At 58.5% G+C, this 56,446-nt stretch carries 53 protein-coding genes, 2 tRNA genes, 3 rRNA genes and 1 pseudogene (2 of these 59 running past the window's edge); 31 read left to right on the forward strand and 28 right to left on the reverse strand.

Annotated features, from left to right (window positions below; translation table 11 throughout):
* The 4 genes from rpsK to infA all read right to left on the reverse strand — a co-directional run.
* A protein-coding gene (rpsK, locus tag OHL14_RS08995; RefSeq protein WP_263379006.1) for a 30S ribosomal protein S11 crosses the window boundary here: on the reverse strand, positions 1-122 show its 5' portion. 301 nt of this gene lie to the left of the window's left edge; 122 of the gene's 423 nt are visible here — the first part of the coding sequence; it begins with the start codon at positions 120-122; its stop codon lies off the left edge, out of view.
* Positions 122-502, reverse strand: coding sequence for a 30S ribosomal protein S13 (rpsM, locus tag OHL14_RS09000; protein WP_263379007.1), 381 nt, complete (start codon positions 500-502; stop codon positions 122-124). The genes rpsK and rpsM overlap by 1 nt, the downstream gene beginning before the upstream one ends.
* A gap of 231 nt (positions 503-733) precedes the next feature.
* The gene (gene rpmJ / locus OHL14_RS09005; RefSeq protein ID WP_182276027.1) at positions 734-847 is read right to left on the reverse strand and encodes a 50S ribosomal protein L36; all 114 of its coding nucleotides are present in this window, start codon (positions 845-847) and stop codon (positions 734-736) included.
* A 91-nt stretch (positions 848-938) separates the two neighbouring features.
* Entirely contained in the window at positions 939-1,157 is a 219-nt protein-coding gene (gene infA / locus OHL14_RS09010) for a translation initiation factor IF-1 (protein ID WP_014264250.1), read from the reverse strand.
* A 275-nt stretch (positions 1,158-1,432) separates the two neighbouring features.
* On the opposite strand from infA, the gene OHL14_RS09015 reads away from it, so the two are divergent.
* Together OHL14_RS09015 and OHL14_RS09020 are read left to right on the forward strand one after the other, a co-directional pair.
* The gene (locus OHL14_RS09015) at positions 1,433-2,128 is read left to right on the forward strand and encodes a hypothetical protein (protein ID WP_263379008.1); all 696 of its coding nucleotides are present in this window, start codon (positions 1,433-1,435) and stop codon (positions 2,126-2,128) included.
* A 224-nt stretch (positions 2,129-2,352) separates the two neighbouring features.
* The gene (locus OHL14_RS09020; RefSeq protein WP_263379009.1) at positions 2,353-2,856 is read left to right on the forward strand and encodes a bactofilin family protein; all 504 of its coding nucleotides are present in this window, start codon (positions 2,353-2,355) and stop codon (positions 2,854-2,856) included.
* Positions 2,857-2,931: 75 nt separating this feature from the next.
* Here OHL14_RS09020 and OHL14_RS09025 read toward each other — a convergent pair whose 3' ends face one another.
* Together OHL14_RS09025 and OHL14_RS09030 are read right to left on the reverse strand one after the other, a co-directional pair.
* Positions 2,932-3,114 carry a hypothetical protein gene (locus tag OHL14_RS09025; RefSeq protein WP_263379010.1) on the reverse strand — a complete coding sequence of 61 codons (183 nt, stop codon included), beginning with the start codon at positions 3,112-3,114 and terminating at the stop codon, positions 2,932-2,934.
* A gap of 474 nt (positions 3,115-3,588) precedes the next feature.
* On the reverse strand, positions 3,589-5,235 hold the full coding sequence (locus tag OHL14_RS09030; protein ID WP_263379011.1) for a rhamnogalacturonidase: 1,647 nt from the start codon (positions 5,233-5,235) through the stop codon (positions 3,589-3,591).
* Positions 5,236-5,316: 81 nt separating this feature from the next.
* Here OHL14_RS09030 and OHL14_RS09035 point away from each other — a divergent pair, with 81 nt between their 5' ends.
* On the forward strand, positions 5,317-5,946 hold the full coding sequence (locus OHL14_RS09035) for an FmdE family protein (RefSeq protein WP_263379012.1): 630 nt from the start codon (positions 5,317-5,319) through the stop codon (positions 5,944-5,946).
* 69 nt (positions 5,947-6,015) lie between these two features.
* Here the strand turns inward: OHL14_RS09035 and OHL14_RS09040 are convergent, their stop codons facing one another.
* From OHL14_RS09040 to OHL14_RS09065, 6 genes are all read right to left on the reverse strand, one after another.
* Positions 6,016-6,315 (reverse strand): hypothetical protein, encoded by a 300-nt coding sequence (locus tag OHL14_RS09040; RefSeq protein ID WP_263379013.1) that lies wholly within the window; start codon positions 6,313-6,315, stop codon positions 6,016-6,018.
* Between the two features lie 116 nt (positions 6,316-6,431).
* On the reverse strand, positions 6,432-8,492 hold the full coding sequence (locus OHL14_RS09045; protein ID WP_263379014.1) for a TonB-dependent receptor: 2,061 nt from the start codon (positions 8,490-8,492) through the stop codon (positions 6,432-6,434).
* Positions 8,493-8,511: 19 nt separating this feature from the next.
* Positions 8,512-9,990: an Asp-tRNA(Asn)/Glu-tRNA(Gln) amidotransferase subunit GatA gene (gatA, locus tag OHL14_RS09050; RefSeq protein WP_263379015.1), complete on the reverse strand. Its 1,479-nt coding sequence runs from the start codon at positions 9,988-9,990 to the stop codon at positions 8,512-8,514.
* Positions 9,991-10,106: 116 nt separating this feature from the next.
* Complete coding sequence (gatC, locus tag OHL14_RS09055) at positions 10,107-10,436, reverse strand: Asp-tRNA(Asn)/Glu-tRNA(Gln) amidotransferase subunit GatC (RefSeq protein WP_263379016.1); 330 nt, start codon at positions 10,434-10,436, stop codon at positions 10,107-10,109.
* Between the two features lie 65 nt (positions 10,437-10,501).
* On the reverse strand, positions 10,502-10,813 hold the full coding sequence (locus OHL14_RS09060) for a DUF721 domain-containing protein (protein WP_263379017.1): 312 nt from the start codon (positions 10,811-10,813) through the stop codon (positions 10,502-10,504).
* A 9-nt stretch (positions 10,814-10,822) separates the two neighbouring features.
* Entirely contained in the window at positions 10,823-11,371 is a 549-nt protein-coding gene (locus OHL14_RS09065; protein ID WP_263379018.1) for a D-glycero-alpha-D-manno-heptose-1,7-bisphosphate 7-phosphatase, read from the reverse strand.
* Between the two features lie 91 nt (positions 11,372-11,462).
* On the opposite strand from OHL14_RS09065, the gene OHL14_RS09070 reads away from it, so the two are divergent.
* Both OHL14_RS09070 and OHL14_RS09075 read left to right on the forward strand, forming a co-directional pair.
* Positions 11,463-12,035: a thioredoxin family protein gene (locus OHL14_RS09070; RefSeq protein WP_263379019.1), complete on the forward strand. Its 573-nt coding sequence runs from the start codon at positions 11,463-11,465 to the stop codon at positions 12,033-12,035.
* Positions 12,036-12,068: 33 nt separating this feature from the next.
* Positions 12,069-12,701 carry a carbonic anhydrase gene (locus OHL14_RS09075; protein ID WP_263379020.1) on the forward strand — a complete coding sequence of 211 codons (633 nt, stop codon included), beginning with the start codon at positions 12,069-12,071 and terminating at the stop codon, positions 12,699-12,701.
* A 4-nt stretch (positions 12,702-12,705) separates the two neighbouring features.
* On the opposite strand, the gene OHL14_RS09080 is transcribed toward OHL14_RS09075, so the two are convergent.
* Positions 12,706-12,969 carry a hypothetical protein gene (locus tag OHL14_RS09080; protein ID WP_263379021.1) on the reverse strand — a complete coding sequence of 88 codons (264 nt, stop codon included), beginning with the start codon at positions 12,967-12,969 and terminating at the stop codon, positions 12,706-12,708.
* Between the two features lie 378 nt (positions 12,970-13,347).
* On the opposite strand from OHL14_RS09080, the gene hisI reads away from it, so the two are divergent.
* From hisI to OHL14_RS09160, 16 genes are all read left to right on the forward strand, one after another.
* The gene (gene hisI / locus OHL14_RS09085) at positions 13,348-13,677 is read left to right on the forward strand and encodes a phosphoribosyl-AMP cyclohydrolase (RefSeq protein ID WP_263379022.1); all 330 of its coding nucleotides are present in this window, start codon (positions 13,348-13,350) and stop codon (positions 13,675-13,677) included.
* Positions 13,678-13,758: 81 nt separating this feature from the next.
* Complete coding sequence (gene hisG, locus OHL14_RS09090; protein ID WP_263379023.1) at positions 13,759-14,634, forward strand: ATP phosphoribosyltransferase; 876 nt, start codon at positions 13,759-13,761, stop codon at positions 14,632-14,634.
* 24 nt (positions 14,635-14,658) lie between these two features.
* Positions 14,659-15,054: a hypothetical protein gene (locus OHL14_RS09095; protein WP_263379024.1), complete on the forward strand. Its 396-nt coding sequence runs from the start codon at positions 14,659-14,661 to the stop codon at positions 15,052-15,054.
* Entirely contained in the window at positions 15,054-16,328 is a 1,275-nt protein-coding gene (hisD, locus tag OHL14_RS09100; protein ID WP_263379025.1) for a histidinol dehydrogenase, read from the forward strand. Before OHL14_RS09095 ends, hisD begins: the two co-directional genes overlap by 1 nt.
* Complete coding sequence (gene hisC, locus OHL14_RS09105) at positions 16,325-17,530, forward strand: histidinol-phosphate transaminase (RefSeq protein WP_317890404.1); 1,206 nt, start codon at positions 16,325-16,327, stop codon at positions 17,528-17,530. The genes hisD and hisC overlap by 4 nt, the downstream gene beginning before the upstream one ends.
* Positions 17,527-17,721 carry a hypothetical protein gene (locus OHL14_RS09110; RefSeq protein ID WP_263379026.1) on the forward strand — a complete coding sequence of 65 codons (195 nt, stop codon included), beginning with the start codon at positions 17,527-17,529 and terminating at the stop codon, positions 17,719-17,721. The genes hisC and OHL14_RS09110 overlap by 4 nt, the downstream gene beginning before the upstream one ends.
* Positions 17,718-17,924 carry a hypothetical protein gene (locus OHL14_RS09115; protein ID WP_263379027.1) on the forward strand — a complete coding sequence of 69 codons (207 nt, stop codon included), beginning with the start codon at positions 17,718-17,720 and terminating at the stop codon, positions 17,922-17,924. The genes OHL14_RS09110 and OHL14_RS09115 overlap by 4 nt, the downstream gene beginning before the upstream one ends.
* The gene (gene hisB, locus OHL14_RS09120; RefSeq protein ID WP_263379028.1) at positions 17,921-18,547 is read left to right on the forward strand and encodes an imidazoleglycerol-phosphate dehydratase HisB; all 627 of its coding nucleotides are present in this window, start codon (positions 17,921-17,923) and stop codon (positions 18,545-18,547) included. The genes OHL14_RS09115 and hisB overlap by 4 nt, the downstream gene beginning before the upstream one ends.
* A gap of 35 nt (positions 18,548-18,582) precedes the next feature.
* Positions 18,583-18,855: a hypothetical protein gene (locus OHL14_RS09125; RefSeq protein WP_263379029.1), complete on the forward strand. Its 273-nt coding sequence runs from the start codon at positions 18,583-18,585 to the stop codon at positions 18,853-18,855.
* A complete protein-coding gene (hisH, locus tag OHL14_RS09130) occupies positions 18,852-19,463 on the forward strand; it encodes an imidazole glycerol phosphate synthase subunit HisH (RefSeq protein WP_263379080.1) in 612 nt (203 codons plus the stop codon). Before OHL14_RS09125 ends, hisH begins: the two co-directional genes overlap by 4 nt.
* A gap of 15 nt (positions 19,464-19,478) precedes the next feature.
* Positions 19,479-19,886, forward strand: a complete 408-nt coding sequence (locus tag OHL14_RS09135; protein WP_263379030.1) for a DUF7674 family protein — start codon at positions 19,479-19,481, stop codon at positions 19,884-19,886.
* The gene (gene hisF, locus OHL14_RS09140) at positions 19,880-20,650 is read left to right on the forward strand and encodes an imidazole glycerol phosphate synthase subunit HisF (protein ID WP_263379031.1); all 771 of its coding nucleotides are present in this window, start codon (positions 19,880-19,882) and stop codon (positions 20,648-20,650) included. Before OHL14_RS09135 ends, hisF begins: the two co-directional genes overlap by 7 nt.
* 91 nt (positions 20,651-20,741) lie before the next feature.
* The gene (locus OHL14_RS09145; protein WP_263379032.1) at positions 20,742-22,055 is read left to right on the forward strand and encodes an MFS transporter; all 1,314 of its coding nucleotides are present in this window, start codon (positions 20,742-20,744) and stop codon (positions 22,053-22,055) included.
* Positions 22,056-22,106: 51 nt separating this feature from the next.
* Entirely contained in the window at positions 22,107-22,682 is a 576-nt protein-coding gene (locus OHL14_RS09150; protein ID WP_263379033.1) for a biliverdin-producing heme oxygenase, read from the forward strand.
* Between the two features lie 119 nt (positions 22,683-22,801).
* Positions 22,802-25,357: an ATP-binding protein gene (locus tag OHL14_RS09155; protein ID WP_263379034.1), complete on the forward strand. Its 2,556-nt coding sequence runs from the start codon at positions 22,802-22,804 to the stop codon at positions 25,355-25,357.
* A gap of 49 nt (positions 25,358-25,406) precedes the next feature.
* Entirely contained in the window at positions 25,407-26,636 is a 1,230-nt protein-coding gene (locus tag OHL14_RS09160; protein ID WP_263379035.1) for an FAD-dependent oxidoreductase, read from the forward strand.
* Positions 26,637-26,684: 48 nt separating this feature from the next.
* Here the strand turns inward: OHL14_RS09160 and OHL14_RS09165 are convergent, their stop codons facing one another.
* The 3 genes from OHL14_RS09165 to OHL14_RS09175 form a co-directional block, all read right to left on the reverse strand.
* Positions 26,685-28,244, reverse strand: a complete 1,560-nt coding sequence (locus OHL14_RS09165) for a carboxylesterase/lipase family protein (RefSeq protein WP_263379036.1) — start codon at positions 28,242-28,244, stop codon at positions 26,685-26,687.
* Between the two features lie 153 nt (positions 28,245-28,397).
* Positions 28,398-30,293, reverse strand: a complete 1,896-nt coding sequence (locus OHL14_RS09170) for a DUF1570 domain-containing protein (protein ID WP_263379037.1) — start codon at positions 30,291-30,293, stop codon at positions 28,398-28,400.
* 161 nt (positions 30,294-30,454) lie between these two features.
* Positions 30,455-31,081 (reverse strand): thymidine kinase, encoded by a 627-nt coding sequence (locus OHL14_RS09175; protein ID WP_263379038.1) that lies wholly within the window; start codon positions 31,079-31,081, stop codon positions 30,455-30,457.
* A 128-nt stretch (positions 31,082-31,209) separates the two neighbouring features.
* On the opposite strand from OHL14_RS09175, the gene OHL14_RS09180 reads away from it, so the two are divergent.
* The 5 genes and pseudogenes from OHL14_RS09180 (at position 31,210) to OHL14_RS09200 (ending at position 36,631) form a co-directional block, all read left to right on the forward strand.
* Positions 31,210-31,755 carry a superoxide dismutase family protein gene (locus OHL14_RS09180; protein WP_263379039.1) on the forward strand — a complete coding sequence of 182 codons (546 nt, stop codon included), beginning with the start codon at positions 31,210-31,212 and terminating at the stop codon, positions 31,753-31,755.
* A 282-nt stretch (positions 31,756-32,037) separates the two neighbouring features.
* Positions 32,038-32,796 (forward strand): annotated as a pseudogene (locus tag OHL14_RS09185) (RNA polymerase sigma factor).
* Positions 32,797-32,805: 9 nt separating this feature from the next.
* Complete coding sequence (locus tag OHL14_RS09190; RefSeq protein WP_263379081.1) at positions 32,806-33,468, forward strand: anti-sigma factor family protein; 663 nt, start codon at positions 32,806-32,808, stop codon at positions 33,466-33,468.
* A 155-nt stretch (positions 33,469-33,623) separates the two neighbouring features.
* Entirely contained in the window at positions 33,624-34,988 is a 1,365-nt protein-coding gene (locus tag OHL14_RS09195; protein WP_263379040.1) for a hypothetical protein, read from the forward strand.
* Positions 34,989-34,990: 2 nt separating this feature from the next.
* Positions 34,991-36,631 carry a DUF4097 family beta strand repeat-containing protein gene (locus OHL14_RS09200; protein WP_263379041.1) on the forward strand — a complete coding sequence of 547 codons (1,641 nt, stop codon included), beginning with the start codon at positions 34,991-34,993 and terminating at the stop codon, positions 36,629-36,631.
* Positions 36,632-37,443: 812 nt separating this feature from the next.
* Here OHL14_RS09200 and rrf read toward each other — a convergent pair.
* The 5 genes from rrf to OHL14_RS09225 form a co-directional block, all read right to left on the reverse strand.
* Positions 37,444-37,560: ribosomal RNA gene (rrf, locus tag OHL14_RS09205) — 5S ribosomal RNA — on the reverse strand.
* A gap of 161 nt (positions 37,561-37,721) precedes the next feature.
* Positions 37,722-40,661, reverse strand: a 23S ribosomal RNA gene (locus OHL14_RS09210).
* A gap of 373 nt (positions 40,662-41,034) precedes the next feature.
* Positions 41,035-41,110, reverse strand: a tRNA-Ala gene (locus OHL14_RS09215).
* Between the two features lie 34 nt (positions 41,111-41,144).
* Positions 41,145-41,221, reverse strand: a tRNA-Ile gene (locus OHL14_RS09220).
* Between the two features lie 301 nt (positions 41,222-41,522).
* Positions 41,523-43,022: ribosomal RNA gene (locus OHL14_RS09225) — 16S ribosomal RNA — on the reverse strand.
* The 16S, 23S and 5S rRNA genes sit together here with 2 tRNA genes alongside, the layout of an rRNA operon.
* Before the next feature lie 1,129 nt (positions 43,023-44,151).
* Here OHL14_RS09225 and OHL14_RS09230 point away from each other — a divergent pair.
* Positions 44,152-44,694, forward strand: coding sequence for a DUF4337 domain-containing protein (locus OHL14_RS09230; protein WP_263379042.1), 543 nt, complete (start codon positions 44,152-44,154; stop codon positions 44,692-44,694).
* Between the two features lie 21 nt (positions 44,695-44,715).
* On the opposite strand, the gene OHL14_RS09235 is transcribed toward OHL14_RS09230, so the two are convergent.
* Positions 44,716-45,393, reverse strand: a complete 678-nt coding sequence (locus OHL14_RS09235; protein ID WP_263379043.1) for a MarC family protein — start codon at positions 45,391-45,393, stop codon at positions 44,716-44,718.
* A 178-nt stretch (positions 45,394-45,571) separates the two neighbouring features.
* On the opposite strand from OHL14_RS09235, the gene OHL14_RS09240 reads away from it, so the two are divergent.
* Together OHL14_RS09240 and OHL14_RS09245 are read left to right on the forward strand one after the other, a co-directional pair.
* Entirely contained in the window at positions 45,572-46,507 is a 936-nt protein-coding gene (locus OHL14_RS09240) for a branched-chain amino acid transaminase (RefSeq protein WP_263379044.1), read from the forward strand.
* Between the two features lie 189 nt (positions 46,508-46,696).
* Positions 46,697-47,284 (forward strand): hypothetical protein, encoded by a 588-nt coding sequence (locus OHL14_RS09245; RefSeq protein WP_263379045.1) that lies wholly within the window; start codon positions 46,697-46,699, stop codon positions 47,282-47,284.
* Between the two features lie 86 nt (positions 47,285-47,370).
* Here the strand turns inward: OHL14_RS09245 and OHL14_RS09250 are convergent, their stop codons facing one another.
* The gene (locus OHL14_RS09250) at positions 47,371-48,771 is read right to left on the reverse strand and encodes an NAD(P)/FAD-dependent oxidoreductase (RefSeq protein ID WP_263379046.1); all 1,401 of its coding nucleotides are present in this window, start codon (positions 48,769-48,771) and stop codon (positions 47,371-47,373) included.
* A 139-nt stretch (positions 48,772-48,910) separates the two neighbouring features.
* On the opposite strand from OHL14_RS09250, the gene OHL14_RS09255 reads away from it, so the two are divergent.
* On the forward strand, positions 48,911-49,879 hold the full coding sequence (locus OHL14_RS09255; protein ID WP_263379047.1) for an aldo/keto reductase: 969 nt from the start codon (positions 48,911-48,913) through the stop codon (positions 49,877-49,879).
* Between the two features lie 87 nt (positions 49,880-49,966).
* Here the strand turns inward: OHL14_RS09255 and chrA are convergent, their stop codons facing one another.
* Positions 49,967-51,259 (reverse strand): chromate efflux transporter, encoded by a 1,293-nt coding sequence (gene chrA, locus OHL14_RS09260; protein ID WP_317890405.1) that lies wholly within the window; start codon positions 51,257-51,259, stop codon positions 49,967-49,969.
* A gap of 24 nt (positions 51,260-51,283) precedes the next feature.
* Between chrA and OHL14_RS09265 the strand changes: the two genes are divergently transcribed.
* The gene (locus OHL14_RS09265) at positions 51,284-53,014 is read left to right on the forward strand and encodes a GMC oxidoreductase (RefSeq protein ID WP_263379049.1); all 1,731 of its coding nucleotides are present in this window, start codon (positions 51,284-51,286) and stop codon (positions 53,012-53,014) included.
* 132 nt (positions 53,015-53,146) lie between these two features.
* Here OHL14_RS09265 and map read toward each other — a convergent pair whose 3' ends face one another.
* From map to rplO, 4 genes are all read right to left on the reverse strand, one after another.
* Entirely contained in the window at positions 53,147-53,896 is a 750-nt protein-coding gene (gene map, locus OHL14_RS09270) for a type I methionyl aminopeptidase (protein WP_263379050.1), read from the reverse strand.
* 55 nt (positions 53,897-53,951) lie between these two features.
* The gene (locus tag OHL14_RS09275; RefSeq protein ID WP_263379051.1) at positions 53,952-54,653 is read right to left on the reverse strand and encodes an adenylate kinase; all 702 of its coding nucleotides are present in this window, start codon (positions 54,651-54,653) and stop codon (positions 53,952-53,954) included.
* Between the two features lie 92 nt (positions 54,654-54,745).
* Positions 54,746-56,143 carry a preprotein translocase subunit SecY gene (gene secY / locus OHL14_RS09280; RefSeq protein ID WP_263379052.1) on the reverse strand — a complete coding sequence of 466 codons (1,398 nt, stop codon included), beginning with the start codon at positions 56,141-56,143 and terminating at the stop codon, positions 54,746-54,748.
* A gap of 137 nt (positions 56,144-56,280) precedes the next feature.
* A protein-coding gene (gene rplO, locus OHL14_RS09285) for a 50S ribosomal protein L15 (protein WP_263379053.1) crosses the window boundary here: on the reverse strand, positions 56,281-56,446 show its end. It continues 314 nt past the right edge of the window; 166 of the gene's 480 nt are visible here — the last part of the coding sequence; its start codon lies off the right edge, out of view; it ends in the stop codon at positions 56,281-56,283.

Raw genomic sequence — 56,446 nt, forward strand, 5'->3', positions numbered from 1 at the left:
GTGTTGTTGAACGAAGCCTGAATGAACACCAGACCAAATGGGACATTCTTGCGTTCGCGCTTCTTGAACTTCTTGTTCTTGCCGGCCTTTGCGGCTCCAGCCTTCTGTTGAGTCTTAGCCATTACTTGGTCACCTTCTTCTTCCCGGCAACCGTGCCCTTACGGGGACCCTTGCGAGTGCGCGCGTTGGTGTGCGTACGCTGACCGCGGACGGGCAGCGAGCGGCGGTGGCGAAGACCACGGTAGGACTGGATCTCGATCAGGCGCTTGATGTTGAGCGAGATCTCCTTGCGGAGGTCACCCTCGATGCCGCCTTCCTGTTCGATGACGCCACGGATCTTGTTGAGCTGGTCCTCGTCAAGAGTAGCCATTTTGACGAGCGGATCGATGCCGGCCTTCTCAAGAATCTTGAGAGCGCGCGGGTCACCGATGCCATAGATGTAAGTGAGGGCGATACGAACCTGCTTGTTTCCGGGCAGGTCGACGCCAGCGATACGGGCCATGGGTATGCCTTTCGGTTGGGCCTCCAGATCAAAGCTGGACGGCGGGGTTACGGGTGGAGCGGCTGACGGCTATCTCAATCGAGCTGAGCTACCGCCTCCTCCGGGTTCATCGCAAGCCTTGACTTCGGCTAACTCGCCCGGTGGGGCCACTAGATACAGGGAGTAGGAAACAGTGAGTAGGGAGTAGCTGGGTTCAGGGCTTACTGCTCCCTATTCCCTACTGCCTGTTTCTTAGCCCTGGCGCTGCTTGTGCTTGGCGTTCTCGCAGATGACGCGGACGACACCCTTGCGATGGATGACTTTGCACTTATCGCAGATCGGCTTTACAGATGCACGGACCTTCATTGGAACTCCAGTTCTGAGTTGTCGGTTCTCAGTTGCCAGTTATTCGTTGCCGTTCCTGAGAACTGACAACAGCAAACTGAAAACCCGCTTGTTACTTGTAGCGGTAGACGATGCGACCGCGGTTCAGATCGTAGGGGCTCAGCTCGATGGCAACCCGATCGCCGGGGAGAATGCGGATGAAGTTCTTCCTCATGCGACCCGAGACGTGCGCGAGAACCTGATGCTTGTTCTCAAGCTCGACCTTAAAGAGCGCATTGGGCAGTGTTTCTACCACCACCGCCATTACTTCAATTGCATCTTCCTTCGACAAACAGTCTCCTTCGATAGACGCTAAGCACTTTGAAACGTGCAGATACGTCCATCTGCTTTCAATCCCTACCAGCTGTTTCGTGGGCTTCTGATAGTCCAATTCCAACCCTGAGGGCTGCATTAGACGGCGGAAGAGTCACGCACCATCTCCAAGTGTAGCGAAAAAGGGGAGTTTTGCATAGCCCATGCCCAAAATTTCACAACATTCAGACAGACTTCCTCCTCGCGGCACAAAAGGCGCGTTTGATCAGGCCAAACTCTGCTACGCTGGCGGCCATGCAGACCCACCGCCTGGCTGTTGTGCCACTGCTGACCGCCCTCGTTTTTGCTGCGTACTGCGTCAATTCTAGGGCCGCCGTGCCGAAGGTCCACACTGTCGTGCTGGGACCCGCGCGCCGCGTGCCGTACACGCCCCCAGAGGCCACCCCCGATACCAAGAGCGAAGAGGCTACGACCCTTCGCATTCGTCCTTTGCTGGTCGACGACCGCCAGAAAGAGTGGACCGTCGGTGAGTTGCACGATGTAACCGACCGCTCCTTCGTTATCCGGCGTGCGCTGCATATCAACGATGCCCTGCCCGGCGAGGCTCAGCGATGGACCTGGCAGCCCGGTCCGTGGCTGATGGTAGACCGCACCACAGGCCATATCTCGGCGCTGCATCTGCCTGATTACGATCCCGATGTATCCAGCGCAGCCTGGTTTCGTGACTACGCGGCCTATTGCGGAATTGCGACTACAACCAAGGGAGGGCTCGTCGCCGTTGTTGCCGAGTTAGGTTCACGCAAAGCCGTTGTGCAGAAGGTTATCGGACCATGGCCGATGGCCAATCCTCCGCATCCGGTATGTGCTGCGGCACGCTGGCAGCGCACGCCGATTCGCGTCACTTTCGATCTGACCGTAGGAGAATCAATGACCTTCGATGTTCTGGGCACGAGTTCATTGGTGGAGGAGGGTGAGAGCTCCGAGCCATAATCACTGGCCGTGACAAAAGTGTGACTCGCGGAGCAACCTTTCGGCACAGCAAATTTCCTTCGCATGGCCATGATTTTCATAGGCCTGCACAGCCCTGTGCGCCTGCGAAGGTAGTATGGTGAGAACAGTTCGGGACAGCAGCGCTGTGTGACGCGCGGCTAGCGTAAGCGGCTGGTACCGGCAACGTTCTCCCCCTCAAATGACGAAAGGAATTTAGAGAGACTATGTGGAAACCGAATCAGCCTGCGACACCGCCGACTCCTCCCTCCGACGCAGGACGCTCTACGACCCCGGGTACGACCACTCCAGGATTTGACGCACGCAACCCCGCCGGTGCTCCCGGCGAACAGGCGACGATTGGCAAGAGCCTCGTCGTGAAGGGCGAGATCTCCGGTGCCGAGTCGTTGTATATCGACGGTAAGGTCGAAGGCTCCATCAACCTGCCCGGCAACCGCGTGACTGTGGGCCGCAACGGACAGGTCGCAGCAACCATCCTCGCTCGCGAGATCGTGGTGCTCGGCAAAATCCGTGGCAACTGCCAGGCGACCGACCGCGTGGACATTCGCGCTGAAGGCTCGCTCACCGGCGATGTGATCGCAGCACGGATCTCCATCGAAGACGGCGCGTTCTTCAAGGGTGGCATCGACATCCGCAAGCCCGGCGCAGAAGCCAAGAATGGTCAGCCTGCAACACCGGCTCCGACCGAGACGCCTGCAACGGAAGCATAAGCATTCAACGGTAGCAACAGCAAAGCCCCGGCAACTGCCGGGGCTTTGTAGTTTTTAGTGCAATCTGCCAGGAGCCTAGTGGCTGACCCACACCAGTCCAACACCTACCAACGCCACCAGGAAAACGAAGGCGAAATAAAACACGCCACCGCGTCTCCGATCTTCCTGATCTCTTCGCCGCAGCAAGGCTGCATATTGACCAGAGTCTTCCAGAATCGTTTCGACCAGTTGATCTTTGGAGAACTTGCCGTCTGCCATGAACTCTCTCTTACCTGACACGGGATTTCCTTTGTTCTGGATAACAAGTGTGCCCAGATCGCACGGATATCAGAATGCGCCAGTGCGCAGATAGACCAGCACCGCAATGAAGATGAGTGCGATGCAAACAAGAATCGGCAACCAGAAATCCAGAGTGCGATGCTCTCTTATCGGTATGTCATCCGTTGTCGCGGAATGCTGCCGACGCCGAAGGAAGAACAGGTAACGATGCTGTTCCAGTCTCGTCACATCCTCAGTGGTTATCGAACCTGAGGTGTGTTCTGAACTGCCGTCCTGATGTAAGTCTGTACGCATGATTGCATCGACCGCCAAACGCTAAGGCCGCAACTTCAAAGTTACTCATCAGGTCGTAAAGAGGGCGTACGGAGACCGTTAAAATGCCATAAGGCGAGGAAGGGATTTCATTCCTCGCCTTGCTCCTACCTTTCACGGGAAGAGCGTTGTTATTTTGGTTTAGATCACTTCGCTGTCGGCATTTGGCAGCGTTGTATCCTTCGCAGCGCGGCTCCATAAAATGCGCAAGTCGGTCACGCTATGCAGTGAGAAGTTCGGCTGCACGGGCGCAGTGATCGCGAAGAAATCGGCACGATGAACATCCTCCAACCAGAATGCAGGCCGAGGATCAGGATGCGACGGCGCGAACTCCACATGCGACATCTCGAGATTCTTCAGATGGCGAATAAAGAAGCCGTTGCTTGGCGTCGGGCCCATGCGCAGCAATTCGGGATAAGCCTCTTCGTTCTCGGGCACCTTGATGCCGTGCCAGTCGGGCATTGGCGCGGAGTGATCGGCCCAGCCGATCTTCATCTCCTTCGGCAGACCGACGTGACCGAAATAGCAGTTCGCAATCTTCACGTCTTCGATCAGATTTTCTGGAATACCCGCCAGCATTGAAGCCGTCGACGAAGCTGAGTTGTAGCTGACCAGATCGGAGATGAGGATGCGGCGCAGCGTACCCAGTCGCAGCGTCTCCTTCGGGTTGCGATTGCGACGGTTCAACCGCAGGAACAGAGGTGCGTCCACACAGTCGCGGAAGGTGTTGCCGGTGATGGCGATGTCTTCGAGAAACGCTCCGTCCGAGCTCTCGAGCGACAACCCTTTACAGCCTTCCATCACATTGCCGGTGATGGTGATGTTGCGGAAGCCGCCGTTGGACTCCGTGCCGCACTTGATGCGGCCCTGCCGGGACACCTCTGCATCGTCAGCAAACTTCTTCCACGTACCGGCATAAACCGAGCCGAGCTCATACGTTCCGGTCACATAGTTGTTTGCAATGGTGACATTCTCAGTCGGTCGCGCATAGCCTAGCGCGTAGCTCGACTTCGGGCAGATGCCATCGTCCCACGGCGAGTTCACTGTGCAGTTTGACACTCGCACGTTACGGCAGCAATCGATATCAAAGCCATCGCGGTCTGTATCCACCAGCAGGTTGTCGAAGGTGAGGTTATCAACGCCCGTTGCCAGCACCGCAAAGTGACCACCCTTCAAAATCGAGAAGTCGCGCAGCAGAACGTTGCGGCAGTTCTTGAGCGCGATCGCTTTGTTGCCCACGCCAGGCTGCTCTGCAATAAAACCACCGGTGCCACCGCGCTGGCCTTTTGCACCGTTGCTCAGGCCCTTGCCATGAATCAATCCCGGCCCAGTGATCGAGAAGTCGTGCAAACCTTCTCCATAGAGCAGGGAGTTCTTCCAGTGGTTATGCCCGTAGTCCTGGTACGGAATCCACGGATCGTTGTTCTCCGCCGCGTCATACGTTCCGCCGCGATAGCCGGTGGTCTCTCCGGGCATGGGCGAGTCCGCCGCCAGAATGGTGCAGCCTTGCGAAAGATGCAGCGAAACGAAGCTCTTCAACCGGAGTGTAAAACAGACATACGTCCCTGACGGGAACACCAGCGTTCCTCCACCAGCAGCCGCTACCGCTTCGATTGCTCGGTTAATTGCAGGTGAGTCTACCGTCTTGCCGTCGCCGGTTGCGCCGTAGGTCCGCACGTTGAAGGAGGCTTCAGCCGCAGCAGAAGAAGGTGACTGCCCGAGTGCTACGTAGCCAACCGTGGAGGCGAGGGCGAGGGGAGAAAGTTTGATCAGGTCGCGTCGTTGCATGGTGCGGCGATGCTAACAGGTAGGACTGACAGGTGGGAATAGCTGTCAGACCAAGCTGCCGGCTCGGCGTACGATAGAGCCATGGCTGCTGGACTCGAAGAACTCTTGCACGACGCCGAAATCGCCCATGGACACCTCTGTGCGGGACAGATTCTCGGGGTGCGCATGGCGATGCTCGCACTGGCGAAACTGGGTATCGATGACCCGCGCAAACGCACACTCACGAACGGTGAACTGAATCCCGACCGCAAGCGGCTGGTGACGTTTGTTGAGATCGACCGGTGCGCGACCGATGCGATCGGGGTCGTGACAGCCTGCCGCGTCGGCAAGCGCGCGCTGAAGCTGCGTGACTGGGGCAAGATGGCCGCAACCTTCGTCGACCTGAACCAGCCGCTCGGAGATGACGCGTACAAAGGCGTGCGGGTGGTGGCGCTTGAAAGCTCCAAGGCGCGCGCCAAGGAACTGTATCCGGAGCTTGAGAAAAACGCGCAGCAGATGCACGCCTACCGCGAGATGCCGGACGAAGAGCTCTTTGCCGAACAGTGGGTACGCGTGCCGCTGCCACCAAGCGAGTTTCCCGGCTTCAAGGGGCAGCGTGTGGTGTGCTCCCGCTGCGGCGAGGGCGTGAACTTCGACCGCTTTGTGGAGCGCGAAGGAAAGCGACTTTGCTTTGGCTGCGCTTCCGAAAAACTGTATTACCAGCCGCTGTAAATGACGCAGAAACGGCGAGGCCGCTCCAGGAATCGGAGCGGCCTCTGCGAACGTCGTGTGGGTTAGCGATTAGCGCCAGCCGCGGTGATCGAAGCGGTGGTCATAGCTCCAGTCGCGGTGATAGCCGTAGTAGCCGGGGTAGCCGTATCCGTATACAACCGGAGGAGCTACGTAACGCGGGCCGTAAGAGCGAGGGCCGTAGTAGGCGTGGCCATAGTAAGCAGGCCCACCGATACGAACGCCGACGGCGAAGCGCTGCGCCTGAGCTGTGGGAGCCGCTGCGGTGAAGAGTGCGCCGGCGAGAGCGGTGGCTGCCAGCACCTTGACTGCGTTTGCCTTGAGCATCGTGGTTACGTTGGTGAGCTTCATGACTTGCCTCCTGCAGGCTGTTCTTGCTTTCGCCTTGCATTCAAGTAAACGCAAGCTCACAAAAAGGGTTGCGCGCAACTATTTCGCACGACCGTGGTTAAGGCGTCTGCTGCGACTCAATGCGTGAAGCTGTAGCGCAGACCCGCCTGCACAATGCGCGGCGGAGCCAGCGTGAGGATCGGCGTACGGCCCGCTTCGATGCTGCGATTCAACAGGTTCTGCGCCGTAGCGAAGATCGACAGGCCGTGCGTCAGAGAGCGATCCACAGATACATCGAACCGCGCATACGGATGCAGCAGGAATTGGTTTGCGGAGTCGTCAAACTCATGTCCCTGATAGCTGGTGAGCAGGTGAAGATTGACCACGCGCGGCGCCGCGTAGTTGACCGTGGCGGTGGCTGATTCGCGGGGAACCTCCGGCGTCCACTTCCCCGCCAGCAGTTGCGTCGCGAGCGGAATCGTCGGTTGAATCACCGGGTTGTAACGGGTAACCGTAGCAATGGCAAGCTGATAGCCAGCGGTCGCATCGAGGTTGTGCCAGCGGTTGGACTGCGCCTCCACCATCACGCCGTCGCTGCGAATCTGACCGAGGTTCTGACGTTGCAGCGTCTGCGAGGTTGCAGTCTGAGCGAGGAGCACCGCGGAGATGGGGCGGTTGACCTCCGTCCAGAAGTACGTGGCGCGAACGTGCCCAAACTTGCCGTCCAGATCGCCGCCGAACTCGAAGCCGGTTGCGCGTTCGGCGAGCAGAGCGTTGTTGGCGCGCGTCAACTGCTGGCCGACCTGGCTGGTGCGATACAGCTCGTTCAGACTCGGGCCGCGAAAGGCGCGGAAGCCGGTGCCGGTGAGCGAGAAGCCGTGACCGAGCTGACGCACGACGCCGAGATGAGGACTCGCGACGAGTTCGTCGATCTCGGGCTGCGGAGTGATCGCCTTCGTACTCGAGGCGGTTTGCAGACCATCGAAGGTGCGGAAAGAATCAACCCGAATCGAGCCAGACAACGACCATTTGCGCGGCAGCCAGACGGCATCGAGATAGCCACCGGTCTCGCGCTGACGAGCGTTGGTGCTGGTGGTAATACCGAGAACATTGCTGGAGACAGCGGTCTCGTCGTCGGTGCCACGAATGTCGCGGAGGTCGATGCCCGCTGCGGCGGTCAGGTTCGGCTGCAGAGACTTATTGGCCTGCAAGACAAAGCCAAACTCATCCGTGGGGACGCGCTGCAGCTTGGTGAGCGACTCTGAGTTGCGATCGGCAGCGACCGACGAGAACGCCTGGCGGTAGCCTTCGCGCGAGCCGTAAAGACGGAGGCTTGCGTTGCCGAACGCACCGGAGCGATCGGCTCCGGCGACGTAGCGCCAGAGTCGCGCGGCGTTGGTCTGAAGGAACGTTCCGTTGCCTCGCGACTCGTTCATCACATTGCCGCGCAGGAACGCTGCGTTGCCATTCGCTGTTCCCGTGCCAGCCACGATCGGCATGCGCAACTCCACACGCGCGCTTTCGCTGGTGACGTTCGATTCGGTATCAACCGAGCCGCGCAGCGACGGAGCCGTCGGAACGTAACCTCCGGTCGAGAGCACACTGACTGCGGACAGTGTGCTGAGGTAATGGGCTGTTGTGGTGAGGAGAGCATCGCCGTTGGCGGTGTTCTCGGTTGCTCCAAAGGCGTCGGCTGCGAAGTTGAACTTGTGCTTGGGCTCGACAGGGATCTCATCGATCACGCCGCCAATCGCGGAGGAACCGTAGAGGTCGGAGGCTCCACCGCGCAGCAGTTCTACCTGATCGAGGGCCAGCGCCGGAATCTCGTTCCAATGAATCCACGTTCCAAAGGGATCGTTGAGCGGGACTTCGTCGCTGACGACCAGGGTGCGACTCGCGGCTGTGCTGCCAAGACCGCGAAGGCTGATGCCCTGCGAGGTCGGGTTTGCAGACCACGAACTGGTGCGACGGAAGAGCTGGAAGCCTGCGACGGAATGCAGACGGTCATCCAGGGAAAAGCCCGGAGTCTGCTGCATCTGCGGCTGCGAGAGCGTGGCGACGCTGGTGGCCGAGTCGTTGATGCTCGCGAGGCCACGGTCGGCGCTAACGGTGATCGTGTCAGTGGCCTTCGGCGCAGGTTGTTGCGCGCGCAGATGTACGGCAAGGAGCGCGACGAGAATCGTGGTGACAGCTCTCATCGCAACTCCAGGGCCATACTTACTTGACCTGTGCGGCTTCGATCGCTGCGCCGACGCGGAGCATCGTGGACTCATCGAAGTGTTTGCCGAGGACCTGAACACCGATGGGCAGACCGTCCTTCGTGGTGCCGCACGGGACGCTCATACCGCAGATGCCAGCAAGCGAGGCGGCAACTGAGTAGATGTCTTCGAGGTACATCTGGATCGGGTCCTCGGTCTTTTCGCCGAGCTTCCAGGCGGGGGTTGGTGTAACCGGGCAGACGATCGCATCGACGTCGTTGAAGACCGTGAGGAAGTCGCGGGTGAGCAGCGTGCGGACCTGCTGCGCCTTGCGGTAGTAGGCGTCGTAGTACCCCGCCGAGAGCACGTAGGTGCCGAGCAGGATGCGGCGCTTGACCTCAGGACCGAAGGCCTCGTCGCGGGACTTGCGGTACATGTTCGCCAGGGTGTTGGCCTCGGCGCTGCGGTGACCGAAACGAACGCCGTCCATGCGCGAAAGGTTTGAGCTGGCTTCCGCTGTTGCCAGAACGTAGTACGTGGGCACAGCGTAGCTGGTGTGCGGCAGCGAGACCTTTTGGATGCTACAACCGGCGGCCCGCAGATCGTCGAGAGACTTCTCGATAGCAGCACGAATCTCGGGATCGAGACCTTCGCCGAAGTACTCCTCGGGAACGCCGATGCGGAGACCGGCAACCGGCTTAGCGAGGTCTGCGGAATAGCTGCCAACCGGCTGCGCGGAGCTTGTTGAGTCCATTGTGTCCGTGCCTGCGAGGACTTCGAGCAACGTTGCGGCGTCAGCGACTGAGTGTGCGAACGGTCCGATGCGGTCGAGCGACGACGCGAAGGCGATCAGCCCATAACGCGATACTCGACCATACGTCGGCAATACGCCAACGACGCCGCAGAAGGCTGCGGGCTGGCGGATGGAGCCGCCTGTGTCTGTACCGAGCGAGGCGGCGCAAAGGCCAGCGGCGACTGCGGCCGCCGAGCCGCCGGATGAGCCGCCGGGAACGCGGTCGAGCGAGCGCGGGTTGTGGACCGGGCCATAGGCTGAGTTCTCGTTCGAGCCGCCCATTGCGAACTCGTCGCAGTTCAGCTTGCCGAGCAGGACAGCGCCTGCGGCCTCGAGCTTAGCTACAGCGGTTGCGTCATAGGGCGGGTGATAGCCATTGAGGATCTTCGATGCGGCGGTTGCGGGTGCTCCTTTGAGCGTGAGGACATCCTTGATGCCGATGGGAACGCCTGCGAGCGGGCCGAGCGGAGCGCCGGACTTTACGGCGGCATCGACGCTGGCTGCCTGGGCGAGAGCGCGATCTTTGGTGAGCGCGAGGTAGCTGTTGATCTCAGGATCAACGGCGGCGATGCGCTCGTAGTAGCGCTCGGCGAGGGCGGTCGCGGAGGTCGTTCCGCTGACCACGGCAGCGCGGGCTTCGGCCAGCGTGAGGGTGGAGAGATCGTTGTTCACGGTCGACTTGAGAGCGTTCGGTGATTCGGGCATCGTTCAGTAGTTCCTTGAGAGTGGTGCCTGTCGGCTTGCAGCGTCGCGAGTTTGAGATGCAGATTCCTACGCTGCGCTACGGAATGACAAAAGTAGAGGACTGCGGTCTAGCAAGGTTAGCGCTCGATGACCTTGGGGACCTTGAAGAAGCGGCCGTCGCTTTCGGGGGCCTGCGACATCACGGCGGCACGATCGACCGAGGGTTTTACAACGTCGGGGCGAAGCGTTTCACCAGCTGTCGCGGGGGCGATGCCGAGGGCTTCGGCGACTTGTGCCATTGGCTCGACCTGCGAGGTGTCGAGCTCGCTGAGCTGCGCGATGTGGCCGAGGATCGCGTTGAGATCGTGCGCCATGCGCGGCAACTCTTCGGCGGTGAGCTCGAGGTTGGCGAGGTCGGCGACGTGGCGAACGTCTTCAAGCGATACGGCAGAGTTCTGGTTCGACATGCTGACTCCTAATAACTATGGGCAAGAGGGTTCTTGCGGCATTCCTATTGTAGCTGGCGGCAAACTCAGCGAGCAGGCTTAGGAAACGGGCGGCGGGTGCCGGCCTCATGGAACTGAATGGCCTGCAGGCGGACGTTGGCAATGCGGCCGAGATCGTTCGAGAGGGCCGAGCGCATGTGCAGAAACTGCTGCATCCAGGCGGAGCCATCGACGCGAACGTGCAGGATGCGATCCCCATCTAGCTGGAGGAGTTCCCCATGTTCAGCGAGGGCGTGGCCGCAGGCGACGGGCCAGGCGGCGGCGAGACGATCTTCGTCGGTGAGCTCGCGGAGGCTGCGGCCCAGGGAATCTCGAAGGATGTCGCGCATTCGTTGCATAGGCCTACTTTATGCGTTCCGGGCGATGAGGTGAGGAAGGACTTCGCTCAGGGAGTGGATGAGCTGGAAGTTGCCGGGGCAGGGGGTGGGCTCGGTGCCACTGAGCAGGAATGCCTGTCGCAGACCTGCGGCGTTGGCGGCAGCTATGTCGGTGCAGCGGTCGCCGATGAGAAGTGATTGGGACAAGTCCAGATCAAGATCGCGGGCGGCGCGCAGGATCATGCCGGGGGAAGGTTTGCGATCTTCGTGTTCGCGCTGGTATTCGCCGAGACCCTGGGGGTGGTAGGGGCAGTGGTAGGTGGCGGCCAGGGGAGTTTTGCGGGAGGCGAACTCGGCATGAATCCAGGCGGTGAGGGTGTCGAAGTCGGCCTGGGTGTAGATGCCGCGGCCAATGCCAGCCTGGTTGGTGACGACGACGAGCTTATAGCCGAGTTCAGTGGCGTGGCGGCAGAGTGAGAAGATGCCGGGCACCCATTGCACGTCTTCGATGCGGTAGAGGTAGTGGGTCTCCTCGTTGATGACGCCGTCACGGTCGAGGAAGAGGGCTGGGGTGGGCACGGTCTTATTTTAGGGGGTTAGAGGAGAGTGGAGGGAGGAGAGTGTTTGTTGATAGAGGATGGTTATGATGGAGGGTGAGTGGAGGTACGCGATGTCCAGGACAGAGTCGAAGATGGTGGAGCTGGGGACGGTGGCGCCTGCGTTTGAGCTGACCGATGTGGTGAGTGGCAGGGCCGTCGGTCGGGATGATGTGGCGGCCGACACCAAGGGTCTGCTGGTGATGTTTGTGTGTCCGCACTGCCCGTACGTGAAGCATGTGGAGGCGGAGCTGGGACGCATTGGGAGGGACTACGCGGGCAGGATTGGCGTGGTGGCAATCAATTCGAACGACCTGGTGGAGTATCCGCAGGATGGGCCGGAGCAAATGACGGAACAGGTCGAAAAGAACGGCTGGAACTTCCCTTACCTGCTGGACGAGACGCAGGAGGTGGCCCGTGAGTATGAGGCTGCCTGCACGCCGGACTTCTTCCTGTTCGATCAGGAAATGAAGCTGGTGTATCGCGGGCAGCTGGACGAGAGCCGACCTCGGCGAGGTGATTTTGGCAACGATGTGCCGCTGACGGGCAACGATCTTCGTGCCGCGATGGATGCGGTGGTTGCCGGTGAGAAGCCCACAGCAGAGCAGAAGAACAGCATCGGCTGCAATATCAAGTGGAAGCAGTAGCAACCGGACGATAGGAAAGACGAAGAGACGACTGTGACTGACGTTCTTGAGAGTTTGAAGGATGGTGTGCGGCGGTTTCAAACGGAGATCTATCCGGCCCGCGCGGAGATGTATACGCAGGCCGAGAGCGAGCCGCAGCGGCCGGATACGCTGTTCATTACGTGTGCCGATTCTCGCATCGACCCGAACGAGATTACGCAGACCGGCCCTGGCGAGGTGTTTGTGACCCGCAATATCGGCAACATGGTGCCGGCGTATGGCGAGATGCTGGGCGGTGTGAGCGCGGTGATTGAGTTTGCGGTAAGCGGTCTGGGCGTGAAGCACATTGTGGTGTGCGGACATTCCGACTGCGGCGCGATGAAGGCGCTGCTGACGCCGGACTCCGTGGCCAAGATGCCGACGGTCAAGAGCTGGCTGAAGAATGCTCATGCCGCTCTGAGTGTGGCGGAGACGCTGCACGAGAGGCTAAGCGGGACGTCGTTGATCGAAGAGCTGACGGAGCAGAATGTGCTGCTGCAGCTACAACACCTGAAAACCCACCCATCCGTGGCTGCGGCGATGGCGACGGGGGATCTGACGCTTTCGGGCTGGGTGTATGAGATTGGAACAGGGGTAGTGCGTGTGGCCGCCGACGGCAGCCACACGTTTACGCGTATCGCTAAGTAACAAGTTACTTGCTGGAAGCGTCCGAGCCGTGCTGCTTGACCATCTTGTTGTAGATACCGAGGAGCAGGAACGGTGCGACCCACTGGCCGATGAACAGGGCCGGATTCGCCTTTTCTTTCTGAATGGCATTGACCGTGATGGAAGCTGCGATCGAAGCGATGGCTAGCCCCAGGAAAGCGCTCGACGGCACGGTGGCTGTGTACTGCTCAATGGCTGCGGTGACCTGGTCTTCTTTAGCCTGGCCGGGCTGAACGCGATAGTCAGTCATGATAATGTCTCCACGGCTGGTTGCCGTCTCTTGAGAAGATGCCGGAAGCGTGTAGCGCGGCAAGCGGCGGAAGTGTGCGATTTGCGTGGGGCGAAAGGATTGGCTCGGTTTTGTAACCTGACTCTCGTTTGACTTTCAGGGGCTGGCCGCATAGTTTTAAAAGCAATGAGCACTCTGCGTCATCATCATGGGCACCACCATCACCACGCAAACAATGCGTCGGCGGCTGTGTCCGGTGTGGCGAAGTAAGCAAGAGAGAACGCCCAACAGGATTCAAGAAGAACCAAAGCCCGCTGACGCGCATACCGCGAGCGGGCTTTTCTGTGTGCGGGTACTGCGCGTATGGCGACAACTGAGAGAGACCGAAGGGGAGTGACGATGGCAGACGCGGTAGAGATCAACTTTGCGAAGGACGGCGGCATGGTCGCCGGGATTGTGCAGGATGCAGGTACGGGGCAGGTGTTGATGCTTGGGTTCCTGAACGAGCAGAGCTATGCCAAGACACTGGAGACCGGGTTTGTCACGTTCTGGTCGCGCACGCGGAGCAAGCTGTGGATGAAGGGTGAGACGAGCGGCAATCGACTGAAGGTGGTCGAGATGGCGACGGATTGCGATAACGACGCGCTGCTGTTCAAGGTGGTGGTCGAAGGCGATGGGCTGGTGTGCCACGAGGGCACGGTGAGCTGCTTTACGAAGCCGATTGTTTAGGAGTTGTCAGTTGTCCGTTCTCAGTTGTCAGAACGGAGCGACCTACTGAGAACTGACAACAGAAAACGGAGAACGAAAAGTATGGCAAAGAAGCTGAAACTGGGAATTCCGAAGGGCAGTTTGCAGGACGCGACGATTGCGTTATTTGAGCGTGCGGGCTGGCGGATCTATGCGAGTGGACGGAGCTACTTTCCGACGATCGACGATGTGGAGATCGAGTGCATGCTGGTGCGTGCGCAGGAGATGGCGCGGTATGTGGAGCATGGCGCGCTCGATGCCGGGCTGACCGGGAATGACTGGATTCTCGAGAACCAGAGCGACGTGGAGCGCGTGACGGCGCTGACGTATTCGAAGGCGAGCCGGACGAAGGTGAAGTGGGTGCTGGCGGTTCCGGAGGATTCTCCTTACCAGAAGCCCGAAGACCTGGCCGGCAAGACGATCGCGACGGAGCTGGTGGAGTATTCGAAGCGCTACTTTGCGGAGAAGAATATCCCGGTGAAGGTGGAGTTCAGCTGGGGTGCGACGGAAGTGAAGCCGCCGACGCTGGCCGATGCGATCGTCGAGGTAACGGAGACGGGATCGAGCCTGCGGGCGAATCGGCTGCGGATCATCGAGACGCTGATGGAGAGCGAGACGCAGTTCATCGCGAACAGGAAGGCCTGGGCGGACGATTGGAAGCGCAGCAAGATTGAGACGCTGAGCCTGATGCTGAACGGCGCGATGGATGCTCAGAACCAGGTGGGCCTGATGCTGAATGTGAAGCGCGCGGACCTGGACCAGGTGCTGAGCGTGCTGCCTGCGCTGAATTCGCCGACGATCAGCGAGCTTCGCGATAAGGAGTGGGTCGCGCTGAATACGATTCTCGAGAGCCATACGGTGCGCGACGTGATTCCGAAGCTGAAGGCTGCGGGCGGCGCGGGCATTGTGGAGTATCCGCTGAGCAAGGTTGTTCTGTAAGTTTCGAACGAAGAGGTTAAGGCGATGAAGATTGCGTTTCTAGTCATTCTGATTTTGGCTGCGATGGTGCCGCTGGTGCGGTTTCTGCTACAGCGTTCGCGTGAGCAGAAGGCACAGAAGGACGGCCTGGTGCTGTATGCCACGGTGATCTCGCTGGAGCCGGTGAAGGTGTTTGGCAAGCCATCGCCGGTGATGAAGATCAAGATGTGGGTGCAGCAGCCGGGCGGTGAGCGACGCGAGGTTTCGCTGAGCAGCCGGATTGCAGCTGGGCAGAATGTGGCTCCGGGCGTGATGCTGCCGGTGGTCGTTGACACGAAGGACCCGAAGAAAATCTATCCGGCCGGGCCTGATGCGATGAAGCGCGTGGTGCTGACGGGTTCGCGGGAGCAGCGTCGCATGATGAAGAAGCAGGGGATGTGATGAAGATTGTGCAGACGTTCGGCGAAACAGCGGCGGCAGCCGAGGCTGCGATTGTGCAGCTGGAGCAGCGCGGCGCCACGAACACGGCGAAGGTCGATGGCGTGGTGCAGGAGATTCTGGCAGATGTGCGCGCGCGTGGCGACCAGGCTGTTCGTTCGTACTCGGCGAAGTTCGATGGACTGGGCGATGAGACGCCTCTGCTGGTAAGCCGCGAAGAGATGCAGGCGGCGTGGGACGAGACCAGCGAAGAGTTGAAGGCGGCGATGCGGCTGGCGCAGGCGAACATCCGCGCGTTTGCAGAGAAGCAGCTGCCGCGTGCGTGGAGCTTTCGGCCGAGCGAAGGGATGGAGGTTGGGCAGATCATTCGACCGCTGGGCAGCGTAGGCTGCTATGTGCCGGGCGGAAGGTATCCGCTGCCAAGCACGCTGCTGATGACAGTGACTCCGGCGCAGGTGGCGGGTGTGGAGCGCATCGTGGTGTGCTCGCCGAAGCCAGCGCGCGAGACGCTGGCGGCTGCGTGGATTGCAACGCATGAGGCTGCGGGCGTGGTCGAGGTGTATCGCGTGGGCGGGGCGCAGGCTGTCGCCGCGATGGCTTACGGCACCGAGACGATTGGCGCAGTCGACAAGATCGTCGGGCCGGGAAATCTTTATGTAACGGCGGCGAAGGTGGCGGTGTCGCAGGAGACGGGCATCGATATGCCGGCGGGGCCGACGGAGATTGTGGTGACGAGCGAGGTCGGGGATGCTGCAGGCATTGCGGCGGATATGGTAGCGCAGGCTGAGCATGATCCGGAGGCGCTGGCTGTATTGATTACATCGCAGACGGCGTTGGCGGAGGCTGTGGCTGCGGAGGTCGAGAAGCAGGCTGCAGGCAACGAGATTGCGAAGCAGTCGCTGGCGGCGCAGGGCCACATCTTTGTGACGGAGAGCGCGGCAGAGGCCCAGGCGTTGACGAACCGACTGGCTCCAGAACATCTCACCGTGGATTCCGGCGCAGACGTGCGCTGGGTGAAGAATGCGGGCAGCGTCTTCATTGGCCACTATGCGCCGCAGTCAATGGGCGACTACATCAGCGGGCCGAACCATGTGCTGCCGACGGGACGCAACGGTCGTGTGCGCGGTGGGCTCAGCGTCCTCGACTTTGTAAAGGTGATTACGGTGCAGCAGTACACGCAGGCTGCCCTGCGCGAGGTTGGTCCGCATACAATTGCGCTGGCTGAGGCAGAAGGTCTGGTCGGCCACGCGGAGAGCGTGAGAGTGAGGATGCGATGAGCGTTGCTTCGAAACTTGCTGCGGGCATTCCGCAGTCGTTGCTGGAGGAGTTGCGAGCGGTGGGTGGTCCGGATGAGGCAGAGATTCTGCACAGCCTGAGCCATCTGCCTGCGGCGATGCGCGCAGAGCCGCGTCGCGCGGTGCTGGCAATGCCGGAGTATCATCCGCCGCTGGCAGGCCGCGATGCACTACGACTGGACTTCAACGAGAACACGTTTGCACCAAGCCCTGCGGTGATTGAGGCGGTGCATGCGCTGACGGCTGAGTCGATGACGATCTATCCCGAGCGGCATGGCGTGGAGCAGATCGTCGCGAAAAAGTTTGGGCTGACGCCCGAGCAGGTGCTGCTGACGAATGGCGTGGACGAAGCGATCCATTTGATGGCCTGCACGTTTCTCGACGAGGGCGATGAGGCACTGATCTGTACGCCGACGTTCTTTATGTACGACGTTTCGATTGGCCTGATGACGAGCCAGTTGAAGCGTGTCCAGACGGACGATTCGATGGAGTTTCCGTTCGAGCGATTCATGGCGGCGATCACGCCGAAGACCAAGCTGATCATCGTAGCAAGCCCGAATAATCCGACGGGTTCAACGGTGAGCCGCGAGCAGCTGCTTGCGATTGCGAAGGCTGCTCCGCAGGCCGTGATGATGGTGGATGAAGCGTACTTCCACTTCTTTGGTGAATCGACGCTGGGCGACGTGGACGAGGTGCCTAATTTGATTGTCGCGCGGACGTTTTCGAAGGCGTATGGGCTGGCAAACCTGCGCATCGGCATGCTGGCTGGCGATGCTCGGCTGATTGGATATGTGCGCAAGGTGGCCTCGCCATACAACGTGAATGGTGTGGCGCTGGCGGTGCTGCCGGGTGCGCTGGCGGACGATGAATATCTGAACTGGTATGTGGAGCAGGTGCATGCAGGCCGTGAGCGCGTGCAGGCGGCTCTGCAGGCGCTGAACGTGCGGACGTGGCCGAGTGCGGCGAACTTCGTACTGCTGGATATCGGCGCGCGCCACAAGGAACTTTGCACGCGGATGCATGCCCATGGCGTGCTGCTGCGCGACCGCTCGGGCGATCCGGGATGCGAAGGGTATGTGCGGATCACGATCGGCGTGGAAGAGCAGGTAACGCGCGGGATTGCGGCGCTGGAGACGGTGCTGGAAGAGATGCAGTGGACGCCGGAAGAAGGTCGAGCCAGATGATGTCGGAGCGCAGGAAGATCATGTTGCTGACGCTGACGGTGCCGTGGGTGGCGCTGGCAGCGGTGATGATCTCTCTGCATCTGCATGGTGCGTTTTTGAAGGGACTGGTTGTGGGTTTTGCGCTGGCGATGGCAGTCCTGCTGGTGTACGTGGTGACGAAGATGGTGCAGTTGAAGCGGGGGCGGCGATGAACGAGATCGATCCGCAACGGAAGAAGATCGCAGTGCTGGCGGTGTGCATCTGCACGCTGAACATGCCGTTTATGCTGCTGATGAAGCATAGCCAGGGGACGAGTTACTTTCCTGAGATGGTGGCTTTCTATGTGGCGGCAATGGCATTGCTGACTACCTACACGGTCAAAGAATTTTTGAAGTACAGGCGGAGTGGACGATGAGCAATGGATTGAATGAGGCAGTGGCGACCGAGACCGGACGCGTTGGGACGATTGAGCGGAACACGCTGGAGACGAAGATCTCGCTGCGGTTGAATGTGGATGGCATGGGCACGTACACCGTGTCGACGGGCATCCGTTTCTTCGATCACATGCTGGAGAGCTTTGCCAAGCATGGCGGTTTCGACCTGACGCTGAAGTGCGTGGGCGATCTCGACGTAGACCAGCACCACACAGTGGAAGATGTGGGCATCGCGCTGGGAGAGGCCTTTGCCGAGGCGCTTGGCGACAAGCGCGGGATTCTGCGCGCGGGCTACTTTGTGATGACGATGGATGAGACGCTCGCTGTGTGTGCTGTCGATCTATCGGGGCGCGTGGCCTGCGTGGTCGACGATCAGTTGACAGCCCCGCTGGTGGGCGACCTGGTAACGGAACTGGTGCCGGACTTCTTCGATGGCTTTGCGCGGGGAGCAAAGTGCAACATCCATGTGAAGACGATGTACGGGCGGAACAACCATCACAAGATCGAGGCGATCTTCAAGGCGTTCGCTCGGGCGATGCGTGGTGCGTGCTCGAAGGACGAACGGATGAAAGAGCTGTTGCCGAGTACGAAGGGCTTGCTGTAGTTCCAAACCTAAAGAAAGAGCATAGAGGTCACGTGATGGAAGAAGCCCCTCAATGGCGAAAGAGTGTTGCCCTAACAGGCATGGTGCTTGTCGGCTTGAACCCTATTTATTGGATTCTAGCCCTCAACATTGAGGGACGATTTAATCTCTCCGATCGCGTCTTCGGCGATCTCATACTGACGGGTGTGCTGATAGGGATAATTTCCCTCTCTTTCAGTTTCTTCGCAACAGGCATGAGGCGCGCCTTGCTGATTGTGCTTGCACTTCTTGAAATGTTTTTATGGTCGTTTATGGCGGTGGGAATGTGATCGCTGTCATCGACTATAAAGCGGGCAATCTTACAAGCGTCGTCAAGGCACTGCGCTTTCTCGGTGCGGACGATGTTGTCGTCACGCAGTCGCATGAGGATGTGCTGAAGGCAGACAAGATTGTGCTGCCGGGTGTGGGGCACTTTCAGGCTACGCAGCTGCTGGAGGACCTGCGGCTGACGCAGGCGACGCGCGAAGCCGTAGCGAAGGGTACACCATTCCTCGGCATCTGTGTTGGCTTGCAGTGGCTATATGAGGGGTCGACGGAGGCTCCGGGGACAGCTGGGCTGGGGCACTTTGCTGGGCAGTGTGAGCGGTTCCCTGCTGTGTATGAAGGCGAGGAGTTGAAGTCCCCGCATGTGGGGTGGAACTCTCTCGAAGAGGTGCGGGCGGATTCGCGGCTGCTGCGCGGCGTGAAGCCGGGGAGCTTTGTGTACTACACGCATAGCTGGCGTGCTCCGGTGAGTGCGGACACGGCGGCGAGCACGCTGTATGGCGGCGCGTTTACCGGAGCCGTGGAGCGCGGCAATGTGATGGGCGTGCAGTTTCATCCGGAGAAAAGTGCGGAGACCGGGCTGAAGGTGTTGAATAATTTTCTGGAGTTATAGAGTCAAGCGAGAAGAATGCAGACGGTGATCAGATATGAAAATGTCGTGAAGGAGATGCTGATCCAACTCCCCGCGCTCATCATCTTCGATGAGGAGCAGCACCTCGGGATGATTGAGGATAATCTCGATCTTGCTTACGTCATATTTGGATCGCTTCTGGTTCCTTTTCTTGAATCCGCAATTGCTCGTGGCGATAAAGAAACGCTGCGACAGGGTTGCAACTTCCTTGAGCAGATATCTGCGGATTCACGACAAGACTTGGCACTTGAGAATCTGATTGGCGTTGAGATAGGCGAGTGGTTGGAATTTGTTTGCGGAGAAAGTGTTATCGCATCTCTTCTCGGAGAAGAGACGAAACGAGTTTGTAATTATGTACCCGGACTGGCAACACAAAGACGAATGCTAAAGGGGTTGCCATGCTGACGAAACGAGTGATTGCCTGCCTGGATGTTCGCGGCGGCCGAGTGGTGAAGGGGATTCAGTTCGTCGATATCGTCGATGCGGGCGATCCGGCGGAGCTGGCGCATCGCCATGCGGCGGCGGGTGCGGATGAGATCGTGCTGCTCGACATTACCGCGACGCATGAGGGTCGCGGCACGCTGATCGATACGGTGAGGCGCACGGCGGAGAAGTTGTTTGTACCGTTCACGGTCGGCGGTGGCATTCGCTCAGCCGAAGATGCGGAGGCTGTGTTCACTGCGGGCGCGGACAAGGTCTCTATCAACAGCTCGGCGATTGCGCGGCCGGAGTTGATTGGGGAGATTGGTTCGAGCTTCGGGGCGCAGGCGGTGATCGTGGCGATCGATGCTCGGCGCGGCCCGAACGGTGTGAGCGATGCCGAGGTGTATGTCAGTGGCGGGCGCAAGCCGACCGGGCGGAATGTAGTGGAGTGGGCGCGCGAGGCGGAGCAGCGCGGGGCGGGCGAGATTCTGTTGACCTCGATGGATACGGATGGGATGCGCAATGGATTCGATTGCGAGCTGACGCGCGCGGTGAGCGAGGCTGTGCAGATTCCGGTGATCGCGAGTGGTGGCGCTGGCAGCGCTGCGCACTTTGCGGAAGTCTTCAAGCTGGGTAAGGCGGATGCGGCGCTGGCGGCGAGCATCTTCCACTTTGGCGTGACGGATTCGCGTGCGCTGAAGGCGGAGGTCGCGGCGGCGGGCGTGGCGATGCGGCTGCCTTGCTAGAGTGGTAGCGCAAGCCTCCTCCATCCCACCTTAGCGATGATGAGGTCGTCGCGAAGATGGGGCACCCAGAGGTTAGGGTTACACTGTGGCGATGCCGTCATCTTCCGCAGAAAAGCGATGGGCACCCGTCTGGCTGATGGGGCTTTCGAACGCTACGTTCGGATTTATGGGCGGCTTTATGGTGCTGCCGCTGCCGCAGATGCTGGCGGCGCAGGGTGTGCCTGAGTGGAAGATCGCGGCGATCAGCGGGGCTTGTTTGCTGCCTGGATTCTGGGTGTTTGCTCTGGGGCCGCTGCTGGATTTCCGGTTCAGCCGTCGATGGTGGGCGACTCTGTTTGCGGTGCTGGCAGGTGTCGGGATGACGGTCGCCGTGCTGTTTCGCTCGCATCTGGCGGTGCTGGAGACAGCTCTTATTGTGGGTTACGCTGCGGCGGCGCTCAGCTCGAATGCCCTGGGCGGCTGGCTTGCCGGCGTGGTGCCAGTGCTGGCGGAGCGCGCTGGCGATGATGCGAACCATGAGGGTGCCTGGCTCAGCTCATGGACGCAGGTGGGCGTCTTTCTTGGCAATGGGTTGATGGCGATTGTTGCGGGCGAGGGAATGCGAAAACTGCCTGCTGCTGTGATTGCACCGCTCTTGGGAGCCATGGTGATGCTGCCTGCGGCGGTGTTTCCGTGGATACCGCTGGTCGGTCAGCGCGAGCTAGGAGAAGACGGCCGTTCGCTGGGTGATGGCTTCCGCCAGTTCTTTGGCGAAGTGAAAGCTACGCTGCGCGGTCGGGAGGTCTGGCTGACTCTAATGCTGTTCGTAGTGCCGACGGGAAGTTGCGCGCTGAGCAATGCACTGGGCGGCGTGGCTGCCGAGTTCCATGCGAGCGATGCTTTCGTGTCGCGTATCGGTGGCATCGGGCTATCGGTAGCAGGTGCAGCAAGCTGCCTGCTGCTACCGGTACTGGCGCGGCGGGTGAAAGCGTTACCTCTATATCTGCTGCTCGGCACGGTAGGTGCGGTGTTTACGCTGGTGCTGCTGGTGCTGCCGCGCACACCGCTGACGTTTGCGATCGCCTTCGTTGGCGAGAACATGGTGCAGGCGATCTGCTTTACCGCAGCGGTGGCAATCTGCTTCAACGTGATCGGTGAGGAGAATCCGCTGGCGGGTACGCAGTTCGGTCTGCTGACGGCGGCGACGGTGCTGCCGATTGTGTACATGGGTGTGCTGGATGGCCGCGCCTACAGCGGACATCCTCTGCTGCCCTGGCTGCCGCATGGTGTGTCGGGGATGTACCTATTCGATGGCGGGCTGAGCCTGCTGGCTTGCGTGGTGATGGCTGCGCTGATGATGTGGTGGCGGCCCGCTGCTCGCAAGGGTGCCCTGCCGGATCGCGGCGTGCATCTTACCGGAGAGTGAGTTACCGTCCGTGAGTTCCAGAGCTGACCGAGATATTGGATACTGAAAGCTATGAACCTTGAAAGATTGAGAGCTGAGACACGCGCGGAGCACGAATCAACCGAGAGCGTGATGCCGCTGATGCAGGCGGAGTTGAGCCAGGAGCAGTATGTGGACGTGCTGCGGAAGCTGTATCCCGTGGTGCGGAGCTGGGAGCAGTTTGCGCTGGCGAACGCTCCGGCAGATTTAACCGAGACCATACAGGGACGGCAACGTGCCGGGCTGATAGCACAGGATCTCAAGGTGCTGAATGCGACGGCTGGCGATGATGCCAGGGTCTTCCCTGCCGAGTCCGTGCCGGGACTTGAAAGCGGCGCACCGACGTATCGCGCGAGCTTTCTGGGAGCGATGTATGTGATGGAAGGGTCGACGCTGGGCGGCCAGTATATTGCGCGGCATCTCGAAGAGGTGCTGGGGCTGGCACAAGGCAAGGGGGATGCGTACTTTCGCGGCTACGGGGAGCACACCGGCGAGATGTGGCGCGCGTTCAAGGGGGTGCTCGGCGAGGTGCCGGAGGAACAGGCTGACAGCGTAATCGCGGCAGCGAAGGCGATGTTCGAGGTATTTCGTGAGGGCATGACTGCCTAATGGTGGGAAATTCCTGAGTTTCCGAACGCTGTCTGTATTCCTTGCATCCTACTTGCAGGTAGAAATATAAGGCAGCTCCGCAACGAGCTGCGAAGAGTGTTTAAGAGGGTGGATTTCGTTTGGCAGTTTCTCTAGGCGAAGCGTTATTGCGTTGTGAAGATGAGCCGATCCGGATTCCGGGGAGCATTCAGCAGCATGGGTTTTTCCTGCTGGTCGACGGCGGGTTTGAGAAAGTTCTCGTTGCGAGCGAAAATGCAGAGCGGTTTCTGCAGCAGCCGCTAAAGCTGATTCTCGGGGCGCAGCTGGATGCCATTTTGGGCCGCGAAGTGCTACTGGCGCTGGAGACGGTGAGAAACCCAAAGCAGAAGGAGCGCCATGCGCTCGTGACCTATCTGGGTTCGTTTCGCATCGGCGACGACCAGTTCAGCGTGATGGCGCACAGCATCGGGTCGACCTTTGCGCTCGAGTTCGAACAGCAGGACCGACTGGTAGGCGCGGAGACGATGAATGCCGTCATCACCAATTTTGTGGCCGCGCTGGGACGGCTGCAGAATAGCCAGGACCTTTGCGACGCCTTGGCCGAGCAGATCGCAGAGCTCACCGGCTTTGATCGCGTGATGCTGTACAGCTTCGACGACGAGGGGCACGGCACGGTGCTGTCCGAGGTGAACAATGGACGGTTGCCGAGCTACCTGGGGCTGCGTTTTCCGGGGTCCGACATCCCGAAGCAAGCTCGCGAACTATACATTCTGAACACGACACGCATCATCCCTAACGCGAACTATGAACCTTCGGCTTTGCGTGGCTCGACAACGCGACCAGCCGCGCAGCTTGACCTATCGCTGAGCGTGCTGCGCAGCGTATCGCCGATCCATCTGCAATACATGCGGAACATGGGCACAGCTTCTTCAATGTCGGTATCGATCGTGCTGGACGGCAAACTGTGGGGACTGGTGAGCTGCCACCACAGCTCTCCAAAGACCGTGCCTTATTTGATTCGTAGTGCCTGCGACATGCTGACGAAGATGGCGGCGACGCAGCTGACGAAGTTTCAGGCGACGTCGCGACTGAACGAAATGGTTCACTTTCATAGCGCGCAGCGTGACCTGCTGACGGTGCTCGCCGGTGAGCAGAATTATGTGGCGGCGATGCTGAAGCAGTCGCGTGCGCTGCTGAAGATCACGAACGCAGCGGGTGTCGCTGTGTTGGTGGATGGCAAGTTTTCGTCCGAGGGTGCCGTACCGGATGAGGCTTCGCTAGAGAGGTTGAGCCAGTGGCTCGATGCTGAGGAAAGCCAAGAGGTCTTTGCGAGCAGCCATCTTTCGTTGGAGCTGCCTTGGACCGAGTCCATTCGGGATGTTGCGAGCGGCTTGCTGGCGGTGCGCATCTCCTCAGTGCAACGTCGGTATGTGCTGTGGTTCCGGCCGGAGGTCGTATCGACCGTAACGTGGGCTGGCGAGCCAGCGAATCCTGAGATGGAGAAGCGACTAACTCCGCGCACCTCTTTTGGAAAGTGGAAAGAGATCGTCCATGGAAGAAGCGAGCCGTGGACGGCGATGGAGATCGAATCTGCTGCGGAGTTCCGCGCAGCGCTGACGACCATCGGATTGCGGCGTGCCGAAGAGGAGTTGGAGCTGGGAGAGGCACGCTTCCAACAGCTCACGCAGGCGCTGCCGATCAAGATTTTCGCAGCCGATGATGAGGGCAGTCTGACCTATGTGAGCGGTCGTTGGCTCCAGAGTGGCCTACAGTCGACGGGCTTGTGGTTCGAACAGCTTCCGCTATACCCGGATGATGCGAAGGTCGCGGCTGCGTTGTGGCAAGAGTGCGTGGCGACAGGCAAGAGCTTCGAGACAGAGCTGCGACTCTGCATACAAGAAGGCGGAGCGTTGAGCTGGAACTTTGCGCGCGTGGTTCCCTTCCAACGCAGCGGCGCGACACGTGCAGGATGGATTGGCACACTCGTCGACCTGACGGAGAGCAAGGAACGTGAGATGGCGATGCGCATGAGTGAGAAGCTAGCGCTCACGGGGCGTATGACGAGCGTGATTGCGCATGAGATTAACAATCCGCTCGAAGCGATGACGAACCTGATGTATCTGCTTCGCAGCGAAGTGCCAGCAAGTGGTACCGCCGCAGACTATATCGAGCAGGTGGAAGGCGAGTTGGAACGCATATCCGGCGTCACAAAGCAGACGCTGCGCTGGAACCGCGAGAACAAGGACCAGCCAGAGGTGTTTGAAGTTTCGCTTATGGTGGAAGATGTGCTGCGACTGTTCGCAGGGAAGATTCGCAACCGTCACTTGGCGGTCGAGCGTGCAGGACAGGATAGCCTGCACGGCTGGGGTGTAATGGGACAGGTGCGTCAGGTGCTGGCCAATCTGGTCTCGAACGCAATCGACGCAGCGCCCATCGGCGGCAAGGTGATCGTTCGCATACTGCAACAAGGAAATGAATTTGGCTTCGCCGTCCACGACAATGGAGGCGGCATGAGCGCCATCATGCAGTCGCGCCTATTCGAGCCGTTCTTTAGCACCAAGGGCGACCTGGGCAATGGGCTGGGCCTCTACATCTCGCGCGAGATCGTGGAGCGGCATAAGGGTCAGATCCGAGTCTCGTCCAATCAAAGTGACGGCACGACGATGACGGTATTGCTGCCAGCTAGCAACGTCTAGCCGCGACGATTGATGCCGGTGAGAGAGTGAGTCGTGCTATATCTTCTTCATGCTCTCAAGACGCTCGCTTTTGCTCTCCACCGGGCTCGCTCCGCTGGCGGTGCAGGTTGCCGCTGCTGCAAAGGGTACGCATACGAGGTCTGTCGCGGTGGTGGGTGCCGGCGCCTTTGGTGGATGGACGGCGCTGCATCTGTTGCGACGCGGCTATCGCGTCACGCTGCTCGATGCGTATGGGCCGGGGAATGCGCGGTCGAGTTCGGCTGGCGGTGAGAGCCGCGTGATCCGCGGATCGTATGGCGCCAAAGAGGTGTACACCCAGCTTGTGGCACGCGCGCTGGTGTTGTGGCGTGAGAACCAGGCACGATGGAATACAACGCTGCTTCATGAGACGGGTGCGCTCTTTATGGCTCCGCATGAGGATGAGTCGCAGCGTGCCTCGATGCGGGCTCTGCGCAATGCGGGGTTGCCGTTCGATCACTTCGATCGGGCGGAGGCTTCGAAGCGCTTCCCGCAGTTCAACTTTGAAGATCGCGACTCGATGATCTTCGAGCATCACGCGGGCTATCTAACCTCGCGGCGAGCCTGTGAAACAGTCATGGAGGGTTTTGTTCGCGAGGGTGGCACCTATCGAGGCGTGGCTGTGAAGCCGGGCTCGATGGAGGGCGGCGAGATGCAGGGACTGTCGCTTTCGGATGGGTCCACACTGCGAGCCGACAGGTATGTCTTTGCGTGCGGTCCGTGGCTGGGCAAGCTCTTTCCTGAAGCCATCGGCAAAAAGGTTTTGCCGACGCGGCAACTGGGGATGTTCCTCGGCATTCCCTCGGGGGCAGAGGAGCTTCAGGAGGGTCGATGTCCAGTATGGCTGGACTCGGGCGCGTACTACGGCATACCAGGCAATAACTATCGGGGGATCAAGGTCGTGGGTCACACCCTGAGCGATGATTATGACCCGGTCCATCCATGGGATCCCGATTCAGGGGACCGCCTGATGCCGTTGGATCGCTTTCGGGAGCCGCGAGAGTACATGGCTTTTCGCTTTCCGAAGATGAAGAATGCTCCGGTGGTGGAGTCGTTCGTATGTCAGTACGAGATGTCTCCTGACGAGGACTACATCCTGAGCCGCCATCCTGATTGCGAAAACGTCTGGTTCGCGGGTGGCGGTTCAGGGCATGGTTTCAAAAACTCCCCAGCGGTTGGCGAACTGATGGCTGACCTGGTTGACGGTAAAAAGACTGAGGTGAGTGGCTTTTCACTCGCCCGCTTTCCGAAGAAAAGTTAATGTCTTCCTGGAGGCTCTACCCTTGTGGAGATATGCCTGATCGAATCCCTAGGGCTTGCTCTCCGTCCGAAGGAAGATAAATTCGGGGCGCGTGGTGTCCTGCGAGGCCGTGATGGGAGTGTCGAAATGAATTAGCTCCTTGGCCGTGTCGTAACGCGGCCACACCGGTAATCGCTTTCCATTCGGGTTGCCGTTACGGGCAAAGTTCGTCCAGTAGGAAACCATCTGATCGCTCAGCACGCGGTCTTCGGGCTTCCAGGTCGCACCGTGACGCGCATCGAGCGTACCGAAGACGTACTCCAGCTCATCGGAGTGAAACGCATACTTGCCTTGCGGATGGTTTTCTTCAGGCGGGGCGGGGCGATCAAAGCGATAACGATAGACCGGAGCGTGTCCGGTCTTGGCCTGCGCCTCCACCCAGCGCCACGCACCACCTGCTATGAAGGCCGCCGTGGTGAAGTCGTCCGCGGAGCGCACGGCTTCCGCATCTGTGGCGCCCGGAAACGCAGCGAGGAACTCATCCGCGCGGTCCCCGTAGTGCTCCAGAGCGTAGGCTTTCCACTTCGCGACGGTCATATCCTTGGAAAGAGTGCCGGCACGCTCGTCGCGATTCCAACCGATGATCTCAGGGATACGCGACTGACGACCTGCGGCATAGGCCTCCGCGACCGACTCGGGTAAAAACTGTCCGTCGACGACCGGCGAAAAACCAACGCCCGGTTGCTTCTGCGCGGCTTCGAGCAATGTGGAAGCCGGCAGACTGCGGAGTTCAGTCAAGGTCTTTACGCCGAGAGCATCCACCCAGGTCTGGTCGTGACGGGCGCGCTCGGCGCCCGCGGCCATGGGAATTGCTCCGTTGAAAAATGCTCCGCTCTCGCCGATGGCTTTCTGAAAAAGACCCTGTGCTTGCGGCACCGTCGTCAGAGCATTGACTGCGAAGGAACCGGCACTCTCTCCAAAGATCGTCACATTTCCCGGATCACCACCGAAGGCGCCGATGTTCGCCTTCACCCATCGAAGAGCAGCCACCATATCCATCAGGCCGTAGTTTCCGGCGTGGCCGTTCTGCTCTTTCACAAGGTCCTCGCTCGCGAGGAAACCGAAGAGGCCGAGGCGATAGTTGATCGTAACGAGGATGACACCCTTTGGCACAAGAGCCGAGTTCGTATAGCGCGGCTCCGAGCCCGCTCCTGCGATAAAGCCGCCGCCATGAATCCAGAGCATGACCGGCAGCTTCGTCATGCGCTTCGTGGATGTCGGCGTGTAGACGTTGAGGTACAGGCAATCTTCTGAGGGCCCTTTGTCGAGAAAGATGTAGTCGTTCCAGACATGCCATTGCTCGCAGCGACTGCCAAAGCTGGTGGCGTCGCGAACACCCTGCCAAGCTGCCGGAGGCTGAGGCGCCTTCCAGCGAAGTTCTCCCACCGGAGGAGCAGCATACGGCAGGCCAAGATAGGCTTTTTGTGTGCCGCTCTGAATAAGCTTCCCCTGGACTTTGCCGAGCGCGGTTGTCACGGTGGCTTGCTGGGCTGCGGCAGCACCGAGGCAGAGCAGGGCCAGCGGAAGTACGGAAACGAGTAAGCGCAGCGACGGTGCTTGGGATTTCATTCGAACCTCATACAAATTGCCGCACCATCATACATAACCTTGACCGAGGCGCAATACTCAGCTCTCTCGATTTGGTCAAGTTCGGCATCTCGATGTCCAAACGAGATGTCGAGGGTTAAATGTATGGTGCTGCTTCGGTCGAGCGAAGACTTGCTAATGGCTTAGTTCCACCGAAACGATCTGGCCCGCGACGCGCGGATCGGAAACCTCGCCATATTCCACCCGGGCCTTCATGCCTTCCAGTTGCTTACAAACATCGAGATCCCCTTCCGGTTTGAAGTTGAGCGTGCTGAAGGGAATCTTGAAGTAGTTATTGCTGTAAAGCTTGAGGCTCTGCTTCGGCCCGGCAAGATCGAGCGTGAGTACCGTTGGATAACGGCACTGCACGTTATGAATCACACCATTGACGATACGATGCGGCTCTGTCGCGGTGAGAACAGGCAACGGGTTAGCTTCAGGTTCTTCATTGGCTTCCGTCACTAGCGTCACCGTTTTCCCTGATCCCTCAGGAATTACCTTTACATGCGTACCTGGATCCTCGGGAGACATCGTGTTCATTGAAACAACTGCCCGTTCTCTCGGGGCCGACTGAAAACTCTTAATCTCCCGGATGCGTTGATCGAGGATGCCCTGCTCGGTGACAGAGTGAAAGGTCCGCTTTGCCGTCTCAAGGACGGCGAGCGCGTTATCGAACTGATTCAGCGCGACCCAATCCGTCGAGGCATTCATGCGATAGAGTAGCTGCTCAGGCTCGATCGAAATAGCATGCAACGTCGCCAGCCGTGTCTCGGCTTCATTCTTGCTGCGCGTAGCGTAAAACCGCGCCAGAACATCATAGGCAGGAGCAAACTGGCTATCGAGTTGGATGCTCTTCTTCAGATTCGCTTCGATCTCGCTGTTGCGGTCTTCGTCACCGCTTTCAAGAAGCACTTCGGCGTAGTTGAAAAGTACGAAAGGATTTTGTGAGTTCAACTTCACAGCCTCTCCATACCAACGAAGAGCGCAGGAAAGGTTCTGCTGCACGTAGCAGATGTCACCCATAGCTTCTTTCGCCAGAAGATTCTGCGGGTCGCTCCTGAGGATGCTCTCTGCAAGCGCCTTGGCTTCGTCCGCTCGTTGTTCATACGCGAGCACATCGGCGCGCGTGGCGTCAGCGGCTGCCGCGGACAATGGAGTTGCGGAGAGCCCAGCTTCAGTGATGCTGACAGCGCTGGTAACTCTGAAATAGCTGAAAGACATTTGACTGACGTAGCTGTCCAGTTCCTTCTGCAACTGATTCAAATCGCCAAACGCATGTTGGGCTGCCGTAACTGGATCTTCATGCTGCGAGAGATACACGGCATAATCATGCACGTGGTTCGTCTTCTGTTTTGCATCCGAGATCTGCAGGTAGTGGACGAGCGCCCACGACTCGGCATAGAACACCGAGCCCTTCTGTTCATCATGGTAGTAAGGTGAGCTGTGGTCCACGGCGAAGAGAGTCGTGAGCGGAATCAGGCGATTACTGCGGAGATAGTAGATGTCGTCGGCACTGGGCTGCCCGAGACGAACATCTTTTCCTGTGATGTCAGTGTTCTGGTAAAACTCGGCGAGACCTTCGTTCAGCCAGAGCGGCATCCATTCTGCGTGACGAGTCAGGTAGTGCGTGTATTCGTGATAAACGGTTGAGAACGGATGCTCCCCTTCCGCATCAAGACGCAGCAGGATATAGTTGCGGCCCGGCGTGCGCAGGAAGAGACCAGCCAGTTGCAGTGAGTTCTTAGCAAGGTACTCAGAAGGCTCAACGGAGTCGAACTCCTTCTTGTTCTTCAGAGCCAGCACTACGATAGGAGCGGTGTCCTGACCAACGCTACGCGGAAGAATTGTGTTGAAGAGTCCGCGCATGCGTTCAAACTGAACGGCAATATGGCGCGCATCGGAGTCGCTCGCATCGGTGATGACGACGAAGTGGTCAGTATTGACCTGCAGCCAGTGCGCGTTGGATTCGGCCGAAGCAGAGAAAAAAGGGGCTGCCAGAAAAAGACACAACAAGGCGAAACGTAGCCGCATGACACATCCAGGAGAGAGGTTTAGACGGATGTTAGCTTTTTAGCGGTCTCTTGTCGATGAGCCAAGCCGGACATCGTAACGTCAGCTTCTAAAAAACCCGGAACAGGAAAAACATGGCCCGGCTAGCGCGGATACCCAGCCTTTAGCTGCTGAGAGCAACACTATGCAGGCAGTTCCAACTGTTCGGCGGCATCGTCTCCATCGGGGCGGAAGTGGGTGCGGCAGCGGGCTTCGTACATGCCTGCTGCGCCGACCACGACGAGTTCCTGGGAGGATCCGAGCCGCTGGGTGTGAATCGCCGAGGCTCCGCAAACCATGCAGACGGCCGAAAGCTTGGTCACCTTATCGGCAAGGGCCATCAGGTTGGGAACCGGGCCGAAGGGCTCGTTGTTGAAGGTGGTGTCCAGGCCTGCCATGAGGACTCGCTTGCCGAGAGCGACAAGTTCGAGCGCGAGCGGGATCACGTGCTCATCGAAGAACTGCACCTCGTCGATACCGATGACCTCGATCTGGTCGAGCTGCGGGTAGAGGTGCGCGCGGAGGTGCTCGGTCGTGGCGACGGTGACGGCGTCGTGGGTCTGCTGGCTATGGCTGGCGATGGCCGTGCGATGGTAGCGAAGATCGATGTCGGGCTTATAGCAGGCCACGCGCTGACGGGCGATCCGGGCACGCTTGAGGCGGCGGATCAGCTCCTCCGACTTGCCGGAGAACATGGGGCCAGTGACCACTTCGAGGACTCCGGGAGCGGGGCACGGCGAGACGACTTTTTCTGGAGCAACAAGCGACATGGTTGTGTCATCGTAACGAAGCGTAGGCGGTGGATATCGAGTACAGGGAATAGGGAGTCGTGAGTAGGGAATAGTTATTGGATGGGAGTATTCTGGCGTTGTATATCTCGCAATATCGAGGAGGCAGAATGCGTTGTAACTGGTTGGCAGTGTGTGGCGTGGCGGCGGGTGTCGCTGTGATAGGCGCGGGACAGATGCAGGCACAGGCGAAGCCGGCACCCAAAGAGGTCAAGGTCGCGCTGAAAGGCTCTAAGGGAGAAGACGCCGGGACTTTGACGTTCAAGACTGTGAAGAAGGGTGTAAAGGTAATGATTCACCTGCAGAATGTTGGGTTTGGCGATCACGGAGTTCACATCCATCAGAATGCGGTCTGCGATGCGCCTGACTTCAAGGGCGCGGGTGGGCACTTCAATCCGGACAACAAGCACCATGGCTACATGAACATGGACGGCCATCACAACGGCGATATGCCTGAGAACGTAAAGGTCGGGGAAGATCACAAGGGCGAGGCAAGCTTCGTGCTGACGTCGATCTCGCTCGATCCGGCGGCGCCGAACTCGCTGATGCTCAATGGCGGCACCTCGGTGGTGGTGCACGAGAAGGCAGACGACGAGAAGACCGATCCTTCGGGCAATTCGGGCAACCGGGTCGCTTGCGGCGTAATCCAGTACTAAAAGTGAGAAGACAGGAGTGAGGAGACAGGAGTGGGAGATAGTCACTCCTGTCTTCTAGCTCTGGCCTGCTCTATCGCGAGCGTAGAGGATGGAAGCGTGGGCCTGTATAGTTAGGTCAAGCTTGCATTGTCTGCGCTCTATCCCTTTCTTTTAGGGAACTGTTACAGGGGGCGTTGCGTATGGAAGACTATGGCGACGGTAGCAGTTTCGGCGATGTTGCAACGGGAGACACGGACGGGCTGGCGCATGGCGTCGCGACCGGCGGTCCCGACGGGCAACCGTATGAAACCTCAGGAGATAGCAGCATCTGCTCCGGAGCGTTCGCCCTTTCAGGAGGTTCGACCCGTGAGTTCGAGGTCGTCCCAACAGTTGGAACCCGAGCCGCAGGGGTCTGGGCTGCCATCCAGTGCCGTGGGCGTAAGTCCCGAGCGCGCGGCAGCGCTGGCCGAGCAACGGGTGCTGGCCGACCTGGCTGCGCAGTGCCTGGCAGGCGACGGCGCGGCATGGGAGAAGCTGGCGCGCGCACAGCATCGCCGGGTGTATGGCATTTGCTATCGGTTCACGGGGTCGCAGGCCGACGCCGAGGACATGACGCAGGAAGTATTTTAAAAGATGTATCGCAACCTGAGCAGCTTCGATCCGACCAAGGGTGGCTTTACTACCTGGCTGACGACGCTGACGCGCAACCTGCTGGTGGACAACTACCGGCGGTCGCGAATGGACCGGGCGAGCGATTCTCTGGACGAGACCTACGACGGCGAAGACGATGGTGCGACCCGCGCCGACAAGCTGGCCGACGGCGGCAAGAGCCAGGAGCAGATTGTAAGCGGGCAGCAGCTTCGGACGCAGATTCAGGCGGCGCTGAAGCAGGTGTCTCCGGAGCTGCGCGAGGCGGTCATCTTGCGTGATCTGGAAGATATGGATTACAAGGACATTGCCGAGGTTCTCGGCGTTCCGCAGGGCACGGTGAAGAGTCGCATCAGCCGTGGTCGAGCGGAACTTGCAAGGCTTTTGAAACGTATAGAAGGGCAGGTGATGTAGGTGGCAGACATGACCCAATTCGATGGATTTGATGGTGAGTTCGAGGCGAACAGCGAAGGCTGCGCGGTGTGCGAGGCGATGCTTCCCGATGCCGTGGACGGCATTCTCACACCTGCAGAGCAGCGTGCGTTCGACGTGCATGTAGCGAGCTGCGTGCATTGCTCCGAGGAACTGGCAGAGGCTCAGCGTGGCGCGGCCTGGCTTTCGATGTTGAAGACCAAGACGCCGGAGCCGCCACTCGGTTTGCTGGAGAAGATTCTGGCGGAGACTTCGGGCGCGGCGGCTGCACAGGCTGCTGCTGCACCGGTCGCCTACGAAGAGCCGTCCTATGTGTGGACACCCGCCAGGCAGGAAGTGGGCGGCGGTTGGAGCAGGCGGTGGTCAGAGACGCGGATGAAGCTGGGCGAGATGTTCTCGCTGGGCAATGCAGGCATGCTGCTGCAACCCCGACTCGCGATGACCGCGGCGATGGCGTTCTTCTCGCTGGCACTGACGCTGAACATGATGGGCTTTCGTTTGAGCGAGGTACACACGGCTGACTTTACCCCTAGCGGTGTTCGCCGCACGGTTGCCGATGCGGGCGCTTCTGCGACGCGGCGGTTCCAGAACCTGCGCGTGGTCTACCAGATGGAGTCACGCGTGAGCGAATTGCGCAGCGACGAGCCGCGCTAACAAGTCGCAAGAGTCTAGAAGCAATGCGGTAAGCGCGAGCATGATGCATACGCGCAGCTGACATGCAGTATCGAGTACGGAGCACCGCAGATGCACAAGCCGGCTTGACCGGCGATAGATACGCACGACCCCAGGATTGGAAGAAAGGCACGACGATGAGCGACGAGACCAACAAGACAACAGACCCGACCGGAGCGGGCGCGGCAGAGCGGGTGGGCTTCTGCCAGGACTGCGGAACTCCGTTGACACGCGAGACAGCGCGCGCGGTGGGAACGGGCGTCTTTTGCGAGCCTTGCCTGGCAGCGCGAGTGGGCGCTACCGGACCAGGATATGCCTCTGCCAGAACGACCAATACGGCCGGTTATACAACCGTCCCGAATCCTGGCCCCGCTGCGGCGGGTGCCGTTCCTCCGGCTGCAGTTCCGCTGATTGAAGGTGCGCCGCATCCCTTTCTGGCAGGTTTACTGAGCATCATTCCGGGTGTGGGCACGATGTATGTCGGCCAGTACGCGAAGGGCGTAGCGTACCTCCTGATTATTTCGGTGCTGGATTCGCTGGGTAAAAATGGTTTTTTCGGCGTGATGGCGGCGGTCGTCTGGATCTATCAAATCGTCGATGCCTACCAGACCGCAAAGGCGATGCGCGATGGACGGCCTGTGCCGAATCCTTTCGGTCTGAATGAGATTGGCGAGCGGCTGGGCTTCGGTAAGAACTGGGGCATGTCGCCTGCCGCTGCGGCTGCTTCTGCTGCTGGTGTACCCCCGACAGATGTTCCTCCGACGGAGACGGCGAGCGCAGGCTATACGCCAGTAAATTATCCGCCGACAGCAACTGCGCCGGTCAACAGCGGGCCGGACTGGGTTGGGTATGTGCCTCCGACGAACTTTGCTGCAGCACCCGGTTACGTCCCGCCAGTCGTCGTTCCTCCGGTAGCACCACCCGCAGCTGCGAGCCAGGGTGCGCCCTCGTGGGGTCATGCTCCGTATGCGGCCACCTACACAGGTACCGAAAACCCTTACACCGCGCAGGTTCCGATGGTTCCCGTAGCTCCATCCAGCCGCCGCTTCCCTGCCGGAGCGATCTGGTTGATCGGTCTCGGTGCACTGTTTCTCCTGATCGAGTTCACGGAGCAGTGGGGCTGGAACATCAACGGCAACTGGGTTCCCACGATCATCTTCGCGGCGCTCGCCGTATGGAGTTTCACGCGCAAGCTGCAGCTGGGTCAGCCGCTGGTCTGCATCCTCCGCTGGCCGCTCGTGCTGGCAACGCTGGCGATCCTGTTCGCGCTACAAGCCCTCGATCTTGTTTCGCTGGGACGCTCCTGGCCGGTACTCTTCATCGTCTTCGGCATCATGTTGATCCTCGAGCGCACCGCGCTCGCGAACATGCACTACGGAACTCCGCCGGTGTATCAAGTGCCTCCCGTTGAACAGACTCGCGCCGCGTGGGTAGCACCCACGGACTCGCATGAACCTGCCGATAGCAGCAACAACGACCTGACCAAGAGCGGAGGGCTGTAACCATGAGTACGTATCCTCCCCCACCGCCGTCGGGCGGCTATAACCCCTACGACCGCGCAGCTCGCGATGCCGCGAAAGCCCAGTATCGGGCGCAACAGCAGGCGATTCGTGCCCAGCAGAAGATGCAGCACGCCGCATGGAAGGCCCAGCGCCGGGCGATGCGACGCAGCTCGATTGTGGGACCGCTCCTGCTCCTGACGCTGGGTGTGTTCTTTCTGCTGGTGGAGTTGAACCGGGTATCGCCCCTGTACGCGTTGAACTGGTTCGGACACTGGTGGCCCGTGGTGCTGATTGGCGCTGGCGTGATCCTTGTGATCGAGTGGGTGATTGATCGCGATCGTCCGCAGTCCGCAGGTGGACCGCGCAGCATCGGCGGCGGCGTGGTCGCCCTGTTGATCTTCATTGCGTTTTTGGGTGTCGCCGCAACAACCGCGGTGAGAGCGCTGGAATGGAAGCAGCAGCGGATCGGCGAAGGCTTCGGCAAGCTTGATGAAGTGTTGGGAAACCGCAGCGATCACTACGACGATCTGAGCCAGGCGATCCCCGCGGGTGGCCTGCTGGTAGTACGCAACCCACACGGCGACGTAGTCGTAACGGGCACCAGCACTGATGGCCAGATACATGTGAGCCTGCACGAACAGGCGTACTCCTGGAACGAGAGCGATACGCAGAAGAAGATGCAGCAGCTGCGGCCGGTGTTTTCGCAGGATGATAAGACCGTGACCCTCGCAGTCGCGTCGGTCGTCGGCGGACAGGCTGACTTGACGATCACGGTCCCTGCGGGCTCAGCCGTAACGGTGAACGCCGACCATGGCGATGTGAATGTGAGCCAGGTGCAGCAGCAGGTGACAATTTCCGCAAACCATGGAGACGTAAACGTGGCCGATGTCGCCGCCAATGTGCAGGCGACGATCAACGATGACGACTCGACGGTAACGGTGCGCAGCATCAAGGGAGCTGTCGCAATTCAGGGACATACCGGCGACGTTAATATTTCCGAGGTGTCCGGCCCTCTGGCGCTGCAAGGCGACTTTTATGGCACGACCGACCTGAAGAATATCGGCGGCAAGGTGAGCTTCCATTCGAGCCGCACGCAGTTCGACGCCGCGAAGCTCGGCGACGAGTTTTCAGTCGAAAGCGATACGCTGACGGCGAGCTCGCTGGTGGGGCCCGTGGTGCTGAGGACCTCGGACAAGAACATCACCCTTGACCGCCTGCAGGGCAATGTAGAGGTCACAAACAAGAATGGCGATGTCCACCTGACCAGCGTCAGCCCCTTGGGTTCGATCTCGGTGCAGAACACGCATGGCGGCGTAGATGTTGGGCTGCCGCAGGGCGCCTCGTTCACGGTGAACGCCCAGACCCGCAACGGCGATATGGAGAACGACTACGGCTTCTCACCCCAAGGCGACGGGGACGACCACAGCCTGCGCGGTACGCAGGGTGGTGGCACGGCAAAGATCTTGCTGTCGACGAGCGATGGCGATGTGACACTGCGGAAGGTGACGGCCATGCCTGCTCCTCCCGCGCCACCAGCACCGCCGGAAGAGCCCGTCGCGCCGAAGTCTCCGAGGATTACGCGGACGCCGGCAGCACCGAAGGCCCCTGAAGCTCCCAAAGCACCTTCTTCCGTGACCTTCTGATCTTTCGAATGGTAGCTACAAACCACAAGGGCTGGCAGATCTCTGCCAGCCCTTGTGGTTTATTGTTTCTAGATGCAGATGCGGGGGCGTTGCTGCACTAGTGATCAAGGGTCGAAGCTGTCGAGAAGCGAGTGGTATCTGGTCGCGGCTTAGCATTTCAGTGAGGAACTGTGGACGAGACGTTACGCGCTGGAGAAGCAGGCGCGCGTGGAAGTAGCGGGTCTGCCGCACGAGCGCAGCCGCCGACTGGCATTCGGGGTCCTTGGCGGCTCCCTTAAGAGATGAGCGGTAGCTCTTGGTCTCGGAAACGTGAACATGCCCACAGCAACGTCAGCCGACCCGTCATAATCGAGTCCCGGGGAAGTTAACACCTGCCTCGTCCGCGCTCACCCCGGAACGAAGTATCCGTGATGAGTGCCGACGTGGCGTTCGATCAACATCATCCAGGTGCGCGCGTAGAACTCGAAGGCAGCGAGCTGGGTGAGATCGAGGTGTATCGGATCTGAGAGGTGACGCAATCGCCGCTGGGCAGCTTAAGGATAGAACGACGGGATGCCAGTTGCCCCTGAAGGAATAGTGGTGGATGCCATTCTCATGCAAGGCCCGGCGCTTGCAGCAGCAGCCTGATAAGGGGTTCTGTGACTAGAAGCGTCCCAGGCTGTTCGCATAGCGCGCCCCGAGAGCTAACCGCTGGAGAGGCGACTGCTCAGACGTGGGACTATCATGCAAATAAGCACGAGCGGATGCGCGTGTAGACGCGGAGTTGTAGACGCAGAAAAGCCCACTCCGAAGAGCGGGCTTTTCATAAATTATGCCGGCGATCACCTAATCTCCCACACACTTACGCGTGCAGTACCATCGGCCCAACGAGGCTTAACTTCCGTGTTCGGGATGGGAACGGGTGGGACCCTCGTAGTAAACTCACCGGCAATGTCAAGAAAGATGCGCTACAGCGCGATCGTTCACAACTGAATAGATTGAGCAGACTATATACCAAATTTTCTTGCGTATTAGTTATATCTCTATAACTACAAAGCTTGTGTTGAGAATCACTTAGAACAATGACAAAACATTGCGCAGAGTAAATTCTATGGACAAGCCGAACGGGCGATTAGTACTGGTAAGCTCCACGTGTTACCACGCTTCAACATCCAGCCTATCAACCAGGTGGTCTTCCTGGGCCCTTCATTTCCCTTACGGGTTGGGAGATCTCATCTTAGAGCGTGCTTCCCGCTTATATGCATTCAGCGGTTATCACAACCGAACTTCGCTACCCAGCCGTGCCATTGGCATGACAACTGGAACACAAGAGGTTCGTCCATCCCGGTCCTCTCGTACTAAGGACAGCCCTCTTCAAATCTCCTACGCCCACAGCAGATAGAGACCGAACTGTCTCGCGACGTTCTGAACCCAGCTCACGTACCACTTTAATCGGCGAACAGCCGAACCCTTGGAACCTTCTACAGCTCCAGGATGTGATGAGCCGACATCGAGGTGCCAAACCATTGCGTCGATATGAACTCTTGGCAATGATCAGCCTGTTATCCCCGGCGTACCTTTTATCCGTTGAGCGATGGCCCTTCCATACAGAACCACCGGATCACTAAGGCCTGCTTTCGCATCTGCTCGACTTGTAGGTCTTGCAGTTAACCACACTTATGCCTTTGCACTCGACGGTCGATTTCCAAACGACCTGAGTGTAGCTTCGCGCGCCTCCGTTACAATTTAGGAGGCGACCGCCCCAGTCAAACTACCCGTCTTACTATGTCCCTCCTCCCGATAAGGGAGGTAGGTTAGAATCACAACACTCGCAGGGTGGTATCTCACCGTTGGCTCCACCAAGTCCAAGAACCTGGTATCAAAGCCTCCCACCTATCCTGCGCAGCAAGAGCCGTAACTCACAGTAAAAGTATAGTAAAGGTGCACGGGGTCTTTTCGTCTAGCTGCGGGTAACCGGCATCTTCACCGGTACTACAAGTTCGCCGAGCAACTCGTTAAGACAGTCGAACGATCGTTACTCCATTCGTGCAGGTCGGAACTTACCCGACAAGGAATTTCGCTACCTTAGGACCGTTATAGTTACGGCCGCCGTTCACCGGGGCTTCAATTCAAAGCTTCGCCTTGCGGCTAACCTCTCCTTTTAACCTTCCGGCACCGGGCAGGAGTCAGCCCCTATACGTCGTTTTAGACTTTGCAGAGACCTGTGTTTTTGTTAAACAGTCGCCGTTCGCGTTTCACTGCGGCCCACATTGCTGTGGGCGACCCTTCTCCCGAAGTTACGGGTCTAATTTGCCGAGTTCCTTAACAAGCCTTCACTCGAGCGCCTTTGGATATTCTCCTCGTCTACCTGTGTCGGTTTGTGGTACGGTTCCCAAATCTTCTCCTTAGAGGTTTTTCTTGGCACCATGAAATCAGCAGCTTTCGGGCATACGCCTTACTGTTTTACGTCTCACTGTTAAGTCTCGACGGATTTGCCTATCGAAACCAGCTTACACGTATCAAACCCCATAGCCATATGAGGTCCTGCTTATCCTTATGCGTCACCCCATCGTAATAACGATGATTTGGGAGGTCCGGAATATTAACCGGATGTCCATCGCTTACGCCTTTCGGCCTCAGCTTAGGGACCGCCTAACCCTGAGCGGATTAACCTTCCTCAGGAAACCTTAGACTTTCGGCGGGGAGGGTTCGCACCTCCCTTATCGCTACTTATGCCGGCAGGGTCTCTTCTCTAATGTCCACGTATCTTCTCAGTTACGCTTCATCCACGAGAGAATGCTCTCCTACCACGCACACTAAAAGTGTGCATTCGCTGCTTCGGTATATAGTTTTAGCCCCGTTGTATTGTCGGCACCGGACCGCTTGACCAGTGAGCTATTACGCTTTCTTTAAAGGATGGCTGCTTCTAAGCCAACCTCCTGGCTGTCTGAGCGTTCCGACTTCCTTTCCCACTTAACTATAATTTTGGGACCTTAGCAGGCGATCTGGACTGTTTTCCTCTCGACTGTGAAGCTTAGCCCCCACAGTCTGACTGCCGTGTATGTTGTGAATGGCATTCGAAGTTTGGTTGGATTCAGTAAGCCGGAAAGCCCCCTAGTCCATCCATGTCTCTACCACCATTCCAATTCGCACGACGCTAGCCCTAAAGCTATTTCGGAGAGAACGAGCTATCACGGAATTTGATTAGCCTTTCACCCCTACCCTCAGCTCATCCGAGCTTTTTTCAACAAACACCGGTTCGGTCCTCCATTAGGTGTTACCCCAACTTCAACCTGGCCAAGGGTAGATCATCCCGCTTCGCGTCTATTCCTGCCAACTTAACGCCCTATTCAGACTCGCTTTCGCTGCGGCTCGCTCACGCTTAACCTTGCTGACAAGAATAACTAGCCGGCTCATTATGCAATAGGCACGCGGTCAGACATTACGCTTACGCGTCATAGTCCTCCCACTGCTTGTAAGTATACGGTTTCAGGTACTATTTCACTCCCCTCTCGGGGTTCTTTTCGCCTTTCCCTCACGGTACTGGTTCACTATCGGTCAGAGACGAGTATTTAGCCTTACGGGATGGTCCCCGTGGATTCAAGCAGGGTTTCACGTGCCCCGCCTTACTCAGGTACCTGCTTCGAGTCTGGATCAATTTCGTCTACGCGCCTGTCACGCTGTATCGGGTGGCTTTCCAACCACTTCGACTATCGACCAGATTGGTAACTCTACTGTTGCAGGCCCTACAACCCCAGAACTACCGAAATAATTCTGGTTTGGGCTATTCCGAGTTCGCTCGCCACTACTATCGGAATCGAGGTTTCTTTCTTCTCCTGGAGGTACTGAGATGGTTCACTTCCCTCCGTTCGCTTGCGCCAGCCTATGTATTCAGCTGGGCATTGCATGGGTTTACCATGCAGGGTTTCCCCATTCGGAAATCTCCGGATCAACGCCTGTGTGCGGCTCCCCGAAGCTTATCGCAGCTTGCCACGTCCTTCATCGCCTGTCTCTGCCAAGGCATCCACCGTATACTCTTAGTAGCTTGACCATAGAATTTACTCGCACGCATCAGAGTATCAACCTCTGAACGTAGTAAGTAATCTACGTCATTTTGTCGCCTTCTACTTCTCACTGACTGTTACATCAGATGAGACGCTAGAAAATATTCTAAAAGACACTCAACACTGAAATTCAGCTTACTCACTTGAATCAACCAAGTGAGACATGCTGCTCAGCCTTGTAGTTATATTTACCCAATCTATTCAGTTGTCAAAAATCGTCTGCAGCCAACTTAGCGTTGCTGCTACATACCGCTAGGGTATGCGAAGACATGTGCTTTCGCGACATGTCCAAGGATCAACCTCTGCTTTTAGCAGAAGCTCAACCTTGAACAGGTTGCTTACGTAAACCTTGAGAGTGAATGGTGGAGCTGACCGGGATCGAACCGATGACATCCTGCTTGCAAAGCAGGCGCTCTCCCAACTGAGCTACAGCCCCATTGCTTATCAGTATAACCGATAAACGAGATTTTTGGTGGGCCTGGATAGATTCGAACTATCGACCTCACCCTTATCAGGGGTGCGCTCTAGCCAACTGAGCTACAGGCCCGGCATCGCCGGTTTGCCATAGGCTCACTGGCTTGCTGCTCTGTCACCGATGTGGATCCCGAAGGAAGCCAACATCGGCTTTTGAGCTCTCTCGAAGGTTTTCGAGGACACAGTTGAACGTGCAATCCAGCTACGCTGGACTTGACCATCGTTATTGAAACAGTAGAAGTAAAAGAGGATTGAGTTTGAGTCTTCTACGTCAGCCTAAGCCTTCGCAGAAGCTGTCTGGTCTCTCTCATCCTCAACCTTTCGGTTGCCCGCAATCGCGGGACGGAGTTGATTACCAGAACGTTCTCTTTTAGAAAGGAGGTGATCCAGCCGCAGGTTCTCCTACGGCTACCTTGTTACGACTTCACCCCAATCATGAATTACACCTTGGGCGGCTGCTCCCTTGCGGTTAGCGCACCGACTTCTAGTGCAACCCACTTTCGTGATGTGACGGGCGGTGTGTACAAGGCCCGGGAACGTATTCACCGTGGCATGCTGATCCACGATTACTAGCGATTCCAGCTTCATGGAGTCGAGTTGCAGACTCCAATCCGAACTGAGGCCGGCTTTTTCCGATTAGCTCACCCTCGCGGGGTTGCAGCGGTTTGTACCGGCCATTGTAGCACGTGTGTAGCCCTGGACATAAAGGCCATGAGGACTTGACGTCATCCCCGCCTTCCTCCCCGTTATCCGAGGCGGTTCCGCTAGAGTGCTCAACTAAATGGTAGCAACTAGAGGTAAGGGTTGCGCTGGTTGCGGGACTTAACCCAACATCTCACGACACGAGCTGACGACAGCCATGCAGCACCTATATACAGACCCATTGCTGGGAGAACGTATTTCTACGCGTGTCCTGTACATTTCGAGCCCAGGTAAGGTTCTTCGCGTTGCGTCGAATTAAACCACATGCTCCACCGCTTGTGCGGGCCCCCGTCAATTCCTTTGAGTTTCAGCCTTGCGACCGTACTCCCCAGGCGGATTGTTTATCGCGTTAGCTTCGACACGGGAGGATTGGGTACCCCCCACATCAAACAATCATCGTTTAGGGCTAGGACTACCAGGGTATCTAATCCTGTTTGCTCCCCTAGCTTTCGTGCATCAGCGTCAGTAATGGTCCAGTGAGCCGCTTTCGCCACAGGTGTTCCTTCCGATATCTACGCATTTCACCGCTACACCGGAAATTCCACTCACCTCTCCCATACTCAAGCCCGACAGTTTTCGATGCAGACTCTGGGTTGAGCCCAGAGATTTCACACCAAACTTATCAAACCGCCTACGCACCCTTTACGCCCAATAATTCCGAACAACGCTTGCCCCCCTCGTATTACCGCGGCTGCTGGCACGAAGTTAGCCGGGGCTTCTTCTATGGGTACCGTCATTATCTTCCCCATCGAAAGGAGTTTACATACCAAGATATTTCATCCTCCACGCGGCGTTGCTGCGTCAGGGTTTCCCCCATTGCGCAAAATTCCCCACTGCTGCCTCCCGTAGGAGTCTGGACCGTGTTTCAGTTCCAGTGTGTCCGTGCGCCCTCTCAGGCCGGATACAGATCATCGTCTTGGTGGGCCATTACCCCGCCAACTAACTAATCTGCCGCGAACTCCTCTTCAAGCGCATTGCTGCTTTGACCCGTAGGTATTATGCGGTATTAGCTAAGATTTCTCTCAGTTATTCCCCACTCGAAGGTAGATGATTCACGTGTTACTCACCCGTGCGCCACTGTACTCAGGACCGAAGTCCCTTTCTCGTGCGACTTGCATGTGTTAGGCACGCCGCCAGCGTTGATTCTGAGCCAGGATCAAACTCTCGTTTAATCTTGGTTTGGCTGCTCTTGTAGGACAGGGGTCCCAAGAGTCAACCGCCTTTGACCACTCGAAAGGGTCAAAGGTTCAAACTAGTGAGATAACTCAACCAAACTTCTTGGTTTCTCACGATTGGCACGTTCAACTATGTTGTCAAAGATCGCAACCTTACACGCCTAAGCGGAAGGCTTTGATCAAGGACCAACGTACGGGCATAGCCACTGTACTTTGTGTCCTCGAACTTGATGCGCTGTGTTGTACTGGGGAGTCGCGGTGGGATCCGTTTACTACTCTGGACCGCTTCGACTAACTCGCTGCAGTGTTTTGCGCGAACTTTCTAAGAGTATCGAAGTTCGCTTCGCTTGTCAACTCTTTTCTTTCAGGCTTTGTTTGAGCTTAGCTCGATCTCCAAAGTCTCAAGAGCTTGACAGCTCAACAGCGCAAAATATCAAAACATCGTCCGACTCAATGTTGAGTCGTGAAGCACTAAGCTTCATAAAGCAAATGAGGCGGTGGAGCTACCTTACTTGCGACTTGCAGTGGCTTGGGTTTGGGGCGGACGGCTTAGGCCTACAACACCTAAAAGCTCTTACTACCGCGGTCAAACGCTTGGACTGCGCTCCGACTTGCTGTCATCATGTCATACCGACCACTCGAGCGCGAAGCTTTACTACATGTTCAGCTTACATCAGATTGTTGCGCTTGGCAAACCACTGTCGTGCCGAACTTGACTGCTTGTTCAGTGTAACTCAGGAAGCCATACTTGGCAAGTCGCTGCGTTTCAGAACATTTGCTACTCACCCAGCTTACATCAGCTTCTTGCACTTGGCAAATCGCTTTCACTGAGCTGCTTTACTTCTTATTCAGAGTACATTAGGGAGCCGTTTCTGGCAACCTGCTGTATTTTGAATAACTTGGTACTCATTGAGATTACATCAGGGAAGCCGTTCTCGGCAAGTCGCTACATGCTCTCTACAACCGTCGCGGTCACTTGCGACTTCCCAAATGTAACAAAGGATGTAGTGGCACGCAAACGGCGGATCTGTGGAAGTCGAAGGAAAATGAGGAAAACTGCCCTGCGATAGTCTGCATCACAGCCCTGTGAATGACACTCTCAACGAGTAAAGACTAGAATCCCCGCATGGAACCGACTGAGATCAAAGAGTTTATGGAAGAGATGGAAAAGGGTGGCGAGCACGCCATGAAACACGTCTCCCTGGCCATAAGTATTCTTGCTGTTTTAGTTGCGATGGTCACTGTGGTGGGTCATCGCACCCACACTGAGGCCATTTTGCTGCAGGAACGCGCAGCAGATCAGTGGAATCAGTACCAGGCCAAGAAGATTCGACAACAGCAGACCGCTCTCACAGCCGATCTCCTCGCTCTACAGCCCAGCGCAAAGGACGAAGACACCCAAAAGAAGCTTGCAGAGTATCGCGCTCACCTCGCAAAGTGGGACAGCGATCTGGAAACCGAGCAGGAGAAAGCAAAAGACCTGGAATCAGAGGTTCAATTAGCAGAACGGCGCGCTTCGCGCTATGACTTGGGAGAAGCCCTTCTACAGATAGCCGTCGTTCTTGCCTCGATTACGCTCCTGACAAGATCGAAGTCCTACTACCTATTCGGACTGACCCTCGGAATCCTTGGACTTCTCTGGTCTGCCTCAGCGTTATTGATCAAGTAGCAGCCTAATTGAAAGCTCAACTCAGCCAGCAAGCTTATCGATCACGCCAAGGTCTTGCAGCCCATTCACAAAGTACTGCACCGCCAGCGCCACCAGCAACAGTCCCATAATGCGCACAAGGATGCGGATACCCGTCTCCCCCAGCAGCGAAGCCACACGCGTCGCGCTTCCCAGCACAAGAAAGCAGATCGCCGCTGTAATCGCGATCGCCCCCACAATCGCCACCATCTGCCAGTGCGTCTGCGCCTGACCCACCAGCACCATCACTGTCGCGATTGAACCGGGACCAGCAAGCATGGGTATACCCATCGGCACGATACCCACATCATCCTTCATCGAAGCCGCCTCCGTCTCCGGATTCGTCTCCTGCGTAGGCGAACGCTTGGCCTCCAGCATGTCGAGCCCGATCAGCAGCAGAATGATGCCACCGGCAATCTCAAACGCAGGCAGCGTGATACCGAACAGCCTGAAGATCAGCTGCCCTGCAAACGCAAAGATCGTAAGAATAATGAACGCTGTCAGCGAGGCCTTGCGCGCCGTACGAACACGCCGAGCATCGTCATAGCCAGCAGTCACGCCAAGGAAAGTTGGCAGCGCTGCGAACGGATCGACGAGAAAAAAGATTGAGCTGAGCGCAAGCAGGGAGAACCGCACATACGCTGAATGCTCAAAGACCGTGGCTGAGTTGGGGCCGAACATCTTGGTTTGATTCTTTCATGGCCTTCATCGATTCGTTGAACACCGCGTCATTCCTGCTCTCGGCGCACTTGAATCCGTGCAATTACGGAACCAGCAACCTCATCCCGACGCTATAATTTCCAACAAGAGAGGCGCGGCCTGTACCGTCCACCCTGGCCCGCTTGAAGGAGTGCTTCCCATGCCTATCGAGGCAACGAAGAATATCTGGCACAACGGAAGTTTGATTCCGTGGGAACAAGCCAATATCCATGTGATGAGTCACGTTATTCACTACGGCTCATCGGTATTTGAAGGCATCCGCTGTTATCAGCAGGGTGAAGGCGCCGGTGTCTTCCGCCTTCCCGAGCACATGCAGCGCCTTATCCACTCCGCCAAGATCTACCGCATGCCGCTACCGTACACGGTCGAGCAGCTGAACAAGGCCGTAACCGATGTCATCGAGGCCAACGGTGTAACGCCCTGCTACATCCGCCCCATCGCCTTCCGCGGCTACGGCGAGATCGGCGTCAATCCGACCAAGTCTCCTGTCGAGGTCTACGTCGCAAACTTCCCGTGGGGCAAGTATGTTCCCGGCAATGAAGGTGCGGACGTCTGCATCTCCAGCTGGAACCGCCTAGCGCCGAACACCATGCCCTCGCTTGCGAAGGCTGGCGCAAACTACATGAACTCGCAGCTGATTCGCATGGAAGCCGACGTCAATGGCTACTCCGAAGGCATCGCACTCGACGTAAATGGCTACCTCTCGGAAGGCTCGGGCGAAAACCTCTTCCTCGTGCGCGGCGGTACCCTCTATACCTCGCCGCTCGCGAACTCCGTGCTCAACGGCATCACGCGCGACTCGATCCTCAAGCTCGCACGCGAGCTCGGCATCCCCGTTGTGGAGCAGGCGCTTCCCCGCGAGATGCTCTACATCTGCGACGAAGCCTTCTTTACCGGCACCGCGGCTGAGGTCACCCATCTGCGCTCGGTCGATCGCATCATGGTTGGCGACGGCACCATGGGACCGATCACCACCGCGCTGCATAAGGCGTTCTTCGACATCGTCAACGGAAAGACCGCTGATCGCTTCAACTGGCTTACCCCCGTCAAGGTTCAGGAGCCGGTAGGCGTCTAAATCGCGACGAAAATACAAGCAGCGGCGGCAGCCTGAACGGTTGCCGCCGTTTTCTTTTACCCGAATCTTCAATTTCAGCCCCGAAGTCTCTCCGCTCACCCGGATGAGGCACTAGACTTAGAGGAGCGTTCACTTCGCGCCTTCTGTTTCGTCTAACGAAGTACGCCACACCCCTGAGGATTGTTTTTAATGAAGCTGCGGTATCTTGTTCCGACGTTCGCCCTCGCTGTCATGACCACCATCGCTGCCCACGCCCAGTCGACGGGAATCTATCTCAACCCGTACATCAGCCGCTTGAGCAACAGCGTCGCCGACACCGGTTCCTTCGCCTTCCTCGGCAACAACAGCAAGTCCGCCGTCTTTGGTGGCGTGGATATTGGCGGCTACTACATGTTTGAGCACTTTTCTGGCTTCGACGTCGGTGTGGACATCCGCGACGCCATCCAGCACGGCAACACCGCCGGCCTCAACAGCTTTCTCGTCGGTCCTCGCGTAGCGTTCAAGCCCGTAAAGTACACGCTGAAGCCCTACGTTCAGCTGTCCGTTGGCGCGGGCCGCACACACTCCGCTGAAAACCCCGCCCATATCACCCGTCTCGAGTACGCGATCACCGGCGGCATCGATAAATCGCTTGGCAAGTTCGTCGACTGGCGCGTGGCCGAGGTCGGCTATGGCTCCGTGCAGACCATCAGCAGCGACAACTACGGCGGAACCACCAACATCCCCGCAGCCAAGGCCTTGAACTTTAGCGCTGGCTTCGTCTTCAAGATCCACTAAAACCTCAACATCGCAAGAAAGCAAAGCCCCAGGGCATCCGCCTCGGGGCTTTCTCTTTTCTCGTCACAGCTATTTTCGCGAAACATCTAAGCCTTCACGCCGTCCGCAGCCGCCATCACGTTGGTTTCAACGTCTGGCGCAGGGGACGTCGCCGCCAGCGTCTCCCAGCCCGGCAGGTCCTGCGAACCTACGATCAGCCGTACACCGTCCTGCAGCTTGATGTATGTAAACGCCCAGCTGCGAAACACCGATAGGCGATTGCGGAAGCCAATCAGGAAGTAGATGTGGACGAACATCCACATCATCCATGCAATGAACCCCGACAGATTCGCCTTGAACGGCCACGACACGCGAGCAATTGCAGCCTTACGCCCAATCGTCGCCATATCGCCTTTATCGAAGTAGCGGAACGGCTTCATCCGCGCCGCTTTGTCCGAATCTTCCACTAGCAGCCCGATACGCCGTCCCGCATAATCACCCATCTGCATCGCGGGCTGGGCCACTCCCGGAACCTGCTTGCCGTCCTGCTCAAAGTGCGCAAGATCTCCGCATACAAACACCTCGGGAAGGTTCTTTGGATTCAAGTGGTCGTTGACGATCACGCAACCGCGACGATCCAGTTCGACACCTTGCGTCTGCGCCAGCAGCTTGCCCAGCGGAGAAGCCTGCACACCCGCCGCCCACAACGTGCAGCAGCTCTCGATGCGCTCCTCCCCAACCATGACATAACCCGGTTGAACATCCGTCACATGCGCGCCCGTGCGCACCTTCACCCGCAGATCATTCAGCTGCCGCACCGCACTCTCGCGCAGATCCTGCGGATACGCGGCCAGCACATTCGGCGAGCCCTCGAGAATCAGCACCTCCGCCGTCTTTGTATCGATGTGCCGGAAATCCCTCGTCATATAAAGCCGCGCAATATCCGAAATCGCGCCAGCCAGCTCGACGCCCGTAGGTCCGCCGCCAATCACCACAAACTGCAGCGGTGGATGCGACCCTGTCTCCAGCATCTGCCGTTCCGCCAGCTCGAACGCCAGCAGCACGCGCCGGCGAATCTCCGTCGCATCTTCAATCGTCTTCAGGCCGGGAGCAATCTTTGCCCACTCCGGTTTGCCAAAGTAACTGTGCGTCGATCCTGTAGCTAGAATCAGGTAGTCGTACACCATCTCCACGCCGCTCTTCAATTGCACACGGCGCGTCGTCGTATCGATGCCCAGTACCTCGTCCATCACCACTTCGGTATTCGTGTAGTTCCGCACCACACTGCGAATCGGCTGCGCGATATCGCCGGGAGAGAGCACAGCAAGCGCTACCTGGTACAGCAGCGGCTGGAACGTGTGGTGGTTCTTGCGGTCCAGCAGCGTGACATCCACCTCAAGTTTGCCGAGTCGCTTCGCCGCGCCAAGCCCCGCAAACCCCGCACCGATGATGATCACCCGCGGCCGTGGCCGCTTCCCGCTAAGTCGTTCTGCAATCGCTGAGGCCATCGTTCTCCCTGCTCCTCTGGGATTCTCTCCCACTCCATAAACTGTCTCATGTATCTAGATGCGCCCCGATCTCCCGCGGACTGCGAAACACTTCTTAGAAAAATGCTCGTTGCTGCATTACGATGCATCTCAAGTGATTATGACGACACCATCCATCGGCACGACCAAAAAACTCGGTAACTCGGATATGCAACTCACCTCCATCGGCTTCGGCGCCTGGGCCATTGGCGGCGGCGACTGGCAGTACGCCTGGGGACCGCAGGAAGACTCTGACTCCATCGCAGCCATCCACCGCTCGCTCGATGCAGGCATCAACTGGATCGACACCGCCGCGGTCTACGGCCTCGGACACTCGGAAGAAGTCGTCGGCAAAGCGTTGAAGTCTTCCAGCCACAAGCCCTACGTCTTCACCAAGTCCTCCATGACCTGGGGCGAAGATCGCCAGATCGTCCAGACCATGAAGAAGATTCGCGAAGAGGTCGAGCAGAGCCTCCGCCGCCTCCAGGTCGAAACCATCGACCTCTACCAGATCCACTGGCCCGTCCCTGACGACGAAGTCGAAGAGGGCTGGACCACCATGGCAGACCTGCAGCGCGAAGGCAAGGTCCGCTGGATCGGCGTCTCCAACTTCAGCGTGTCGCAGATGGAACGCGCTCTGAAGATCGCACCGATCACCTCGCTGCAACCGCCGTACTCCATGATCAACCGTTCGATTGAACCGGAGATCCTGCCCTTCTGCGCGAAGCACGGCATCGGCGTCATCAACTATTCGCCTATGCAGTCCGGCCTGCTCACCGGAGCCATGACCGCAGAGCGCATCGCGAAGATGCCCGCTGACGACTTCCGCCGCAACACCAAGCAGTTCAAGGAGCCGCTGCTCTCGCGCAACCTGGAGCTGGTCGAGCTCCTGCGCACCATCGGCAAGCGCCACAACGTCGAGCCCGGTGTCGTCGCCATCGCATGGACGCTGCATCAGCCCGCCATCACCGCAGCCATCGTCGGCGGTCGCAACGCCAAGCAGGTCGAAGGCGTTCTGCCCGCACTGACCTTCCGCTTGAGCGACGCTGAATACGCAGAGGTCGGCGATTTCCTCACCGCTAAACCCTAACCGCACCACGAGCCAGGTCGGCGCATGGCTTCGCAATAGGTGCCATGCGCCACCAACCTCCGCAACAGCACGTTTCGTCAGATGGCACTAGCGTACAAGCAACACGATTAGAACGACGCCCGCAACGATCATCCACGGTCGAACTCGTTGCAGAAACAGCAATACGAATGCCGCCAGAGTGATAACGCCATCGGCGACCGAGTGGACGGTAGTCCTGATAAGCGGATCTACCAGAGCAGCCGCAAGAATCCCCACCACCCCCGCGCCCACTCCCAGCAAGGCTCCGCGCAAGCGAACGTTGCCGCGCACCTTGCTCCAGAACGGAATCACTGCGGTCATTGCAAGTAGACCCGGAAGAAATAGCGCAATCAGGCTCGCCAGCGCATACAGCACCCGAAGCACGCCTCCTGCTTGCCCCGCGCCTGTCACTGCTCCCAAATACGCCGCAAACGTGAACAAGGGCCCGGGCACCGCCTGGGCAGCTCCATATCCGGCAAGAAACGCCTGTTGCGAGACCCAGCCACGCGCCACAAGGGAGCTCTCCAGCAAAGGCAGCACAACATGCCCTCCTCCAAACACGAGGGCTCCGCTGCGATAAAACGCAGCAACTATCGCCAGTGGAAAGTACGAGGACGTTGCCAGCACGAAGCTGGCTATCAGCAGGATAAAAAAGCTGATAGCCGCGCCAATTCCTATTCCCCGCGGAAACTCCAGCGCAAAATCGTCTGTCGCTCCCGAAGACCGATTCTGAAAGAGGAGCATTCCCAAAACAGCGGTAATGACAATCACGACTAGACTCGCCACTGGCCATGGCACGAAGAGCACGAAAGCAGTGCTCGCCAGCGCCATCGAGACACGCGTGATACCCGACGCAAGCGTTCGTTGCATCTGCACCACGGCCTGCGCCACAACAGCCACGGCGACCAGTTGCAGTCCGTGAAACACAAGCAGCGCCTTCGGCCCATCCCAGAGCTCGTGTCCAAAAGCGAATGCAATCATCAAGACAGCCGACGGCAGCGTGAAGCCCAGCCACGCTGCTATCCCGCCTGCCCAGCCTGCCTGTAACAACCCGATCCCGAATCCTACTTGGCTGCTGCTCGGCCCCGGTAAGGAATGCGCGATTGCCAACAGCTCCCCATACTGGCCTTCACTGCACCATCTCCTGCGCTCCACAAACTCCCGCCGAAAATAGCCGATGTGCGCAACCGGCCCGCCAAAAGAAGTACAGCCCAGGCGCAAAAAGACAATGAACACTTTCCATAGGGATAGGTTCCGACGAGTTTCCATCTCTTTCACAGGGGTCACGGAATCACTATAGCGAAGCCATAGAAACCCTCGACTGAGGAAGTACAAAGTGAAAGAAAAACTTCTCGAAATCATCCTTGATGCAAAGAGCTGGTCGCCGTGCGCATCACACACCCTATGTCCACCACCTACGACGCGATCATCATCGGTACCGGAGCAGGCGGTGGCACCCTTGCCCGCCACCTCGCTCTCGCAGGTAAACAGATTCTCATCCTTGAGCGCGGCTCCTTTCTCCCGCAGGAGAAGTTGAACTGGTCGACCTCTGCCGTCTTCCTCGACAACCGCTATCACACCAAAGAAACGTGGCAGGACAAGGATGGCAAGCCTCTGCACCCACAGCAGGCCTACTACGTCGGCGGCCAGACCAAGGTCTACGGCGCAGCCATGTTCCGCATGCGCGCGGAGGACTTCGGCGTCATCCAGCACAAGGGCGGCATCTCCCCCGCGTGGCCCATCTCCTACGCTGACCTCGAACCCTACTACACCCAGGCGGAAGAGCTCTTCCATGTCCACGGTGACCTCGGCACCGCTCCCTCCGTGCCCGGCGGTCACGGCTCCTCCTTCGATCCCACCGAGCCCTTCCATTCAAAGCCCTACCCCTTCGCGGCCTTCGAGAACGAGCCGCGCATGCAGAGCATCGAAGATGCCGTACGCAAGCTCGGCGTCAACACCTTTCCCATTCCGCTCGGCTTAAAGCGCGATGCAGCGAATCCCGTTGCCAGTAAGTGCGCTCGTTGTGACACCTGCGACGGCTACCCCTGTCTGCTCCACGCGAAATCCGACTCCGACATCAACTGCATTCGCGAGATCATGTCGCTGCCCAACGTCACACTCATGACAAGCACCCGCGTGCTGCGCCTGCTAACCAATGCAACCGGCACCGCCGTCACTGAGGTCGAAGTTCTCCACGCAGATTCGAACGCAACGGCTCGCTACTCCGCAGGCATCTTCGCTCTCTGCGCTGGCGCCGTCAACTCCGCCGTCGTCCTCCTGCAATCCGCCAACGATAAGCACCCACGCGGCCTCGCCAACAACTCCTCCGATCAGGTCGGCCGCAACTTCATGTATCACCAGGCCGACGCTCTGCTCGCCATCAGCACCAACACCAATACCGACAGCTACACCAAAACCTGGGGCACCAACGACTTTTATCTCAAGGACACCGATCCCGCTTATCCCTTCCCTCTTGGCCAGGTGCAGCCTGTTGGCTCCTTTCATCACGAGATGATGAAGGGCGACGCCCCGCCTCTCACACCCGGCTTTGTGCTCGACGCCATGAAGCACCGCGCCGTGCCATGGTGGCTTACCACCGAAGACCTTCCGGACCCCGAAAACCGCGTGACGCTGACGAACGCCACCCCCGGCGAAGCCATCCCCTCCGACATCTCGCAGCAGCCCGGCGTTTCCGGCGCCCACGGCGCAAGCGATACGGGCATCTTCAACAGCAGCACAGCCGTAGCGATCGCCCCACCCGCACGCATCAAGCTCTCGTACACGCCAAACAACGTCGAAAGCTTCCTGCGTCTGAAAGATCGCTGGGTCTCTGTCCTCAAAGAAGCCGGCCACGCGGACATGCACATGCCGATGACCGCCTACTTCAAAAAGCGCATCCCTCTCGAAGGTGTCGGCCACCAAAACGGCACCTGCCGCATGGGCCACGACCCCGCCACCAGCGTTCTCGACGCCCACTGCAAGGCCCATGACCTCGACAATCTCTACGTCGTCGACGCCTCCATCTTTCCTTCAGCCTCTGCAGTGAATCCATCGTTAACGATCATCGCCAACGCTATCCGCGTTGGCGATCACCTTCTTGCAGAACGTCTCAAATAGCCTGGACATCATTGATGCACAGTCCGCCTTGAAGAGTACGGGCTTCAGCCTGTACCTAAGAAACTATTAGAACTATGGGCTTCAGCCCCGGAGGGGGCAGAGGCTTTTACCCCACTGGACTTCGACCGCTTGCTATAGCGTCAAAATCCGTGGCCCGTCCTTCGTGATGGCCACGGTGTGCTCGAAGTGAGCGCTGACACTGCCGTCAGTCGTGATCGCCGTCCAGCCATCCTTCAGCACCTTCACCTCGGCCGTACCGAGATTGATCATCGGCTCGATCGCCAGCACCATCCCGGCCTTTAGGCGAGGGCCCTTGCCCGGCACACCGAAGTTCGGCACCTGCGGATCTTCATGCATGGCCTTACCAATACCGTGGCCGACAAAGTCGCGCACCACGCCGAAACCCTCAGCCTCACACACCTGCTGCACCGCATAGGAAATATCAAACAGCCGTCCACCCACGACAGCCTTGTCTATGCCCGCATACAGCGAAGCTTCAGTCACCTTTAGCAGCTTCTCCACCGCAGGCGAAATCTTGCCCACTGGATACGTCACCGCACAGTCCGAGTAGTAGCCATCGATGATCACGCCGCAATCCACCGAAACCACATCGCCCTCTTTCAGGATGCGCTTATCAGTAGGGATGCCATGCACCACCTCTTCGTTGATCGAAGTGCACAGCACCGCCGGATAGCCGTGATAACCCTTGAACGCAGCCTTCGCGCCGAGCTCTTCCACCTTCGCTTCCGCAGCCCGCTCGAGGTCCATCGTGGTCGCGCCAATGCGTACAGCCGCCTTCACCGCATCGTGAACTTTGCGCAGAGCGATGCCGGAGGTCCGCATCTTCTCAATCTCGGCGCTGGTCTTAATCTGAATCGACATATAGAAAAATAACCAAACAGGGTTTAGATAACTTCGAGACTACTCGAGATTCAACCTACGCTTCGGGATGATGACGCAGCTTCAGCAGCGTCGCCCGAATGTCCTTGGTCACAAGATCGATCTCCTGATCGCCATTGACCTCTGCAAACCGATTGCCATGCGTGCGGTAGTACTCGATCACAGCCGACGTCTTCTGCTCGAACGCCTTCATACGCTCATGAAAGACCTCTTCCGTATCGTCGGACCGCTGCTCAAGCTTCGAGCCATCCACATCGCACACACCCTCGACCTTCGGAGGATTCGTATAGATGTTGTAGATCCTGCCCGCAGGCGAAATGCGCCGCCCCGTGATGCGCTGCTTCAGCACCTCGATCGGCACAACTATGTTCACGGCCACCACCGGCAGTAGATACGCCACCAGTTGGCTGTCGAGCCATTCCGCCTGGATTAGCGTGCGAGGAAATCCGTCGAGGATGTACCCATGCTGCGTATCCGGCTCCTTCAGGCGGCCCGCCACCATCTGGTTCACCAGGTCGTCAGGCACGAACAGCCCCTTCGACATCAGCTCTTCCGCCATCATGCCGAGCGGTGTGTGGTTCTTGCGGTTCTCGCGCAGCAGATCGCCCGTGGAGATCTGCGGAATCCCGAATTCGTCCACAAGGTGCTTCGCCTGCGTGCCCTTACCCACACCGGGCGCACCAAGCAGCAGCACTGGGCCGGGGAGAAAATCGCTTGCGTTGGGAAGTGGTTTGCTCATAATCTCATCATCCATCGTTCATTGAAAACGGCATGGCCGGAACTAGCACCATGCCGCTTTACTGTCTTCACTACTTGCTCACTGTCTGTTCTTTACCAGCTGCGACGGCCCTTGATGCGGCCCGACTTCGGCGTAAAGCCGTCGTAGTGACGCATGATCAGCTGCGCTTCAACCTGCTGTACAGTATCCATCGCCACGCCCACCACGATCAGCAGCGACGTGCCGCCGAAGTAGAACGTGAAGCCCAGACCGTTGGTCACCCAGGAAGGCATGCGATCGAAGAACGAGCCGATCAGCGGCAAGTGGTTCAAGTGGATACCGCTCGTGATGAGCTGGGGGATCAGCGAAATGATGATCAGGTACAGCGCGCCAACCAGCGTGATACGCGTTAACACGTCGTTGATGAAGTCCGACGTGCGCTTACCAGGACGGATGCCCGGGATAAAGCTGCCGTACTTGCGCATGTTGTCCGCGATGTCGTCGGGACGGAAGATGATCGAGATGTAGAAGTACGCGAAGAAGATGATCGCGGCCATGTACAGCAGCTCATAGCCAGGCTCCGCCGGAGCCAAATTGCGGAAGATCGGCTCGAGGTACTTGTTGTCGCGCAGCGGCTGACCGAACAGCGTCAATTGCTGCAGCAGCATCGGTGCCGAAAGGATGGACGCAGCGAAGATGACCGGCATCACGCCACCGGAGTTCACCTTCAGCGGCAGGAACGAGCTGGAACCTTCGACTGCGCGGCGTCCAACCATGCGCTTTGCCGATTGAATCGGGATGCGGCGCTCCGAGCGCTCCACGTAAACGATGAACGCAACGACTGCCACCATCAATGCCAGCAGCACGATGATCACGATCGGCGTCAGTCCGCCCCACGCGCCGCTCTGCATCTTCTGGTACAGCTGAGCAATACCGCTGGGGATACCGACCACGATGCCGGTGAAGATCAAGAGGCTCATGCCGTTGCCAACACCGCGCTCGGTGATCTGCTCACCCAGCCACATGATGAAAGCTGTACCGCAGGTCAGCGTGATGACGCACAGCGGGATAAACGACCACTTGTTCATGGTCGTAACTTGCTGGCTCGTCAGTGTGAGGCCGATGAAGAAGCTCTGGATGATCGCAAGCAGAACCGTAACATAGCGCGTCCACTGCGTGATCTTGCGGCGGCCAAGCTCGCCTTCCTTCTGCAGCTTTGCCAACGGCTCGTAGATCACCGTCAGCAGCTGGAAGATGATCGACGCCGTGATGTACGGCATGATACCCAGCGCGAACACCGTAAACTTGCGCAGGTTGCCGCCGTTGAACAGGTCGAGCAAGCCAAGTGCGGAGCCAGCAGCGCCGCTGAACAGTTCTGCGAGCCTTGCGGCGTCGATGCCCGGCGTCGGAATGTGTGCGCCAAGGCGATAGACCGCGAGCAGACCGAGCGTAAAGCCGATCCGGGTGCGCAGGTCCTTAATGCGGAAGATGTTGAGGAATTTCTCGAGCATCGATGTGTCAGGCCTTCAATAGGAGAGGTCGCGTCTGCGACGGCTCTGTTGGTGTGTTTCGAGTAATTCTACTCGTCCGAGCCGTTATCTGCACGTAAGAGAGATCAGGCCGAGGCATCGCCCCGGCCTGTGATTCGTTACGCTGCGGGTGTTGCTTCGGCGCCGATGAGGATGGCCTTGCCGCCTGCATCCTCAATGGCCTTCTGTGCAGCCTTCGAGAACTTGTGCGCGTGAACCGTAACCGCGGTCTTCAGCTCGCCGTTCGCGAGAACCTTGACCAGCCCGTTGCGCTTCTTCACAACG

Origin of the sequence: Granulicella paludicola (genome assembly GCF_025685545.1) — a bacterium.
GTDB lineage: Bacteria > Acidobacteriota > Terriglobia > Terriglobales > Acidobacteriaceae > Granulicella > Granulicella paludicola.

Excerpts from the sequence above, each read along its gene's own strand:
- rpsM (WP_263379007.1), bottom strand. The coding sequence starts at position 502 with ATGGCCCGTATCGCTGGCGTCGACCTGCCCGGAAACAAGCAGGTTCGT.
- rpmJ (WP_182276027.1), bottom strand. The coding sequence starts at position 847 with ATGAAGGTCCGTGCATCTGTAAAGCCGATCTGCGATAAGTGCAAAGTC.
- OHL14_RS09015 (WP_263379008.1), top strand. The coding sequence starts at position 1,433 with ATGCAGACCCACCGCCTGGCTGTTGTGCCACTGCTGACCGCCCTCGTT.
- OHL14_RS09020 (WP_263379009.1), top strand. The coding sequence starts at position 2,353 with ATGTGGAAACCGAATCAGCCTGCGACACCGCCGACTCCTCCCTCCGAC.
- OHL14_RS09025 (WP_263379010.1), bottom strand. The coding sequence starts at position 3,114 with ATGGCAGACGGCAAGTTCTCCAAAGATCAACTGGTCGAAACGATTCTG.
- OHL14_RS09030 (WP_263379011.1), bottom strand. The coding sequence starts at position 5,235 with ATGCAACGACGCGACCTGATCAAACTTTCTCCCCTCGCCCTCGCCTCC.
- OHL14_RS09035 (WP_263379012.1), top strand. The coding sequence starts at position 5,317 with ATGGCTGCTGGACTCGAAGAACTCTTGCACGACGCCGAAATCGCCCAT.
- OHL14_RS09040 (WP_263379013.1), bottom strand. The coding sequence starts at position 6,315 with ATGAAGCTCACCAACGTAACCACGATGCTCAAGGCAAACGCAGTCAAG.
- OHL14_RS09045 (WP_263379014.1), bottom strand. The coding sequence starts at position 8,492 with ATGAGAGCTGTCACCACGATTCTCGTCGCGCTCCTTGCCGTACATCTG.
- gatA (WP_263379015.1), bottom strand. The coding sequence starts at position 9,990 with ATGCCCGAATCACCGAACGCTCTCAAGTCGACCGTGAACAACGATCTC.
- gatC (WP_263379016.1), bottom strand. The coding sequence starts at position 10,436 with ATGTCGAACCAGAACTCTGCCGTATCGCTTGAAGACGTTCGCCACGTC.
- OHL14_RS09060 (WP_263379017.1), bottom strand. The coding sequence starts at position 10,813 with ATGCAACGAATGCGCGACATCCTTCGAGATTCCCTGGGCCGCAGCCTC.
- OHL14_RS09070 (WP_263379019.1), top strand. The coding sequence starts at position 11,463 with ATGTCCAGGACAGAGTCGAAGATGGTGGAGCTGGGGACGGTGGCGCCT.
- OHL14_RS09080 (WP_263379021.1), bottom strand. The coding sequence starts at position 12,969 with ATGACTGACTATCGCGTTCAGCCCGGCCAGGCTAAAGAAGACCAGGTC.
- hisI (WP_263379022.1), top strand. The coding sequence starts at position 13,348 with ATGGCAGACGCGGTAGAGATCAACTTTGCGAAGGACGGCGGCATGGTC.
- hisG (WP_263379023.1), top strand. The coding sequence starts at position 13,759 with ATGGCAAAGAAGCTGAAACTGGGAATTCCGAAGGGCAGTTTGCAGGAC.
- OHL14_RS09095 (WP_263379024.1), top strand. The coding sequence starts at position 14,659 with ATGAAGATTGCGTTTCTAGTCATTCTGATTTTGGCTGCGATGGTGCCG.
- hisD (WP_263379025.1), top strand. The coding sequence starts at position 15,054 with ATGAAGATTGTGCAGACGTTCGGCGAAACAGCGGCGGCAGCCGAGGCT.
- hisC (WP_317890404.1), top strand. The coding sequence starts at position 16,325 with ATGAGCGTTGCTTCGAAACTTGCTGCGGGCATTCCGCAGTCGTTGCTG.
- OHL14_RS09110 (WP_263379026.1), top strand. The coding sequence starts at position 17,527 with ATGATGTCGGAGCGCAGGAAGATCATGTTGCTGACGCTGACGGTGCCG.
- OHL14_RS09115 (WP_263379027.1), top strand. The coding sequence starts at position 17,718 with ATGAACGAGATCGATCCGCAACGGAAGAAGATCGCAGTGCTGGCGGTG.
- hisB (WP_263379028.1), top strand. The coding sequence starts at position 17,921 with ATGAGCAATGGATTGAATGAGGCAGTGGCGACCGAGACCGGACGCGTT.
- OHL14_RS09125 (WP_263379029.1), top strand. The coding sequence starts at position 18,583 with ATGGAAGAAGCCCCTCAATGGCGAAAGAGTGTTGCCCTAACAGGCATG.
- OHL14_RS09135 (WP_263379030.1), top strand. The coding sequence starts at position 19,479 with ATGCAGACGGTGATCAGATATGAAAATGTCGTGAAGGAGATGCTGATC.
- hisF (WP_263379031.1), top strand. The coding sequence starts at position 19,880 with ATGCTGACGAAACGAGTGATTGCCTGCCTGGATGTTCGCGGCGGCCGA.
- OHL14_RS09145 (WP_263379032.1), top strand. The coding sequence starts at position 20,742 with ATGCCGTCATCTTCCGCAGAAAAGCGATGGGCACCCGTCTGGCTGATG.
- OHL14_RS09150 (WP_263379033.1), top strand. The coding sequence starts at position 22,107 with ATGAACCTTGAAAGATTGAGAGCTGAGACACGCGCGGAGCACGAATCA.
- OHL14_RS09160 (WP_263379035.1), top strand. The coding sequence starts at position 25,407 with ATGCTCTCAAGACGCTCGCTTTTGCTCTCCACCGGGCTCGCTCCGCTG.
- OHL14_RS09165 (WP_263379036.1), bottom strand. The coding sequence starts at position 28,244 with ATGAAATCCCAAGCACCGTCGCTGCGCTTACTCGTTTCCGTACTTCCG.
- OHL14_RS09170 (WP_263379037.1), bottom strand. The coding sequence starts at position 30,293 with ATGCGGCTACGTTTCGCCTTGTTGTGTCTTTTTCTGGCAGCCCCTTTT.
- OHL14_RS09175 (WP_263379038.1), bottom strand. The coding sequence starts at position 31,081 with ATGTCGCTTGTTGCTCCAGAAAAAGTCGTCTCGCCGTGCCCCGCTCCC.
- OHL14_RS09180 (WP_263379039.1), top strand. The coding sequence starts at position 31,210 with ATGCGTTGTAACTGGTTGGCAGTGTGTGGCGTGGCGGCGGGTGTCGCT.
- OHL14_RS09190 (WP_263379081.1), top strand. The coding sequence starts at position 32,806 with ATGACCCAATTCGATGGATTTGATGGTGAGTTCGAGGCGAACAGCGAA.
- OHL14_RS09195 (WP_263379040.1), top strand. The coding sequence starts at position 33,624 with ATGAGCGACGAGACCAACAAGACAACAGACCCGACCGGAGCGGGCGCG.
- OHL14_RS09200 (WP_263379041.1), top strand. The coding sequence starts at position 34,991 with ATGAGTACGTATCCTCCCCCACCGCCGTCGGGCGGCTATAACCCCTAC.
- OHL14_RS09230 (WP_263379042.1), top strand. The coding sequence starts at position 44,152 with ATGGAACCGACTGAGATCAAAGAGTTTATGGAAGAGATGGAAAAGGGT.
- OHL14_RS09235 (WP_263379043.1), bottom strand. The coding sequence starts at position 45,393 with ATGTTCGGCCCCAACTCAGCCACGGTCTTTGAGCATTCAGCGTATGTG.
- OHL14_RS09240 (WP_263379044.1), top strand. The coding sequence starts at position 45,572 with ATGCCTATCGAGGCAACGAAGAATATCTGGCACAACGGAAGTTTGATT.
- OHL14_RS09245 (WP_263379045.1), top strand. The coding sequence starts at position 46,697 with ATGAAGCTGCGGTATCTTGTTCCGACGTTCGCCCTCGCTGTCATGACC.
- OHL14_RS09250 (WP_263379046.1), bottom strand. The coding sequence starts at position 48,771 with ATGGCCTCAGCGATTGCAGAACGACTTAGCGGGAAGCGGCCACGGCCG.
- OHL14_RS09255 (WP_263379047.1), top strand. The coding sequence starts at position 48,911 with ATGACGACACCATCCATCGGCACGACCAAAAAACTCGGTAACTCGGAT.
- chrA (WP_317890405.1), bottom strand. The coding sequence starts at position 51,259 with ATGATTTCGAGAAGTTTTTCTTTCACTTTGTACTTCCTCAGTCGAGGG.
- map (WP_263379050.1), bottom strand. The coding sequence starts at position 53,896 with ATGTCGATTCAGATTAAGACCAGCGCCGAGATTGAGAAGATGCGGACC.
- OHL14_RS09275 (WP_263379051.1), bottom strand. The coding sequence starts at position 54,653 with ATGAGCAAACCACTTCCCAACGCAAGCGATTTTCTCCCCGGCCCAGTG.
- secY (WP_263379052.1), bottom strand. The coding sequence starts at position 56,143 with ATGCTCGAGAAATTCCTCAACATCTTCCGCATTAAGGACCTGCGCACC.